Origin of the sequence: Brucella cytisi (genome assembly GCF_038433355.1) — a bacterium.
In the GTDB taxonomy this organism is placed as follows: Bacteria; Pseudomonadota; Alphaproteobacteria; order Rhizobiales; family Rhizobiaceae; genus Brucella; species Brucella cytisi.
The window spans coordinates 1-55,161 of sequence record NZ_JBCAUP010000027.1; the positions used below are offsets into that span (position 1 = coordinate 1).

Consider the following 55,161-nt stretch of genomic DNA (forward strand, 5'->3'; position numbering starts at 1 on the left):
GGACAATCTCGGCAGCCATAAGTCGGCAACCATCCGTCAATTGATCAAAGCCGCCGGTGCGCGCCTCTGGTTCCTGCCACCCTATTCGCCGGACCTCAATCCGATCGAACAAGCCTTTTCCAAGATCAAGCATTGGATGAGAAATGCACAAAAGCGCACCATCGAAGACACATGGCGTCATATCGGCAGGCTGGTCGAAACCATCCAGCCCGCCGAATGCCAAAACTATTTGGAAAACGCCGGATATGGTTCCGTTAAAAGGTGAAACGCTCTAAATCTAGAGTTGCTAATAGACCATACCAACACCGGACCAACAATCGTAATCGATCTTCAGCGGTTTTATCCTGTTCATGCAGGAGGAAGAGAATTTCAGTATGCTTTCACGTCGTTCTATTGTCCTCGGCGGAGTATCGGCAGTCTTCTCGACAAATCTGCTCGTTGAAAAGACTTTCGCAACCGCCCCTGCGGCTGAGGTCGAACCGTGGGCGCAAAAGCTGATTGCGGCAGCGGAAAGCCAGGTGGGAACGACGGCTCACTATGACCCCTCCTATACGCAGCTGAAATATCCCGGCGGGGACGTTCCTCTCGATCGAGGAGTCTGCACCGATGTCATCATCCGCGCCTATCGGCAGGGGTTGAATGCGGACCTGCAGGCCTTGGTCCACAACGATATGCGGAAAGCTTTCACGCAATATCCGAGAAACTGGGGCCTGAAGCGCCCCGACCCGAATATCGACCACCGTCGCGTGCCGAACCTTGCCGTATTTTTCAACAGGAGCAAAGCGGCCTTACCGGTTACAAAAGTTGCTGAGGATTATCGTCCCGGCGATCTCGTCGCGCAGATGCTTCCGGGAAACCTGCCGCATATAGCCATCGTTACACAGCGCTATAATGCCGAGGGCACACGTCTGTTGGTTGTTCACAATATTGGTGCGGGAACCCGGATTGAAGACCGGCTGTTTGAGTTTCCCATTACCGGTCACTTTCGCTACCGCGCAGATGCATGATCGCGAAGCCCGATCAGGGAAACTGACCGGGCTTCAATCAGGTCGATATTATTGTCCGCGTCTTGCAACTGCAGGCGCACCATCTGGTCCGAGCGATGCCACCCATTGAGTGATGGCGGCGATATCCTTTTCACCCAGCATATGATCCGCATCGATGGTGCGGGCATCGACGCGGGCGCCACCGGAGCGCAGAAGTGCGGAAAGCGCTGGCGCAAACGGTGAGTAGAGCTTGTCCTCTTCGCCTGTGATGGTCAGAACGCGCGCTTTGCTCAGATTGGCGACAGGGGCGTTATCCAGAACCGGCATCGAGCGCATCAGAATGGCGCGCTTCACCAGATCGGGGTGCAGCATCATGGTTGCAGCCAGAAGATTGGCGCCGTTCGAATAGCCCACGAAAGTTGCGTGGGTGAGGTCGAGGTCCTTGTCATCGGCCAGACGCGTCAAAAAGGTCACGAATGCATTGGCTTCGAGCTTCACGTCCTTCTGGTCGAACTTGACCGGCGAGATGCGCTTGTACCAGCGTGTACCGCCATCTTGCATCACGCGACCGCGAATGCCGAGCAGTGTGGCGCGCGGCCAGATCTTGGAAGCCAGCGGCACAAGGCTGGTTTCATTACCGCCCGAACCGTGCAGCAGGATCACCAGTTCATTCGAAGCATTTTCCGGTTTGTAGAAGCGATGAATGAACTGCTTGCTGCGCGAAAAATTCTGTTCCGGGGTCGTTTCCGTATCCATCTTCTTCTCGCGCATTGTCACGCCTTCACCCAGCTTGGGAGCGCCCTGCTCTTCTTTCATCGATGCAGCAATAGCGCTCAGAACCTTGCCCTGACCGTTCGTCGAAACGGGCTGTCCTTCGGCTAGAGCCGAGCCGGCCGCCACCGTGAATGCAGCTGCCGCCAAAGCGGCAATAAACATCTTCTTTACCATGATCTCAATATAGCCAATGAGACGTTAACGAAGGTTTGAAGGCAGCTCTTCCCGGGTGCGTCCCCACCCCTGCCGGCGATAATCACATGACCCGACACATCTCTCCGAAATCGCCCATGCTTTTGCAGGAAGCGCTTTCAGGATGCGCTAATGTAATGCCGTTAACAGCAGAGTTTTAGCGAGAATATGGCAGAATGCACGAAAAGTTACATTGTGTTACAATTCTGTTACGCCTTCACGCGATCTCAACAATGCGTGAACAACATCGTGTTCGCAAATTATCCATGCTTTTGACGCCTTTACGTGGGATCGTATCTGCAACAGCAGGCCAATCGTTTTGGAAGTGGGAGAGACTATGAGCAACTTCAAACCCGGGCGTTTTTCATCCGCCCGTCTCACTTATGATACGGTGACGCCCAAGAGCCTCTATCTGAACCGTCGCAACTTCATGGTCGGCGCGGGTGCGCTGGCCGCGGCTGGTGTTGCACCAACCGCCTTCGCCGAACCGCTCAAGGCGAAGGCTTCCGCCTATAAAGTCGATGAAAAGCTGACACCGCAGGATGCTGTCACGACCTACAATAATTTCTATGAATTCGGCACCGACAAGAGCGACCCTTCTGCCAATTCCGGCAGCTACAAGCCGCTGCCCTGGAAGCTGACCGTCGATGGCCTCGTGAAACAGCCGAAGGAATTCGACATTCAGGAACTGATTGCCAGGATGCCGCTTGAAGAACGCATCTATCGGATGCGCTGCGTCGAAGCATGGTCGATGGTCATTCCGTGGATCGGGTTTCCGCTCGCAAGCCTTCTGTCGCAGGTGGAGCCGCTTGGTTCCGCCAAATACATCGCCTTTACCGGCGTGGTGCGACCAGAAGAAATGCCGGGCCAGACCGGCCTCTTTCAGGTTCTCGACTGGCCCTATATCGAAGGCCTGCGTCTCGACGAAGCCAATCATCCGCTGACGATCCTTTCGGTCGGCCTTTACGGCGAGACATTGCCCAATGCGAACGGCGCGCCGATCCGGCTCGTGGTGCCCTGGAAATACGGTTTCAAGGGAATCAAGGCGATCACGAAGATCAGCTTTGTCGAAAAGCAGCCACCAACCTCATGGCAGCAGCAGGCCGCCAACGAATATGGCTTCTATGCCAATGTGAATCCGGAGGTCGATCATCCGCGCTGGAGCCAGGCGACCGAGCGGCGTATTGGCGAAGGCGGTTTTTTGGGTTCGGGCCGCCGCCCCACCTTGCCGTTCAACGGTTATGGCGAGGAAGTCGCCTCGCTTTATGCGGGCATGGACCTGAAGGTGAATTACTGACATGGCAGCAGCGGCCCAGACAGGCAAAAAGAAGACAGCTCGTCCCGGTGAATGGAAGATCTGGCTGCTTTATGCGGTCGGTTTCGTTCCGGCAGTCTGGACGTTCTATCTGGGCGCAAGCGGCAACCTTGGTGCCGATCCGGTCAAGACTTTCGAACACACGCTTGGCCTGTGGGCTCTGCGCTTTCTCATTCTGACCCTCATGGTAACGCCGATCCGCGACCTGACAGGCATGGCTTTTCTGCGCTACCGTCGGACGCTCGGCCTGCTCGCCTTCTATTATGCGCTGATGCACTTCGCCACCTATATGGTGCTGGATCAGGGCCTGAACATTTCCGCCATCGTCACCGATATCCTGCGACGGCCTTTCATCACCATCGGCATGATCAGTCTGGTCCTGCTGGTGCCGCTGGCGCTGACCTCCAACAACTGGTCGATCCGCAAGCTCGGCCGCCGCTGGAACAGCCTGCACAAGCTGGTCTATGTCGCAATCGGTGGGGGCGCGATCCATTTCATCATGTCGGTGAAAAGCTGGCCCGCCGAACCGGTCATCTATGCCGGGATCGTCAGCGCACTGCTTCTATGGCGTCTGGTGCGTCCGCACGCCCGCAACCGCAAGCCTGTTTCCCGCCCGCGCGGCGAAGCAATGGCAGTAAAGAAATAAGCCCTGATACACCAATAACTTTCTACGGTTTCTAATGTAGAAACTTAAATTTACTATTCTAACCGTTACCCCATGACATAGGGATGCAAATTATGTCAGTATCCCGCCGATTTCCGCACACAGAATAATTCCTGGCAGCGGCAACCGACGAATACGGAATGCATATGTCATCTCTCCTGAAATCGGCTCCCGTCCGCATCGCAGGCAAGTTCGTCTTCATTTTATTCGTCCTTATCTTTGCGATATGGGCCAGCTTTGCCATGTGGTTCCAGTTGCCCTTCGGCGATGCCATGCGCGGATCGATCATCGCCGTCTGGCTTCTGATCACTCTGGGCGTGATTGCAGGCGAAAGACATTACAGCTGCTGGCGCAGGCGACTGGTCTTCTGCCTTCTGGCGCTGGTGATGCTGGGGGCATGGTCCACAGTCCGCCCATCCCTCAACCGCATATGGGTGCCCGACGTCGCCCGCACGGTGACGGGAAAAATCAATGGCGACATCGTCACCCTTTCCAATGTCCGCGATTTCACCTGGCGAACGACAGAAGATTTTACGCCCAACTGGAAAGAGGAAACCTACGACCTCAGCAAAATTGCGACGGTGGACGTTTATCTGTCCTATTGGTCGGGCCCGGCAATCGCCCATACGCTTCTGTCATTCGGCTTCGAGGATGGCCGTCATGTGGTCTTTTCCGGCGAAATCCGCCGCGAACACCATGAAGTCTATTCGCCCATCGCCGGTTTCTTCCGCAAATATGAGCTGGCGATGATTGCCGCCGAAGAGCAGGACATCATTTATCTGCGCACCAATGTCCGCAAGGAAAACGTCTATCGCTACCGCGTGAAGCTGCCGCCGGTGGGCGCGCGCGAACTTTTCCTGTCCTATGTCGAGCTTGGCAATGAGCTGGCAGAGCAGCCGAAATTCTATAATACGCTGACCGCGAACTGCACCACGATCATCTTCCACATGGCGCGGGTGCTGGACCCGACCTTCCCGTTCGACTACCGCATCCTCCTGTCAGGCTACCTGCCCGGTTATCTGTACGATCACGGCTGGATCGAGAATGGCGGCACGCTGGAGGAAGCGCGCCAACGCGCGTCAATCGACGCAAGAGCGCTCGCGGGTGGACGCGACGGCTTTTCGCAACGTATCCGCGAATAAAAAAACCCGCCGAAACCGAAGCTTCGACGGGGTTCGCATCGATTTGAAGAAATTACACCGCAGCGGTGATGATGACTTCAACCTTGTAGTCTGGCGTTGCCAACGCTGCTTCGCCGGTGGCGCGGGCAGGCGTGTGAGCCGGATCGACCCATGCATCCCAGACAGCGTTCATTTCGCCAAAATCCTTCATATCGGCGAGCCAGATGATGGCCTGAAGGATCTTGGTCTTGTCGGAGCCCACTTCCTTGAGAAGGCGGTCCACCTCGGCCAGAACGGCCTTGGTCTGTTCGGTAACGCTGGCGCCCGGATTTCCCACCTGACCGGCGAGATAAACAGTGTTGCCGTGAATTACGGCCTGGCTCATGCGCGGGCCGACTCCAATGCGACGGATGCTCATGGTGAACTCCTCTCAATAATGCTCTTCTGCGGGACCAGTCCCGCATGTGAAAATGTTGCGCATCCTTATTAAAGCCCTAGTCTGCTTTGGCAATGCCAATGCCGGTCCGAATGATGCAATTTCAGTAAAAAGAACATTTCCAGCAAAAGTGCGAAGCGGTTTTGCGTGAGGATAATGCGACGAAACAAATACTTGGAGCAGTTCCAGCGACACCGCTCCAACTGGAACCGCTCCGAAGAGGAGGACAGCCATGTCGGAACCACTCGCCGAGATTTATCGCGACTATATTGCATGCCTGAACCGGCAGGACTGGGACGACCTCGGACTTTATGTGCACGAGGAGGCCATTCACAATGGCAGACCTTTGGGACTTGGCGGCTATCGCACGATGCTGGAACAGGATTTCGAGGCGATTCCCGACCTGCGCTTCAACATAGAATTGCTTGTCAGCGAGCCGCCCTATATTGCCAGCCGGCTTCAGTTCGACTGCACGCCGAAGGGGCTACTGTTCGGCCTCCCGGTCAACGGCAAACGGGTCCGGTTTGCAGAGAATGTCTTCTATGAATTCGAGAATACGCTCATAAGGAAAGTCTGGTCAGTCATCGATAAGGCAGCGATTGAAGCACAGCTGTGATCATATCAAGCATGTCTTTTTCCCATCGTAGCGGGATCAGAAATCAGTCCAGTGGACTGATTTACCCGCGAAGGCGGCTCCCACTTTTGGGAGACAAGCTTTAGCGCCCGTCACCATTGACTCTTTGCCCCCCTCCCCCTATAAGCCGCGTCACGTTCGCCCGCGCGGTTTTACGGATGGTTTTGTGCTGTCCGTCGCAAGGGACAAGAACCAGCTCCTGTTCAATAGAGCGTGATCCCGAAAAGTGGAAAACAGTTTTCGGACAAGATCGTGTTCAACGGAAAAACAGAATCAAGAAGGGCCGCACACCGCGGTATTAAATAAATGAAGCGCACTTACCAGCCATCCAAGATCGTCCGCAAGCGTCGTCACGGTTTCCGTGCACGCATGGCAACCACCGGCGGCCGCAAGGTTCTCACCGCTCGCCGTTCGCGCGGCCGTAAGCGGCTTTCCGCTTAATCTTTTCCCGCGCTGCAGCGCGGTGAATAAAGAAATGAACAAGCCGAAACAAATACTCCGCCTTCGCAAGAGAGCGGAGTTTTTGGCTTTGAGGAATGGTGAAAAGCGACGTGGTCCACTGTTTCTTCTCGAAGTCCGCGAGCGGACCGAAGAAGAATCGCAAACCGCCAAAATCGGCGAAAAACCCCGTGCAGGTTTCACCGTAACGAAGAAAAACGGCAACGCCGTGATACGAAACCGCATCCGCCGCAGGCTGAGAGAAGCGGTTCGTTGTCACGCAGGGCGTGACATGGCGCCTTCGACCGACTATGTGATCGTAGCGCGCGAGCAAGCCCTCACTGCGCCCTTTTCGCGACTGACCGAAGAACTCTCCCGCCGCATCAAGGCGAAGGGTGAACGGCGGGGCGATGGGAAACGCCGAACGGAAAGACCGGAATCAGGACCCGTCAATGGAAAATAATCGTAATTTCTTCATCACCATTGCCCTGTCCATCCTCGTGCTAACGCTGTGGCAAGTGTTTTATCTGGGTCCGAAAACGGAAGCCCAGCGGGAGCAGGCACGCATTGAGGAGCAGCAGCAGCAGAAACAACAGGCGACGCAACAACAGGCGCAAAGTGGCGACACGCCGCAGATGCCCGCCACGTCCGGAAATATTCCCGGCCATAGCGATGTTGCAGCCGCTGGCGGCACGCTGACCCGCGAGGCAGCCGTTGCCCAGACGCAGCGCGTCGAAATCGATACGCCTTCGCTGCGCGGTTCGATCAACCTGACCGGCGCGCGCCTCGATGATCTCTTCCTGAAGAGATATCACGAGACCGTCGATGATAATTCGCCTCAGATCGAACTGCTCGCACCCTCGGCGCTGAAGCAGGGCTATTTCGTCGAACTCGGCTTCACCGGCAACGACACGACCGGCCCGGTTCCGGGTCCGAACACGGTCTGGACCGTGGAAGGCAACAACAAGCTGACGCCATCCACGCCGGTCACGCTGACCTATACCAACGAGAAGAACATCACCTTCAAGCGCGTCATTTCGGTCGACGACGCCTATATGTTCGCTGTTGAAGACACGATCACCAACAATACCGGCGCGCCGATCTCGCTGGCCTCCTATGGCCGCGTGACCCGTTTCAACCAGCCGGAACATGCCAGCGCCACCTATGTGCTTCATGAAGGCCTGATCGGCGTCATGGGTCAGGACGGCCTGCAGGAAATCAAGTATTCCAAGGTCGAGGACGACAAGGACATCTCGTTCAAGGACGTGAGCGGTGGCTGGCTCGGCATCACCGACAAGTACTGGGCGGCAACGCTCGTTCCGCCGCAGGACGAAAAGTTCACCGGTCGCTTCTCGCATTTCACCAATGATCGCCCGCGCTACCAGACCGACTTCCTCGGCGCGCCGATGACCATTGCACCCGGCCAGGCACAGACGCTGAAGAACCACGTCTTCGCCGGTGCGAAAGTCGTTTCCAACATCAAGGCCTATGAAGAAAAGCTCGGTATCAAGCAGTTCGAACTGCTGATCGACTGGGGCTGGTTCTACTTCATCACCAAGCCGATGTTCTACCTCATCGACTGGATCTACAAGTTCTCGGGCAATTTCGGCGTCGCCATCCTGGTCGTCACCGTTCTCCTCAAGGGCCTGTTCTTCCCGCTTGCCAACAAGTCGTACAAGTCGATGGCACGCATGAAGCTGGTGCAGCCGAAGCTCACTGAAATTCGCGAGAAATATGCGGATGACAAGATGAAGCAGCAGCAGGAAATGATGCGGCTCTACAAGGAAGAGAAGATCAATCCTCTCGCCGGTTGCTGGCCGGTGCTGGTGCAGATTCCGGTGTTCTTCGCACTCTACAAGGTGCTCTATGTTACCATCGAAATGCGCCATGCGCCGTTCTTCGGCTGGATTCAGGATCTTGCAGCGCCCGATCCGACCTCGCTCTTCAACCTGTTCGGCCTCTTGCCTTTCGGCGTGCCGCACTTCCTGATGATCGGCGTCTGGCCGCTCCTGATGGGCATTACCATGTTCCTGCAGATGCGCATGAACCCGACGCCTCCGGATCCGACACAGGCTGCCATCTTCACCTGGATGCCAGTGATCTTCACCTTCATGCTGGCTTCGTTCCCGGCTGGTCTCGTGATCTACTGGGCATGGAACAACCTGCTCTCCATTACGCAGCAGGGCATCATCATGAAGCGCCAGGGCGTGAAGATCGAGCTCTTCGACAATCTCAAGGGCCTCTTCAAGCGAAAGCCGAAAGAGGCGAAGAAATAGACTTGAAAGAACCCCGCTTCGGCGGGGTTTTTTTGCCTTCATGTTGACAATACGGCTCATAACATTGATGCGTGTACACAAGAGAACATACCGACCGGGACAGAACCATTGAACCAGCAGGATAAGAAGCAGGCGGCGATCAGGGCCGCTCAGGCAGCGGCGGATGCGGTCCGGGAAGTCCAGGCGGCACTCATCGAGGAAGGACGCCTGCTTTTCAAGAAATCGTGGATCTTCATCCGTGGCGTGCCGTCGATGAAATTCCTGCCGCCGGAAGGTCCGGTCGAAATCGCTTTCGCAGGCCGCTCCAATGTTGGCAAGTCGTCACTGATCAACGCGCTCGTCAACAAGAAGGGCCTTGCGCGTACATCCAATACGCCGGGCCGCACGCAGGAACTGAACTATTTCGTGCCGGACGGCTATTCCGGCGAAAACGGCGATCTGCCACCGCTCGCACTGGTCGACATGCCGGGCTACGGTTTCGCCGAAGCACCGAAAGCACAGGTCGATGCCTGGACGCGCCTTGTGTTCGATTATCTGCGCGGACGCACCACGCTGAAACGTGTCTATGTGCTGATCGATGCCCGCCATGGCATCAAGAAGAACGACGCGGAAGTGCTCGATCTTCTTGATAAGGCGGCCGTCTCCTACCAGATCGTGCTCACCAAGATCGACAAGATCAAGCCCGCAGGCGTACCGCGCCTTCTGGAAGAAACGCACAAGCTTACCTACAAGCGCGCCGCCTGCTTTCCGGGCATCATCGCGACCTCGTCGGAAAAAGGCGAAGGCCTCGACGAGCTGCGTGCAGCAATCGCATTGCTTATCAAGGAAGCCTGATACTATCTATTCTCACGCATGTCCTAATCCCAAAACCGGTTCCCACTTTTGGGGACATGCTCTAGCTCGGGCAGCTTTCCGGCTGCCCGTCCAGCCCTTGATTGAGGCGCTCGAAACGAGCGCTTACATGCCCCTCGCCGCGCTTGATACGCAGCACATAGATGCTGTCGAAATCATTGCCGCGCCATTTCGGCACCGCAGCTTTATCTCCGCCATTGTCCTTGAGCAGATTTCTGGCCAGCTTGTAGAGCTGCTTGTGTTCCCAGCCGACCAGTATCGTCGCATTGCTGTATTGCGGCTGCCCAAGTACCGCCTGCAATTTGCCGATCTCGTCATAGCCGAAGCGCGTATCGACCGGCATCTGAAAACGGATGGCGGTCGGCTCCACCGTCGCCAGCGGTCGGTTATAGGCATAGGAAATGCCACTATCCTTCTTTTCCTTGGCAGGATCGGGCGCGAAAATGGCATCGGGCTTGCCGAAATCTTTTGCAATGACGGCAGGCAGTTTCAAGGAACGATTGAGCCCACGACAGCTGAGCTGTCCCATGCCACCTTTGGGCTTTTCTCCATGCCGGATGAGGATGATCGTTTCAGTCGTTGCTGCAGGCGCAGCATAGGATGTTGATGTGCCAAGCAGGCAGGCAAGAACAGTGAGGAATATTTTGCGCATGATGCGGTCTCTGAAAATCATTCCGGGTAAAAACCTGCATAGAGCGCAGACCAGCTTTTTGTTGGGCAGGTTTCGGGCCGCAAATTCAAATAATCGCGACCCGGTAAGTGAAAAATAAGCATCTGCGGATTCCAATTGCGATAAATCCGGTCTAGAAAAGCCTGCCTCTTTTTGCCCTGTCGCCAGCCATGGAGCCCGCGATGACGACACTTGAAAATCCCGAAATGCAAGCGCAACTCCTATCCGCGGCCCTGCCCTATATGCAGCGCTACGAGAACAAGCATGTCGTTGTGAAATATGGCGGCCACGCCATGGGCAATCCGGAACTGGGCAAGGCCTTCGCGCGCGATATCGCGCTTCTGAAGCAATCGGGCATCAATCCGATTGTCGTGCATGGCGGCGGCCCGCAGATTCAGGCCATGCTGACCAAGCTCGGTATCGAATCCCGCTTCGAAGGCGGCTTGCGCGTCACCGACGAAAAGACCGTCGAAGTGGTGGAAATGGTTCTGGCCGGTTCCATCAACAAGGAAATCGTCGCCCTCATCAATGCCGAAGGCGAATGGGCAATCGGTCTTTGCGGCAAGGACGGCAACATGGTCTTTGCGCAGAAGGCGCACAAGACCGTCATCGATCCCGATTCCAATATCGAGAAAGTGCTGGACCTCGGCTTCGTCGGTGAGCCGGCGGAAGTCGACCGCACCCTGCTCGATCTTCTGGCGCGCTCCGAAATGATCCCGGTCATTGCACCGGTCGCACCGGGTCGCGACGGCCATACCTACAATATCAACGCCGACACGTTTGCAGGCGCGATTGCCGGTGCGCTCGCCGCAACGCGCCTCCTGTTCCTGACCGATGTTCCGGGCGTGCTGGACAAGGACAAGAACCTCATCAAGGAACTGTCCGTTGCCGATGCGCAGGCGCTCATCAAGGACGGCACCATTTCCGGCGGCATGATCCCCAAGGTGGAAACCTGCATCGAAGCAATCCGCCGGGGCGTCGAAGGCGTTGTCATTCTGAATGGCAAGACCCCGCATTCCGTGCTGCTGGAGCTTTTCACCGAACATGGTGCCGGCACCTTGATCGTGCCTTAAGGATCGACCATGACCGATATTCCGGACAGAGCTGCCTTCGCCCATGTCACTGACTGGGTGTTCGACCTCGACAACACGCTCTACCCGCACGCCGCCAATCTGTTCTCGCAGATCGACGTGAAGATGACGAGCTATGTCGAGACTTTGCTGAAGCTGCCGCGTGACGAAGCGCGCAAGATTCAGAAGCAGTTCTATCTGGAATATGGCACCACGCTGAAAGGTCTGATGGAGTGCCATCAGATCGATCCGGACGATTTTCTGAGGCAAGTCCATGATATCGACTATTCCTGGCTGACGCCCGATCCGGCGTTGGGACGGGCGATCAAGGCACTGCCGGGCCGTCGTTTCATCTTCACCAATGGTGACCGCGGCCATGCCGAACGCGCTGCCAGCCAGCTCGGAATTCTCGATGATTTCGACGATATTTTCGACATCGTCGCAGCTGGCCTGACACCGAAGCCTGAACGGGTCACCTATGACCGCTTCCTCGGCGCCTTCGGCATCGATGCGGGCAAGGCCGTGATGTTCGAGGATCTGGCGCGCAATCTGGTCGTTCCCAAAGCCCTCGGCATGAAAACGGTGCTGGTCGTGCCGAACAATTTTGAGCCTACATTCTCCGAAATATGGGAAAGCGATCCCGAGTTCACCGATCAGGTGGACTATGTGACCGATAATCTGACCCGGTTTCTGGAAGAAATCATTGCACGAAGATAGGCATTTCACCGGCCTTGAAAAACGCATCGACAAGGCCGCCCACCGCATTCTCGACAATCTGCCCCGTCACCGGATCAGCGATGCGCTAATCGAGTTTCTGGTTTTCGGGTTGAAACAGGCATGGGCCTGCCTTTTCGGGGGCGCCATGCTGGCGCTCATCATCCTCACCCGCTGGTTCTGGCCGGATGGCGGCGCGGGGTTTATCACGCGCTACGATTTCCTGTTCCTGTCCGCCCTTGCGATCCAGCTTACCATGCTGGTCTTCAAGCTGGAGGAGTGGGAGGAAGCCAAGGTCATCCTCATCTTCCATGTTGTCGGCACAGCGATGGAAGTGTTCAAGACCCATGCCGGTTCATGGGTCTATCCCGAGGAGAATTTCTTCCGCATTGGCGGCGTTCCTCTGTTTTCCGGCTTCATGTATGCGGCTGTCGGCTCCTACATGGCGCGCATCAATCGCATCTTCGATATAAGGCTGAACCACTATCCACCGCTCTGGATGACCGTTGTTCTGGCCGCCGCGATCTATATCAATTTCTTCGCGCACCACTTCATCTGGGATATGCGCTGGCTGCTGTTTGCTGCGACCTTCGTCCTTTTCTGGCGCACGACGATGCATTACCGCGTCTTCCGCTTCCGGCACAAAATGCCGTTGCTGGTCGCCTTTCTGCTGACCTCGCTCTTCATCTGGATTGCCGAGAACATCGGCACATGGTCGAAGGCCTGGCTTTATCCGAACCAGCGCAATGGCTGGGAACTCGTTTCAATGAGCAAGCTCGGCTCGTGGTATCTCCTGATGATTATCTCGGTCGTGCTGGTGACACTCGTTCACCGCCCTCGTGCCTATGACGAAAACGAAAACGCCCGGTCTTAAGAAAACCGGGCGCGATTCCATCAGTCCCTCAGGACACAATCAGAGATTGTAAAAATCCTTGATCTGCTTCCCAGGCTTCGTCGGCGGTTTCGACAAAGTTAAGCAGTTCGATATCGGCAGGCGAAATCGTGCCCTGCTCAGCCAGAAACTCGATATTGATCGCCTTGGTCCAGAACTCCTTACCGAACAGGATCAGCGGCACGCGCTCCATACGGTTGGTCTGGATCAGCGTCATCGCCTCGAAAAGCTCGTCCATCGTTCCAAAGCCGCCGGGGAACACGCAGATCGCCTTGGCGCGCATCAGGAAGTGCATCTTGCGGATCGCAAAATAATGGAAGTTGAAGCAAAGGTCAGGCGTAACATAAGCGTTGGGCGCCTGTTCGTGCGGCAGCACAATATTGAGACCGATCGTCGGCGCACCGACATCGGCTGCACCGCGATTGCCCGCTTCCATGACGCCGGGACCACCGCCCGTCACCACGATGAATTCGCGATAATAGGTCGTCGCGGAATATTCGGAGCAAAGCCGCGCAAATTTGCGCGCTTCTTCGTAATAATGCGCATTAGCTTCAAGGTTCTTCTTCTGAACCTCGTTCTTGGCTGCCCATGCCTCGCCGCCGGGCTCGGGAATGCGCGCACCACCAAACATGACGACAGTGGACTTGATACCCCGGTCGGCCAGAATCATTTCAGGTTTCAGAAGCTCAAGCTGCAGCCGGATCGGCCGCAGTTCGCGCCGCGTCAGGAAATCATCGTCCGTGAAAGCAAGGCGATAAGCAGGGGCTTCGGTCTGTGGCGTCTGCGGTACGGTGCGCGCCTGCTTGACCGCTTCCTCAGAATTCGGGAATGGCGTCCAGCCAGACTTCTCCATCGGGTTCATGCTCTCACCTGCTCCTTCATTATCGCCATTCAACGCGTAATACCAGGGCGCTGAGATGCTGACGCATCACGCCCTGAAAATGCTCAATTGCCGCACGGGCTTATCCAAAACTCGATGAGTCAAGCTCATCGGGTTTTGGTATAACAGCATCCATTCTGGCGCTAAATGCTTAATCTGTCTCAAACGTGGCACTGCAATCGGATCACGAACGACATTGACCCTCATGGCGCCTTCGCTTAATCAATTTCCCAGCAAACAGGCCGGACTTGTCCACGCCTGCCTTCCGCCGCCCCTTCATGGAGATCGCACCCTATGACCAAGCCAGACCTCGCCTCCCTTGAGAAGACAATCGACAAGGCTTTTGACGAGCGCGACGGTATCAACACGGCAACGCGCGGCGAAGTGCGCGAAGCCGTCGAACAATCGCTCGTTCTGCTCGACCGCGGTGAAGCCCGTGTCGCAGAAAAACAGGCGGACGGCAACTGGCAAGTCAACCAATGGCTGAAGAAAGCAGTTCTGCTCTCCTTCCGTCTCAACCCGATGGAAGTCATCAAGGGCGGCCCCGGCCAGTCCTCCTGGTGGGACAAGGTGCCGTCGAAATTCGACGGCTGGACAGCCAATGAATTCGAAAAGGCAGGCTTCCGCGCCGTACCGAACTGCATCGTGCGCCACTCGGCCTATATCGCGCCAAACGCGATCCTGATGCCATCCTTCGTCAATCTCGGCGCCTATGTCGATGAGGGCACCATGGTCGACACCTGGGCCACCGTCGGCTCCTGCGCACAGATCGGCAAGAACGTTCACCTTTCCGGCGGCGTCGGCATCGGCGGTGTTCTGGAGCCGATGCAGGCCGGTCCAACCATCATCGAGGACAATTGTTTCATCGGCGCCCGTTCGGAAGTCGTTGAAGGCTGCATCGTGCGCGAAGGCTCGGTCCTCGGCATGGGTGTTTTCATCGGCAAATCGACCAAGATCGTGGATCGCGCAACCGGCGAAGTCTTCTATGGCGAAGTGCCGCCCTATTCGGTCGTCGTTGCAGGCACCATGCCGGGCAAGAACGTTCCCGGCGAAAACTGGGGTCCGAGCCTCTATTGCGCCGTGATCGTCAAGCGTGTCGATGAAAAGACCCGCTCCAAGACCTCGATCAACGAATTGCTGCGTGACTAGAGCATGTCTCCCGAAAGTGGGAACCGGTTTCGGGATAAAGACATGCTTAAAGCAAATGGATAGCGCGTTTCGACAATGACTGAGAGCGTGCTTAAAAACAAAAGGCGACGCTGCTGGCGTCGCCTTTTTGCATTTAATGGTCGCCCCTTCGGATGGCGCAATGCCTCTGATCCGGGCAGTCCGGGGAGACACTGACGCCATCCTCCGGGGAGATTTCTTGGCAGCCCTTCGGTTGCCCCGCGTGTCACATGCGTGAGGGGGAGGAACGCAACGGACGATGCAGGGCGACCGACAGGCTCAGCCGTCAGAACGAATTAGTTCTGGTAGCTGGACGGGGAAGCGTCGCCGAAGCGATGAGCCGAACCGTCCTGATTAACTGGCGCAGACTGACGAATGGCAGCCGGAGCCGTATAGTCGATGTTGCTGCGGGTCGAAGCGACCGGCGTTTCGCCAGGAAGAACGAAAGCCTTGTCCTGAGCAGCCATTGCAGGCGGCTGGCCAACGAACGGGTTTTCGGCATAGGCAGCACCGGCGCTAAGAGCGACAGCAAGAGCGGCGAGAGCAAACTTCTTCATTTCTTTATTCCTTTTCTCCATAGCGTCCCCGACATCGGTGCTTAACCGGCTGAACCTTGAGACTGCATCTCAGGCATAGAGGAGACATTTGGTTAGCTGGGCCTTCGTGGCCCGCCCTACGGTGCCAGGCACATCTGGGAGGAAATGCCCCGACACCTTCGGGAATACATGCAATGTGGGTATTTCATTCATGCCCGGTCCGTCTGGACCGGAGAGGCCAAAAGTCCGAGCGGACTTTTAGTTCTGGTAAGAGGAAGGCGATGCGTCACCGAAGCGGTGAGCCGAACCATCCTGATAAACCGTTGCCTTGTTGATCGAGGCAGGAGCCGTGTAGTCGAGCTTCTGGCTCTGCGTTGCAACCGGCGTACGGTCATTTGCATAAAGATCGGCAGGTTCGCCGACATGCGGGTTTTCTGCAAAAGCGGCACCAGCGGTAAGAGCAAGAGCAGCGGCAGCAAGAACAATCTTCTTCATTTTCCTATCTCCTTGGAAAGTGGAGCGGCGTTTGTTCGTCGTTCCGATGCAGCTGAAATGGGTAACAGTGGGCAAAAGTTCCAGTCACGAAAATGTTTCCTTTATCACACATTTGTGCGGCCATTTTCTTGGAGAACGATAATTGAAATTATAAAATAATAACAAAATCAAATATTTAATTGATATACCAGCAATCACACGACTGTTACAAAGTGTCTTTTGTTCAAAAAGAGCGAACAGTCTGTCCCAATATATTGTCCAATGAGAGTGAACAATGATGCGATTTTTCGCGAAATCGGTCCTTTGCAAACGACGCAAGCTTCGTCGAAATGACACCCTGATTTGCGGCTGGCATCGTTCAGCCAGTCAAATCAGCCCATGCTCAAAAGAAAAGCCGCATCGAAATGCGGCTTGATGACATTCAATTGGACCAGCTTTTGATTGAACACTGTAACCCCGATCAGTTGTTTGCAACAGCGACCGAACGCCCGGCAATGGAAACCCACTGACCGGAATTGGCAGGCGACTGCATCTTGATATAGCGATACGAAGTTTTCTCGACCGGCAACACCTCGTCGCGCAGATTGTCGAGGATATAGTCGCCATGATCTGTGCGGGCGGTCAGGACGACATGCGGCTCGCTGCCCTGTACCATAGTAATGAGAAGCTGTGACGGGCTGATGCCCCGCGCCATCAGCTGGGCCCGCTTCATCAGGACATAGTCTTCGCAATCGCCCTTGCCGTTGACCGGAATGGTCCAGTAATCGCGCTTGCCATAATTATCCTGATCGGAGACCGGTTTGATGCGGCGATTGACGGAGCTGCTGACCGATTGCAGCAGCTTCGCGCGCTGCGGGGTCATCTTCATCGGCGGCAATACGCGATGCGCACCGCAATCGCGCTTGTTACGATCGCAGTACTCCTTGTGTCCGTAAGGAATGCTTGTAAGCCCGCCTGCTTCACTCCATTGCGCGGCCTTGGCCGGTATTGTCGTCGCCCCGAAGAGCACCATCATGCCTGCTATCGCAGAAGTGACAAAACGCATGCGCAGTTTCCCATTTAAAAAGAGTCCCCGTTGAGCGGCCCTTTGCGGGTCTCGTTATCAACTTATTTTTAACTAACGATGACAGGACCCCTCCGGTCAAGGAAATTTCGTTCCCAAATTGAAACCGGTTGAGAAAAACAAGTGAAAGGCGAAACGATGCCGCCTGCGCGCAACCATCGGATTGCTGTTTCATCCGCCGGCTTCCGGCCTGTTTTTTCAACGCGCATCTTAGTCCGAAAACCGCTTCGCACTTTTCGGGATGCGCGATAATCTCGCCGTCAGACGATTCCCTTTTCAAAAAAGTCCTGATCTCATGAGCTTAGCCGTCAATCCCGCCGATAACCTTGCCGCCCTCATCCGCTGTGCATCCGTAACGCCTGCCGAGGGCGGTGCGCTGACGGCGCTGGAAGCAATGTTGAAGCCGATGGGGTTTTCGGTGGAACGACCTGTCTTCCACGATGAAGACACGCCCGACATCGAAAACCTTTATGCACGCAAGTCGGGCAATGGCCCACATCTGATGTTTGCGGGACATACCGATGTCGTGCCGCCCGGCAATGAGGGCGACTGGAAGCACCCGCCCTTCTCTGCCGCCATAGAAGATGGCGTGATGTACGGCCGCGGTGCGGTTGACATGAAGGGCGGTGTGGCTTGCTTCGTGGCCGCAGTTGCCCGTCACATCGAAAAGCACGGCAGCATCAAGGGCAGCGTTTCGTTCCTCATCACCGGCGACGAAGAAGGCCCGGCCATCAATGGCACGGTCAAGCTTCTCGACTGGGCGAAGCAGCGCGGCGAAAGCTGGGATGCATCCATCGTCGGAGAGCCGAGCAACCCGAATGCGCTCGGCGATGCGATCAAGATCGGACGGCGCGGCTCGCTGTCCGGCACGATCACCGTCCATGGCGTGCAGGGCCATGCCGCCTATCCGCATCTGGCCGAAAACCCGGTACGCGGCATTACCACGCTGGTCGACAGCCTGCTTCATCCGGCTTTCGACCAAGGGACGGCCAATTTCCAGGCCAGCAATCTGGAAGTAACCAGCATCGACGTCGGCAACAAGGCCACCAATGTGATTGCGAACAAGGCAACGGCCTCGTTCAACATCCGCTTCAACGACACCTGGACGGCAGAGACCTTGCAGGCCGAAATCATCGCGCGCCTCGAAAAAGCCGCCCGCGACAATCGCTTGCGGCCGGGTCGCGAAACACCGATCAAATACGAACTCACCTGGCGCGAGCATCCGAGCCATGTGTTCCTGACCCGTGACGAAAAGCTGATCGGCACGCTGACGGCTTCCGTCGAGGCCGTAATGGGCAAACGCCCGGAACTGTCGACATCAGGCGGCACGTCCGATGCCCGTTTCATCAAGGATTATTGTCCGGTGGTCGAGTTCGGCCTTGTCGGACAGACCATGCATATGGTTGACGAGCGCGTGGCCCTTGCCGACCTCGCAGGCCTGACACAGATTTATGAACGCTTCATCGCCGATTTCTTTGGGTAACGCATAGTCCCGGAAAGTCGCATGACTGTTCGGCCGGGATTACGCGAAAAATTGGGAATCTCATGCCAAGCCTGGACGATATTTTCAGATATTTCTGGGGCGTCTGGAAAATGATGCTCGGGCGCAAGGAAGGACTGGGCTATCTCGACATTTCCGCCGAGGGCTTCTGGTCGTCCTTCTTTGCGATAGCGATTGCACTGCCGCCGCTCTTCGCAAGCTGGGTCGCTTATGCCGCGGATCTGACGGCAGGTCGCGAGGAGGCAGGCTTGCGCTTTGCCATCGTCACGCGCGCAGCCTTCGTGGACATAGCGGCCTGGATTATTCCGCTCGTCATCATCGGCCTTGTCGCCAAGCGGATCGGCATTGCCAAGCGTTATGCGGCCTTCGTGATTGCCACCAACTGGGGCAGCGCACTGCTTTCGTGGGTCTTCGCACCCATTACACTGCTACAGCTCTTCTTTCCCGGACGGTTCGACATCGCGACACTGTTTGCCTTCATCATGTTCGGCGCATCCATTGTGCTGAGCTACCGGCTGACTTTTGTCGCGCTGCAGCGCCCACATGCCTATGCGGCACCATTCTTCGCCTGCATCGTCTTTGGCTCACTGTTCCTGACCGTCCTGCTGCAGCAACTGCTCGGGATCGGCTTTGATCCGCACGCCTATTAAAGCGAAAGCCATTATATCGGCATGGGATGATTGAGGGCGCTGGCGATCTCGGCCATGACGGCACGGAGAGCCGGAACCGTTTTCATATCGGAATGAACGACCATCCACACCTCGCGTATGAGCGGGGCATGATCCGGCAGCGCTGGCACCAGCTGCTCCTGCGACTCAGCCATGAAATCAGGCAACATGGCTATGCCTGCGTTCTCTCTTACAAGAGCGAGCTGCATCTCCAGCGTATTGGCGCGCAGGGCGATTGGCCGGGCACCAGCCAAAGCAAGCAAATGGGCCTGCTGCGGAGCGTCTTCCAGACTTTCATCATAAGCAATGAACTGCCATTCTTCAGGAGGAGTTCGCGCCAGATAATCCCGGCTCGCATAAGGGCGGAAAGCTTCCTCGCCCAGCCTGCGAATGGTGAGATCGCCGGTTGTCGGGCGCGTCAGGCGAATAGCTATATCCGCCTCCCTACGGTTCAGTGAACTGAAGCGCGCTTCTCCCATCACACGCATATGGATACCCGGATATTGTTCTGACACGGCAGCGAGCGGCTTCGCCAGTCTTGCAACCGCATAGGACGGCGGCGCGGTAAGCGTGATGGTCGCGCTTATGCCCGTATCCCGAACTGCGCCGAAACGGCTGATGGCTTGTGCCTCGTCCTGCATCTTGCGCGCAATCGCCGCAATCCGCTCGCCGTCTTCCGTCAGCAGAAAACGCCGCCCCCGGCGATCAACCAGTTTCAAACCGGTTTCGGATTCCAGAGCTGCCACACGTCGCGCAATCGTCGCATGTTCTACATTGAGCAATCTGGCGGCACCGGACAGAGTCCCCGTATCGGCCAAAGCCACAAAGTAACGCACGCTTTCCCAATTCACCATTGTGAAATTTTTCCCATACGCTGCGATCAAATCGGCAATTTTTTCCCGTTTCTCTATCCACGATACTGCCACGGATTGCAACGGAGACTGACTGATGGACCACGAGATCATTCTGAACGAAACCGGTGAAGCAGAGCTGCTTCAGACAGTCCCGCAGACACCCCGAAGCCCCGGTGCGGGCGAGATACGTCTTCGCCACGAGGCAATCGGCGTGAATTTTGTCGACATATATCATCGGACCGGCCTCTATCCGCTGCCGTCCTTTCCGGCAGTGCTCGGCGTCGAAGGTGCAGGCGTGGTGGAAGCTGTCGGATCGGATGTACCCGACCTCAAGCCAGGCGACAGGGTTGCTTATGCGGGCCTGCCAGTGGGGGCATATGCTTCAACCCGGATCCTGCCTGCCCAAAGAGCATTGCTACTGCCCAGCACAATTTCCTCGCAGTCGGCGGCAGCGACCATGCTGCGCGGTCTTACCACCCACATGCTCCTCACCAATACATTTCCCGTTGGCCCGGATACAATCATGCTGGTGCATGCAGCCGCAGGCGGACTGGGCACCTTGCTGACCCGTTGGGGCAAGGCTCTTGGAGCAACTGTGATCGGAACAGTCAGCTCGGAAGACAAAGCCGAAATCGCGCGCAAAAATGGTGCCGATCATGTGCTCGTCGGACGCGATTGCGATTTCGTGACAGCCACCCGGCGTCTCACGGATGGACAGGGCGTTCACGTCGCCTATGACGGGATCGGCGGTGAAACTCTGGCCAAAACGGCACAATGCGTGCGCCCGTTTGGTACTCTGGCGAGCATCGGGCAGGCCGGTGGAAAAATCTCCCAGAGCGTCATTGATACACTCGGCAATCAAGCAGATCTTTCTTTCGTCCGGCCAAGCGTGATCGCTTACATCAACGATCTGGATAACTACCGAAATTCCGCTTCCAAGCTTTTCGACATCATGGAAAAGGGACTGACTGGAACGATTGGGGCAACCTATCCGCTGAGCGAGGCAGAACAGGCCCATCGTGCGCTGGAGACGGGAAAATCATCCGGAAGTTTGCTCTTGATCCCCTAGAGCGCGCTTCGGGTCTCAATACGGAAAGGCGTAGTCCACACCAATCAGATAAAGCCCATAGGGCGGGGCAACCTGCCCGCAGGCCTTGCGATCTTTGGCTTCCAAAGCCGCCTGCAGATCATCCGCCGTCCAGCGGCCAACACCCACTTCCATCAGGCTGCCTGCGAAGGACCTGACCTGATTGTGCAGGAAGGACCGCGCCGAAACGCGCATTTCCACGTAATCGCCGTTGCGGACGACATCGAGCCGGTCGAGCGTCTTGACCGGGCTCTTGGCCTGGCATTGCGTGGCGCGAAACGTCGTGAAGTCGTGCTCGCCCAGGAGCCGCTTTGCTGCTTCGTGCATCGCTTCAGCATCAAGTCGCTTCTGCACCCACCATGCGCGCTGATAATCAATCGCCAGAGGCGCACGGCGATTATGGATACGATAGAGATAATGCCGGGCACGCGCTGAAAAACGCGCATCGAATGTGTCCGTCGTCTTCTCGACATTCAAGATGCTGACGCGCTCATCCGCCATGACGAGGTGCGCATTGACCGCATCGCGCACCTTGCCTGCACCCCAATCCTTGGTGAGATCGACATGCACGACCTGCGCGGTTGCATGCACGCCTGCATCGGTGCGGCCAGCCGCACTCAGCGTCAAATCTTCCCCGCAGAACTTCTTGAATGCCAGTTCGATGGCATTCTGCACCGCATGGCCGTTTTCCTGCCGCTGCCAGCCGACATAGGGCGTGCCATCATATTCGACAGTGAGCTTGTAGCGCGGCACCGCTTACAGAACCTTCGAAACCTGTGCGCCACGCAGAAATTCTTGCGCGGGCAATGGTTTGCCGCCGGAACGCTGCAGCGTAACGAGCCGCACGGCCCCTTCCCCGCAGGCAACCGTCAGGCGATCGTCCAGCACCGTGCCCGGTTCACCGGACCCCTCACCCAGCGCCGAGCGCTGAAGCTTCACACGTTCGACAGCGCCATTGATTTCCATCTCGCACCATGCACCCGGAAAGGGCGACAGACCGCGAATGGTATTGTGCACGTCCTGTGCCGGCTTCGACCAGTCGATGCGCGCCTCGGCCTTGTCGATCTTGGCGGCATAGATGACGCCTTCTTCCGCCTGCGGCTGCAAGGCAAGGCTTTCACGCTCAAGCGCGCCCAGCGCACGGATCATCAGGTCGGCGCCGATCATGCTCAGACGGTCATGCAGTTCGCCTGCCGTCATGTCCGGCGTGATCGCAACCTTTTCGGCCATGGCAACGGAACCGGTATCGAGCCCGGCATCCATCTTCATGATCATCATGCCGGTTTCGCTATCGCCTGCCATGATGGCACGCTGGATCGGAGCCGCACCGCGCCAGCGCGGCAGCAGCGAGGCATGGCCGTTATAGCAACCGAGGCGCGGTGCATCCAGAATGGCTTGCGGCAGCAGCAGGCCATAAGCCACGACAATCGCGACATCGGCTTCGAGGCTTGCGAAAACGTCCTGCTCTTCCACGCCCTTGAGGCTCTTCGGCGTGAACACCGGAATGCCGAACTGTTCGGCCTTTTCATGCACCGGTGACTTGGTCAGCTCCAGCCCGCGACGGCCCGCCGGGCGCGGCGGCTGCGTATAGGCCGCAACAACCTCATAACCGTGACCGATGATGGCGGTGAGGATCGGCACGGAAAATTCCGGCGTCCCCATGAAAACGACACGCATTAAAGCACTTTCCCAGGCGCGCGCTGGCTGGCGAGCTTCTTGAACTTCTTGATGACCATATCGCGCTTCAGCTTGGAAATATGATCGATGAAGAGCACGCCGTTCAGATGATCGATCTCATGCTGCAGGCAGGTAGCCATCAGCCCGTCGGCTTCGATCAGATGCTGTTTGCCATCTGCATCGAAGTAATTGACCTTGATGGCGGCTGGCCGTTCCACTTCGGCATAATAATCCGGGATCGAAAGACAGCCTTCCTCATAGGTGCTGACTTCATCCGTCACGCCGACAATCTCGGGATTGATGAAGACATGCGGCGCTTTCGGTTCATCTTCCTTGGCAAGGTCGATGACGAGCATGCGGATCGGTTCGCCTACCTGAATGGCAGCGAGGCCAATGCCCGGCGCATCATACATGGTGTCGAACATGTCGCCGGCAAATTTGCGCAGCTGGTCGTCAAAGCGCTCCACAGGCTTGGAAACCTGGCGCAGGACGGGGTCGGGAAGGATGACAAGCGGTTTTACAGACATGGGCTTTCACGTAATGGCTCACGCGAGAATCGTCAATTACACTTTGCAAAATGTTCTCGTTTTGATCTCATCAAGATGATACGAATCAGCTAAGCTCTCTTCATGGAAAACCAGAATCTCCTGAATGAGCCGATTCTGCAGCTCGGTGCCACATCCTTCACGCTGGGGAATATCCTGCTGGCGGGTATCGTCGTGCTGGTGCTGTGTCTTGCCATTTTTCTGATCGCGGCGACGCGCTCTGCCCGGCTTCGCGCGGTTGCGGAAGCACAGGCCGAGGACCGTGCCCGTGATGCAGAATATCGCATGGCGGAAATCCTGAAAGCACAGGCCGAGATGCAGGGCCGGATGCAGACCATGGCCGAGGTATTCGGCTCGCGGCAGTCGGAACTCAACCAGTCGATCCGCGAACGGCTCGACGGCATGACGCATCGCATCGGCCAGACCATGACCGAACAGACCCGCTCGACGCATGAAAATCTCGCCAAATTGCAGGAGCGTCTTGCCGTCATCGACACGGCGCAGAACAATATCCAGTCGCTCGCCGGACAGGTGGTGCAATTGCAGGCGATCCTCGCCAACAAGCAGACGCGCGGCGCTTTCGGCCAGTCGCGCATGGAAGCGATCATCGCCGACGGCCTGCCGCAGGGTGCCTACGAGTTTCAGGCAACGCTTTCCAACAGCACCCGTCCCGACTGCCTTGTACGGATGCCGAACAATGCACCCTCGCTCGTGATCGACGCAAAATTCCCGCTCGAAGCCTGGAATTCGATGCGCGAAACGGAACAGCCGGAGGCGCGCAAGGCAGCAGTCGCCCAGTTCCGCCGCGACATGGAAGTGCATATCAAGGATGTCTCGGACAAATATCTGATCCCCGGCGAAACACAGGATACGGCTTTTCTGTTCGTGCCGTCGGAGTCCATCTTCGCCGATATTCACGAGCACTTCGAGGCCCTGATCCAGCGTGCGCATCGGGCGCGGGTCGTCATTGTCTCGCCGTCGCTGCTGATGCTGTCGATTCAGGTCATTCAGGCAATCCTGAAGGATGCCCGCATGCGTGAGCAGGCGCATGTGATTCAGGGCGAAGTGATCCGCTTGATGGAAGATGTGGGCCGCCTCGACGAGCGCGTGCGGAAGCTGCAAACGCACTTTGTGCAGGCCAACAAGGATATTGACGATATTCTGGTGTCGTCCAACAAGGTCACCCGACGCGGCGCGAAGATCGAAGCGCTGGAATTCGGCCCTGCACCCGCAGAGGAAGCATCCCGCCCGCAAACGAGACAGGCGGAAAACACTCCCACTCAAATGCGCCTGCGCGTGGTGGATGAGGACTAATTTCTTCGGCTTACAATAGCGACGCCGCTATTTCCCTCATCCTGAGGAGGCGCGAAGCGCCGTCTCGAAGGACGAGGGAAACGCACAACTCGACCCTCATTCTCAGCCTGTCGAAGAGGCGGATAGCACAACGGCTCATCAAGTATTGGCTGGCCGGTCGGAATGACCAAGATCGCGTTCCGGCCAGACCAGATCGCGCACGCGTTGCTTCAATACCTTGGCTTCCGGAAATCCGCCGTCACGCTTGCGCTCCCAGATGAGTTCTTCACTGCCGTCCGGCATATGAACACGGATTTCAAAAACCCCGCCGGTGCCCGGACGCAACGCCATTTCGCCTAAGTCCTGCCCGAAAGTCTGTAACAGTTCCTGCGCCATCCACGCAGCGCGCAACAGCCAATTGCATTGGGTGCAGTAGGTGATGGAGATGCGGGGATGTTCGGACATTGATTTCACCTTCTGAACACGAGCAATCTTAAAGTCGATTGCCGCAACTTGTTAGGCAGGCAAACTTGCATCAACATCTATCTTCCAACGACAAGCGGGGGCAAGTCATGGAAGTAACTGTCTATATTCTGCGTTGCGCGGACGGTTCATATTACACCGGTCTCACCAAGCAGAACATCGAAGCCCGGTTGTGGGAACACAATGAAGGCATCTACGAGAGTTATACGAATAAGCGTCGACCAGTCGTGCTTGTCTTCACTGAAACCTATGACTGCATTGTCGACGCAATCGCTCGCGAACGTCAAATCAAAGGATGGTCACGTGCAAAGAAAGAGGCGTTGATTGCGCTAAATTATGAGGGCCTGCCTGCACTGTCGAAGCGGGGATGAGGGGAGCGCTGTCGCCCTCGTCCTTCGAGACGCCTCCTTCGCAAGCTCAGGAGGCTCCTCAGGATGAGGACAAAATTGGCATCGTCAAAGTTCAAAAAGAAAGGGCGCCGAAGCGCCCCTAAAACAACTTGAGATCAATCATCGCCCATCTTGAGCGCCTGAATGAAAGCTTCCTGTGGGATTTCGACCTTGCCGAACTGGCGCATGCGCTTCTTGCCTTCCTTCTGCTTTTCCAGAAGTTTGCGCTTACGCGTCACATCGCCGCCGTAGCACTTGGCCGTCACGTCCTTGCGCAGTGCCGAGATCGTCTCGCGCGCCACGATACGACCGCCAATCGCTGCCTGGATCGGGATCTTGAACATGTGCTGCGGGATCAGCTCCTTCAGCTTTTCGCACAGCGCGCGTCCACGCTTTTCCGCAGCCGAGCGGTGGACCAGCATCGAAAGCGCGTCGACCGGCTCTTCGTTCACAAGGATCGACATCTTGACCAGATCGCCCTCACGGTAATCCGAAAGGTTGTAGTCGAACGAGGCATAGCCCTTCGAGATCGACTTCAGACGATCGTAGAAATCGAACACCACTTCGTTGAGCGGCAGATCATAGGTGATCATGGCGCGGGGACCAACATAGGTCAGATCAATCTGCAGACCACGGCGCTCCTGGCAGAGCTTCATGATCGCGCCGAGATAATCATCCGGCGTCATGATAGTCGCACGAATCCAAGGCTCTTCAATCGCATTGATCTTCACCACATCCGGCATATCAGCCGGGTTGTGCAGCTCTTTCTGCGAACCGTCCTGCATGTTCAGGCGATAGACAACTGAAGGCGCGGTCGTGATGAGGTCGAGATTGAACTCGCGCTCAAGACGTTCCTGAATGATTTCCAGATGCAGCAGGCCAAGGAACCCGCAGCGGAAGCCGAAACCAAGCGCAGCAGAGGTTTCCATTTCGAACGAGAACGACGCATCGTTGAGGCGCAGCTTGCCCATGGCAGCGCGCAGATCCTCGAAATCCGCCGCGTCGACCGGGAACAGGCCGCAGAACACGACCGGCTGCGCGGGCTTGAAGCCAGACAGCATCTTGTTCGTCGGGCGGCGATCTTCGGTGATCGTATCGCCAACGCGGGTGTCGGCCACTTCCTTGATCGAAGCGGTGATGAAACCAAGCTCGCCGGGACCGAGTTCGTCCACCTGAACCATCTTCGGCGTGAACACGCCGGTGCGTTCCACCGGATATTTCGCGCCCGTGCCCATCATACGGATGGTCTGGCCCTTTTTCAGAACGCCATCAATGATGCGCACCAGAACGATAACGCCGAGATAGCTGTCATACCAGCTATCGACCAGCATGGCCTTGAGCGGCGCATTGCGGTCGCCTTCCTTCGGCGCGGGCAACTGGGTGACGATGGCTTCCAGCACATCCTCGATGCCGATGCCGGTCTTGGCCGAAATATGCACGGCCTGTGCGGCATCAATGCCGATCACTTCCTCGATCTGCTGCTTGACGCGCTCAGGCTCGGCAGCGGGCAGGTCGATCTTGTTCAGCACAACCACGATTTCATGGTTGTTGTCGATGGCCTGATAGACATTGGCCAGCGTCTGCGCTTCCACGCCCTGAGAGGCGTCCACCACCAGAAGTGAACCTTCGCACGCGGCCAGCGAGCGCGAGACTTCATAGGCAAAGTCGACGTGTCCGGGCGTGTCGATCAGGTTCAGCACATAATCTTCGCCGTTCTTCGCCTTGTAGCTGAGACGGACGGTCTGCGCCTTGATGGTGATGCCGCGCTCGCGCTCGATATCCATCGAGTCGAGAACCTGATCCTTCATCTCGCGCGTGTCCAGCCCGCCGGTCAACTGAATGAGGCGGTCGGCCAGCGTCGATTTGCCGTGGTCGATATGGGCGACGATCGAAAAATTGCGAATATGGTCAAGTGGTGTGCTCATGCGCGCGATTTAACAGCAAGAAGCGGAATCTCAAAGCGGTTTTCGGATAAGTTCACGCTGAAACAAAAAAACGAACATGGGAAAAAGTCCTGCTATCATGATCGTGACAACAAGTCCCCTTTGCCTTGTGGCCAAAAGGCGATAAATCACCGGCAATATAGACGCATTGTCGCCGCTCATTGCAAGCGGCGCAGCTGGCTTTCATGCAGGAGTTTAGGATGAAGACCGAACCGAACGAAGTCCACAACAGGCCGAAACTGGTCACCGTTTTCGGCGGCTCCGGCTTTGTCGGGCGCGCGGTCGTCGCAAGTCTCACCAAGCGCGGCTATCGCGTGCGCGTAGCAGTGCGCAAGCCGGAAGTTGCTTATTACATGGCTCCGCTCGGCAATGTCGGCCAGATACAGATGGTGCAGGCCAATGTCCGCAACCGCGCTTCGGTCGAACATGTCGTCAAGGGTTCCGACCATGTCGTGAACCTCGTCGGCATCCTTGCTGAAAGCGGTCGCCAGCGTTTCAACACCGTTCAGGTGCTGGGCGCGAAGAACATCGCCGAAGCCGCCAAGGCCGCAGGCATTCGCATGACGCATCTGTCCTCGCTCGCAGCCGACGTCAATTCGCCATCGGATTACGCACGCACCAAGGGTGAAGGCGAAAACGCCGTTCTTTCCGTTCTGCCGGAAAGCGTCATCCTGCGCCCCTCGATCATTTTCGGTCCTGAAGACCGCTTCTTCAACCGCTTCGCCAACATGGCGCGCTTCTCGCCGTTCCTGCCAGCTATCGGCGGCGGCGAAACGAAGCTCCAGCCGGTCTATGTCGGTGACGTTGCGGAAGCCGTCGCCCGTGCCGTCGACGGCAAGCTGGTGCCGGGTGGCGTCTATGAACTCGGCGGCCCGGATGTGCAGCCGTTCAAGAACTGGATGAAGGACATGCTCGGCGTTATCGCCCGCAAGCGCCTCATCATTTCCATGCCCTGGTGGGTTGCCCGTTTGCAGGCATCGATCCTCGGCCTGCTGCCGAACCCGATGCTCACCAACGATCAGGTGACGCTGTTGAAATTCGACAATGTCGTTTCCGAAAAGGCGATCAAGGAAGGCCGCACGCTGGAAGGCATGGGCATCACGCCGGAAGGCGTTGACGCCGTGCTGCCATCCTATCTGTGGCGCTACCGCGTTGCCGGCCAGTACACCAAAACCGGTTTTGCGTGAGACATTCCGCTCATCGGAAAATAAACAAGGGGCCGAAAGGCCCCTTTTCTTTTGCCCGACTTTTATACGTCGAGCTTTGTCTGAATTTGACGACGTTCATCCCCAGACGAGAAGTGCAGCCAACCCCACCGACCCGACGATCAGGCGCCACCAGCCGAACAGCTTGAAGCCGTGGCGGGACACATAGTCCAACAGATAGCGCACGACGAAAACGCCCGAGATGAAAGCCATTACGAAGCCGACCCCGATCAGCGCACCGTCGTTGAGCGACAGGATATTGCGGCTCTTGTAGAGGTCATAGGCAAAAGCGCCTGCCATGGTCGGCATGGCGAGGAAGAACGAAAACTCCGCCGCCGAGCGCTTGTCGGCCCCCAGCAGAAGCGAGCCGACAATGGTGGAGCCGGAGCGCGACACGCCTGGTATCATGGCCAGGCACTGGATGAAGCCGATGGCGAGGCACATGGGCAGCGGATAATCCATCACATCATGATAGCGCGGACGCAGATTGAGCTGGTCCACCCAGAGGAGGATGAAACCGCCGATGATGAGCATCATGCAGACAAGCATCGGCGTTTCAAACAGCACGCTTTTGATGAAGCCGTGCGCCAGCGCGCCGATGACGGCAGCGGGCAGGAAGGCAACCAGAATGCCGAAGACGAAGCGCCGCGTGCGGGCATCGCGGGGAAAATCGGTCAGGATTTTCAAAAGTTTTGCCGAATAGACGGTCAAGATGGCCAGAATGGCACCAAGCTGGATCAGAACCTCGAAGGTTTTTCCTGTGGATTCAAAACCAAGAAAATGGCCGATCAGCAGCAAATGCCCGGTGGAGGAAACCGGGATAAATTCGGTCAAGCCTTCGATAAGACCGAGAAACGCGGCTTCCAGCAGATTAAAAACATCCATGAAGTCAGCACCTTAGAATATTGGGCACCATGATGGCAGCAAGACCGGGCCGCGATTGCGGTTGCCGAGGCAAAAACGAGCACTTCCAGCGATTGCTTGTCTCACGCAGACATAGCCCTTATAGACTTTATATTCCGTTGAGGCGGCGTCGAATCGCTCGGTAGCAGGAATAGCCTGCTGCATGCGCAAACGCCAGCCGCCGTGCTATCTCCGGACGTTCAATTCAAGCTTCAGTCGAGAGTATCGCGTCGATCATGCTTACGCTTTTTCATCATCCCATGTCTTCGGGTTCGCGCTATGTGCGGCTCATCCTCGGCGAGTATGGCGTTGAAGCGGAGTTGATCGAGGAACGACCGTGGTCACGTCGCAAAGAATTTCTGGCGCTGAACCCGGCGGGCACCCTGCCCGTTCTTCTGGCTGAAAATGACCTTCCGGTCGTCGGCGCGACGGTGATTGCCGAATATCTGGACGAGACACGCGGCGCCTTGAAACGCAGCCGCCGCCTTCTGCCGGAAAGCCCTATGGAGCGCGCCGAAGTGCGCCGCCTCGTTGACTGGTTTCTGCTGAAATTCGAAAATGAAGTCACACGCCACATCGCGCGCGAACGTGTGTTCAAGCTGCAGATGGCAGCCGAAATGGGCGGTAGCGCGCCGGATTCGACCGCTATCCGCGCCGCCCGCACCAATATCCGCCAGCACATGAAATATATCGACTGGCTGGCCGCGACCCGCGACTGGCTGGGTGGCGCGCATCCAAGCTATGCCGACATGGCTGCGGCAGCATGCATTTCCGTGCTAGACTATCTCGGCGAAATCGAGTGGGGCGAAACCAAAGCGGCGCGTGACTGGTATGCACGCATGAAATCGCGCCCGGCCTTCCGCCCATTACTTTCTGACCGCGTGCGCGGGCTTGCCCCGGTGGCCCATTATGGCGACCTCGACTTCTAATTCGAAAACCGAAAAGCTGAAGCGCTTCCTGATCGAAGAGGTGAAGGCGGTCGGTTTCGATGCCGTTGCCTTCACCACGCCGGATGCAATTCCGCAAGCGCCCGAACGGCTGCGCCAATATATTGCCGATGGCCACCACGCCGACATGGAATGGATGGAGGAAACCGAGGCGCGCCGCAGCGATCCAAGCGTGCTGTGGCCGGAAGTCCGTTCCATCATGATGCTGGCGATGAATTACGGGCCGGATGCCAACCCGCTCGCCATTCTGGAGCAACAGGATCGCGCGGCCATATCGGTCTACGCGCAAAACCGCGACTATCATGACATCATCAAGGGCAAGCTCAAGCATGTGGCGAGCCGTTTTGCCGCGCGCGCCGGACAGGATGTCAAAGTCTTCGTCGACACCGCGCCCGTCATGGAAAAGCCGCTGGCCGAGGCCGCGGGGCTCGGCTGGCAGGGCAAGCACACCAATCTGGTAAGCCGCGAGCTTGGCTCATGGCTGTTCCTCGGCTCCATCTTCACAACGGCGGAAATTCCGCCCGACACGCCTGACCGCGACCATTGCGGCTCCTGCCGCGCCTGCCTCGACGCTTGTCCGACCAATGCCTTCCCCTCGCCCTATCGCATCGATGCAAGGCGCTGCATTTCCTATCTCACCATCGAGAACAAGGGGCCGATCCCGCACGAATTCCGCAAGGCGATGGGCAACCGCATCTATGGCTGCGATGACTGCCTTTCCGTCTGCCCTTGGAACAAGTTTGCGCAGGCAACCAGCGAAATGAAGCTGAAAGCCCGCGACGATCTGAAAGCGCCGCGTCTGGCCGACCTGTTGACACTGGATGACCCCGCTTTCCGCACATTGTTTTCGGGTTCCCCGGTGAAACGGATCGGGCGCGACCGCTTCCTCCGCAATGTGCTGATCGCCACCGGTAATTCCGGTGATAAAACGCTTCTGCCAGATGTCGAACGACTGCTGGAAGACGAAGCGCCTGTCGTGCGCGGCGCAGCTATATGGGCCTTGAAGCAATTGGCCAATCCCGACCGTGTGGCTGAAATGCAGAAACGTCTGGCCTCATCGGAAGAGGATGCTACGGTGCAAGCAGAGTGGACCACCGCATCGACCCGAAAATCGGAAGCGATTTTGGGAAAGCACGATGCGTAGATTCAATGGATTAGAGCGTCCTTTGTGCGTCCCAACGGGCGCACGGCGCTCTATGGAGGAAGTTTGATGCGCGTTTTTCTGTTCGGAGCCGGTTATTCTGCCCAAGCCTTTGCTCAAAGGATGACAGGTGAGGCGGAACGCATCGACGGGACAACGCGGCACGAGCAGAAATTCCCGCTCCTTGAAAAGGCGGGCATAAAGCCGATGCTCTTTGACGGTGAAACACCTTCGCCCGACCTTCTGGACCGGCTTGCCCAATCGACCCATGTTGTCGTTTCGATTTCGCCCGGCGAAAGCGGCGACCCGGCGGTCGCCGTTGTAGAAGAAGCGCTTCGTCGCCCCGACAACACCATTCGCTGGATCGGCTATCTGTCGACGGTCGGCGTCTATGGCGACCATCAGGGCCAATGGGTGGACGAGACTGCTCCCTGCAAGCCTGCGTCCCGCCGCAGTCTGGAGCGGGTGGAAGCCGAAGAAACATGGGGACAATTGAGCGAACGGCACGGAACGCCGCTCGCAATCTTGCGTCTTTCCGGCATTTACGGGCCGGGCCGCAACGCCTTCATTAATCTGGAACGCGGTACTGCACGGCGCATCATCAAAGACAATCAGGTCTTCAACCGCATCCACGTCGATGACATCGCCGGTAGCCTGCGTTTTCTGGCAGGAACCAACACGGGCGGCATCTTCAATATCACCGACAATGAACCAAGCCCGCCACAGGATGTCGTCACCTATGCAGCCGAACTGATGGGCGTGACGCCGCCGCCGGAGGTCCCCTTCGCGGAAGCCGACATGACGCCGATGGCGCGCTCCTTCTATGGCGAGAACAAGCGTGTCTCCAACCAGCGCATCAGGGATCTCGGCTATGAATTTGCCTATCCCGACTACAAGACCGCCTTTTCGGCCATGTGGCGCGACGATAGCTGGCACTGATTTGCATTGTTCAGATGCCGCTGTTAAAAATGCATCCGCAATCGAACCGGGACAAAACAGAATGGGCAGCACCGAACTCGCAACCAGATAAGCCGCAACAGCCTTTCCGACCTGTTGCGGCATCTGCCCCGGACCAATTTCCCTTAAAGCGCATCCCGAAAAGTGTGTAACGATTTTCGGATAAGACACGCGTTGTAAAGAAGGCAGATCGCCGCCCGAATTCTTTCTCGAGCGGATGCTTCGTCATGCCTTTTGATAACAAACAAACTCCACGCTGGAATTACTCCCTGCCATTGGCACTCGCGCTGATGGCCCCTTTCGACATTCTCGCCTCGCTGGCCATGGACATCTACCTGCCGGTCGTGCCGTCCATGCCCGCCATCCTGCAAACGACACCCGCAATGGTGCAGCTGACGCTCAGCCTCTACATGGTGATGCTGGGTGTCGGGCAACTGCTGTTCGGCCCGTTGTCGGACCGCTTCGGACGCAGGCCCATCCTGCTTGGTGGCGGATTGGTTTTCGCCCTTTCGTCCTTCGCGCTGGCGATTACCGACAATGCCGCGCTATTCGTGGCGCTTCGCTTCGTACAGGCAACGGGCGCCTCGGCGGCACTTGTCGCTACTTTCGCAACGGTGCGCGACGTCTATGCGACACGTCCCGAAGGCGCGACGATCTACGGCCTTTTCAGCGCCATGCTTTCCTTCGTCCCTGCGCTTGGCCCGATTGCCGGTGCATTGATTGCAAAGGGTTTCGGATGGCGGACAATCTTCGCATTGCTGGGCCTGTTCGGTCTCATCGCAACATGGCGCGCCTTGCGCCACTGGCACGAGACACGACCGACCGGCGATGCGCCAAACGCCGGCAGTCTGGGGCGGATCATAAAGGATTTCCGCTTCTGGACCTACACGCTCGGCTTTGCCACGGCGATGGGCACGTTCTTCGTATTCTTTTCTACCGCACCGCGCATTCTGATCGAACGCAGCGGCTTCGGTGAAACAGGATTCAGCCTTGCTTTCGCAAGCGTTGCCGGCGTCATGATCGCCGCCACGCGCATCCTGCCGCGCCAGACGCAGAAATGGGGTGCCCGTACAAGCGTGGCCCTTGGCATGGTCGTGCTCCTTGCCAGCGCACTCCTGCTTCTGGCGGGCGAGACACTGCTGCAACCATCATTCACAAGCCTCATCGTCCCGATGTGGTTTGCCGCTGTCGGGATCGTTCTCACCGCATCGATGACGGCGAATGGTGCGCTTGCAGCTTTTGACGACAATGCGGGCATGGCGGTCGCAGTCTATTTCTGTGTTCAGAGCCTGATCGTCAGTCTCGCAGGAACCGCACTGGTCATTTTCCTGCCTGGCGATACTGCCTGGCCATTGATCACCTTCTGCACCTTCATGCCGTTGCTGGTTCTGGCCATGCTTGCAAGGCTACGAAAGAGCTGAGGGAAATGGCGGTTGGCAGCACAAACTGTCGACCGCCATTGAAGCCCTGCCGTGGACACCGCATAATGCCCGCAATTCGGTTGTCTTGATTCGCAGCCGCAGCCCCTAGAGCGCCGTGCGTCCATATGGACGCACAAAGGACGCTCTAACCGATCGAATCTACGCATCGTCTTTCCGAAAATCGAAATCGATTTTCGGAAAGACGATGCTGTAGGCAAAACATGGAACTGCACCATGATCGCAAACAGATTGAAGAAGATCATTCTCGCAGCCTCGCTGGCCGCAATGATCGCGCCCGACTTCGCGCCAATGGCCATGGCGGAAGACATGCCAGCGAAACAGGCTTTCGGCGGTGAAAGACTTCCTGTGCTGACGCAGCAGCCGCAATCCATCGGCTTTTATGCCAAAGGATGCCTCGCCGGTGCTGTGGCATTGCCGACGGATGGACCGAACTGGCAGGTCATGCGCCTTTCGCGCAACCGCCGCTGGGGTCATCCGCGCATGATCGGTCTTCTGGAAAAACTGTCCCGCGATGCAGCACAGGACGGCTGGCCCGGCCTGCTCGTCGGTGACATCTCGCAGCCGCGCGGCGGCCCGATGCTCACCGGTCATGCCTCGCATCAGGTCGGCCTCGATGCAGATATCTGGCTGACACCGATGCCGAAAAAGCGGTTTTCCGATGCCGAACGCGAGAGCGTTTCCGCCGTTTCGATGCTGAAGCCGGATTCGCTTTATGTGGACCCGAAAAAGTGGACCCCTGCCCGCACGGCCCTCATCAAGCATGCCGCAAGCTATCCGGAAGTCGAGCGCATCTTTGTGCATCCGGGCATCAAGAAGCAGCTTTGCGACACAGTGACGGGCGACCGAAGCTGGCTCGGCAAGGTTCGCCCCTACTGGGGGCACTTCTACCATTTCCATGTGCGCCTGACCTGCCAGCCCGGTTCGCCTCAATGCAAGGGACAGCCGAAAGTGGCTGCTGGCGACGGTTGTGACAAGTCGCTCGCCTGGTGGTTTACCGACGAGCCATGGAAGCCTGCAAAGCCGTCGAAGGAACCTCCAAAAAAGCCGCGTCCGGTGATGGTTTCCGATCTGCCGAAGGCCTGTGCCGCCGTCCTCAACGGCCCTGCGCCGAATTCGGTTGCGGATGTCACCTACGGCGTGCAGTAACGGCTTTTAGCGCTTTTCAGGTCTTTGGCACTTCGCTATAGATTTAAAACGATTTAGAATGCTAATGACAAGGTTATCAACTCGTAAGGTTGCTCATTCATGACGGAACGCCTGCGCATCGCATTGATCGCCCACGACCAGAAGAAGGATGACATGGTCGCCTTCGCCAAAGCGCATGAGCAGGCTTTGGCCCGCTTTGACATCGTGGCGACGGGGACGACTGGCAGCCTCATTCTGGATGCCTGCCCTTCACTCAGCATTCAGCGTGTGAAAAGTGGGCCGCTCGGCGGAGACCAGCAGATCGGCGCGATGATCGCGGAAGGCACGGTGGAAGTGCTCATCTTCTTCATCGACCCGCTGTCCCCGCTTCCGCACGATGTCGATGTGAAGGCGCTGACACGCCTTGGCAGCGTCTACGATATTCCAATGGCGCTCAATCGCGCGACAGCGGAAAAACTGATCAAAGCGCTTGATTAAAGCGCATCCCGAAAAGTGTGAAACGGTTTTCGGAAAAAATGCGCGTAAAAACAAATGATTAGAGCGCCGATCTGATCCAATCAGATCGAAACGCGCTCTAATCCTGCACAAGACAGGCTCGCCCGCGGAAGACCACCGCGGGCGGAAGACATGACCAGGGAGAGGGCATGCTGGCGAGTACAGCATGCCTCCCAAAAGTGGGAACCGGCTTTGGGACAAAAACATGCATGAAAACAAAGAGATAGAGCTGGTCGAACAGGGGTTCCGGTTTCCAGTACTCGTCGGCGATATCGGCGGCACCAATGCCCGCTTTGCTATCCTGGTGGATTCCAATGCAGAGCCGAAGGAATTTCCCGTTCTCCAGACGGCGGATTATGCAACCATCGATGAGGCGATACAGAGCGCCATTCTTGATCACACTTCGATCCGGCCACGCTCCGCAATTCTCGCCGTCGCCGGTCCCGTCGATGGTGACGAAATCGATCTCACCAATTGCGACTGGGTCGTGCGCCCGAAGAAGATGATCGCCGATCTCGGTTTCGAGGACGTGACCGTGCTGAACGATTTCGAGGCGCAAGCGCTTGCCGTCGTGTCTCTCGGCAGCGATCATCTGGAACAGATTGGCGGCAGGCCGGAAGAATTGATTGCCACCCGCGTCGTACTCGGACCGGGCACGGGGCTTGGCGTTGCCGGTCTTGTCCGCACGCGCCATGCATGGGTGCCGGTGCCTGGCGAAGGCGGCCATATCGATATCGGCCCACGCAGTGAACGCGATTATCAGGTCTTCCCGCATATCGAGCGCATCGACGGCCGCGTCGCTGGCGAACAGATCCTGTGCGGCCGCGGCCTGCGCAATCTCTATCTTGCCATATGCGCCGCCGACAAGGTGGCGCCAACGCTGGAAACACCTGCCGACATCACTTCAGCAGGGCTCGATGGCAGCAATGCGCAGGCGGAAGAAACCCTGCATCTGTTCGTCACCTATCTCGGACGCGTTGCAGGCGATCTGGCGCTGATCTTCATGGCGCATGGCGGTGTCTATCTTTCCGGCGGCATTCCGCAGCGCATCCTTTCTGCGCTCAAGTCCGGCGCTTTTCGCGAAGCATTCGAAGACAAAGCCCCGCACAAGGCCATCATGCGCGACATTCCTGTCCGCGTGATCACGCACCAGCTTGCAGCCCTCACAGGGCTTTCCGCCTTTGCGCAGGCCCCCGCCCGTTTCGAAGTTTCGACCGACGGACGCCGCTGGCGTATCGACTGACCGGCAAAGCTTGAGGATGGTCAAGCCGCACGGATAACGTTATAGAAACGCTGCACTGAAATTGCCGATGGCTTTTTCAGTTCAGCGTTTCCGTATGGGAAGTCGTATTTTTCAACGATAGCCGCCGGACCTGCCGGAGGGCTAAGAGACAAAAAGCGCTTTTGCACGTGAGTCTATTTAAGAAGAAAAACAAGAAGATCGATACGGGCGAAGCCACCCGCGTAATCCGGCGCATGATGTCGGAAAACATCCGCGAATATAAAAAGAATTACATTATCGCCATTCTGGCATCGCTCATCGTCGGCGGATCGAATGGCGCATTGGCCTATATGATGAAGCCGATGATCGACAAGATCTTCTATGAGCAAAATCTCGCTCTGGTCTGGGTCATTTGTGGCACATTGCTGTCCATCTTCGTATTGCGTGGCATTTCCGGCTATATACAGGCTGTGGAACTGGCCAAGATCGGCAACAATCTGGTCGCGCGCTACCAAAAGCGCATTTTCGACCATCTGATGAAGCTCGGTCTCGATTTCTATAACGACACCCGTTCCGGTCATCTGGCAGCGCAGATCAATCAGAACGTTTCCGGCATTCGCGATCTGCTCAACATGACGATTTCGTCGATCGCGCGCGATTTCATCTCGCTCGTCGGTCTCGTCGGCATGATGTTCTACATGGACCCGGTTCTGTCCGTTGCGATTTTCCTGATCGGACCGCCGCTTATTCTCGCCGTTGCCTATATTTCGCGCCGCATTCGCTCTGTCACCCGTGATCTCGTGCATCTCAATTCCCATCTGCTGGGCGCGATGCAGGAATCGATTCAGGGCATTGCCATCGTCAAGGCCTTTACGATGGAAGACCAGTTGCGTGCCAAGATCGGCAAGCTCATCGACCAGTCCGAAGGCCGCAGCAACAAGATCGCCAAGGTCTCCGAGCGCACAACGCCCATTTCCGAAATGCTGGCGGGTTTTGCAGTCTCCGGCGTGCTGGCCTATAGCGGCTACCGCGCCATTCTCGAACAACAACCGCCCGGCGCAACCTTTGCCTTCATCACCGCAATGCTGCTTGCCTATGATCCGGCTCGCCGCCTCGCCCGCCTTCAGGTCGGGCTGGAAAAGGCGCTCGTCAATGCGCGCATGATCTATGAAGTGCTGGATATAGAGCCGCGCCAGCGCGATCTTCCAAACGCCGTGGAACTGAAAGCCGGTCCTGGCGAAATCCGCTTCGAGGATATCTATTTCTCCTATCACGAGACCGCGCCGGTGCTTCACGGCGTCAGCTTCGTCGCCAAGGCGGGAGAAACCACTGCCGTGGTGGGCGCTTCGGGCGCGGGCAAATCGACGCTCATCAATCTTGTCCAGCGCTTCTACGATCTCGACAGCGGCAAGATCCTGTTCGACGGACAGGATATCGCACAGGTCAAGAAACGGTCGCTGCGCCATGCCATCGCCTATGTCTCGCAGCAGCCCTATCTGTTTGAAGGCACCATTGCCGACAATATCCGCTATGGCCGCCCGGACGCGACGGATGAAGAAATCATCGAGGCGGCGAAACTTGCCCATGCGCATGAATTCATCCTGCAACAGCCGCAGGGCTACGACACGCCGGTCGGCGAAAACGGCGTGACGCTTTCTGGCGGCCAGCGCCAGCGCGTCTCGATCGCTCGCGCCATCGTTCGCAATGCGCCGGTTCTCCTGCTAGACGAAGCGACTTCCGCCCTCGACAACGAATCGGAGAAGCGGGTCCAGCAAGCGCTGGAAGGCATCATGCAGAACCGCACCACAATCGTGATCGCCCATCGTCTTTCCACGGTGGTCAATGCAAATCGCATCGTGGTGATGGAAGCTGGTCGTGTGGTGGAAGAAGGGCGTCACGACGATCTGATCGGCATCCAGAACGGCGTCTATGCCCGCTTTTATCAATTGCAGAGCGGCAACGGCGATATCATCACCGAAAAAACGGCAGAAGAATTGCGGACAGGAGAACCCCGATGAGCGGAGAAACGCAGAACAGCGAAGTGGGCCTCGTCGTCGTCGGCGCTGGCGGACGCATGGGCCAGACGTTGATCCGGACCATCCAGACCATCGAAGGCGCGAAACTGGTCGGTGCCATCGAACGCTCCAGCTCTCCACTTCTCGGCAGGGATGCTGGCGAAGTCACCGGCATTGGCCCGCTCGGCGTGATAATCACCGACGATCCGTTGCCGGTCTTTGCCAAGGCGCACGGCGTCCTCGATTTCACAAGCCCTGCGGCAAGCGTGGAATTTGCAGGGCTTGCTGCTCAAGCGCGCATCGTGCACGTCATCGGCACGACGGGCTGCTCGGCTGAACACGACGAGAAAATCCGCGCCGCCGCCCGCCATGCAACCATCGTCAAATCCGGCAATATGAGCCTCGGCGTCAATCTTCTGTCCGTTCTGGTGCAGAAGGCAGCGCAAGCGCTCGATCCTGCGGATTTCGACATCGAAATTCTCGAGATGCACCACAAGCACAAGGTCGATGCACCGTCCGGCACCGCGCTGCTTCTCGGCGAAGCGGCAGCGAAGGGGCGCGACATTGCACTGGCGGAAAACAGCGTGCGCGTGCGTGACGGTTATACCGGCCCGCGCGAAACCGGCTCCATCGGCTTTGCAACATTGCGCGGCGGTTCGGTCATCGGCGATCATTCGGTGATTCTGGCTGGTCCCGGTGAACGCGTCGTTCTTTCCCATCATGCCGAAGACCGGTCGGTGTTTGCACGTGGTGCCATCAAGGCCGCACTCTGGGCCCATGGCAAAAAGCCCGGTCTCTATTCGATGCTCGATGTTCTCGGGCTGAACGACTGATCGTTTCCACCGGAGCGCCGATCCGACCTGTTCAGATCAGCTCTCCAGAGTTTGTCTTATCGCGCATCTTATCCGAAAACCGCTTCACACTTTTCGGGATGCGCTCTCTAACGGAGCGTTGCATATGTCTCGTACTCTCGTCCTGGTCCGCCACGGTCAAAGCGAGTGGAACCTCAAGAACCTCTTCACCGGATGGCGCGATCCGGGCCTGACCGAACAAGGCCATGCCGAGGCCAAGGCCGCAGGCCAGCGCCTGAAAGCTGCCGGTCTGAAGTTCGACATCGCCTATACGTCTGCGCTGTCGCGTGCGCAGGTGACCTGCCAGCACATTCTGGACCAGCTCGGTCAGTCTGATCTCAAGACGATCCGCGATCAGGCCCTGAACGAGCGCGACTATGGCGATCTGTCCGGCCTCAACAAGGATGATGCCCGCGCCAAGTGGGGTGAGGAACAGGTCCATATCTGGCGCCGTTCCTACGACGTCCCGCCTCCGGGCGGCGAAAGCCTGAAGGATACCGGCGCGCGCGTTTGGCCGTACTATCTGCACACAGTGCAGCCACACGTGCTGCGCGGCGAAACCGTTCTGGTTGCAGCCCACGGCAATTCGCTCCGGGCACTGATCATGGCGCTCGATGGTCTGACACCGGAACAGATTCTCAAGCAGGAACTCAACACCGGTGTTCCGGTCGTTTACCGGCTCAATGCCGATTCGACAGTCGCTTCGAAGGAAATTCTCGAAGCCTGATAGCTGTTTGGCTGTGAATTCGTCGGGCGCGTCAGCGCGCCCGTCCCTCTTTTCAACGCGAAAAAAGCATTGGCTGAAAAAAAGCTGGCTGAATGTCGAAAACGCGATTGACAGAGACAGGTCGACCCCTTAGATGGGTCCTCGTCGCCCAGATGGCGGAATTGGTAGACGCACCAGCTTCAGGTGCTGGCGCTCGCAAGGGCGTGGAGGTTCGAGTCCTCTTCTGGGCACCATTTCCAAGTCTTCAGACCACTACCAAGGTCCAGAAGCACCCCAAAAAGCCCGCGCAAGCGGGCTTTTTTGTTTCTGGATTGTCGTTCCGACAGGATCAGCTTCAAGCCGGTTAATCCGACCAACAGATTTGGCAGTCGATGCAGTTTTCTCCCTCCGAACGCGACGCTTTCTTCGAATTGCTGAAATGGCGGCGCGATGTCCGTCACTTCAGCGATAGAGCCATAGACGGCAGAATCATCGATTCTTTGCGCGAAGCGATGGATTATGCTCCCTCCGTCGGCAATGCCCGCCCCTGGCGCGTGATTTCAGTTGAAACTGCTGCAATACGCGCAGCGGTGCACGACAATTTTCTGGAAGCCAACCGGTCGGCCGCACAAATCTATGAAGGGGCGCGCGCAGAGCATTACCGCGATTTGAAACTGGAAGGCATCAGCGTTGCTCCAGTGCAGCTTGCCATTTTTACCGACACTGCGCCCGTCGAAGGGCAAGGCCTCGGCAGACAATCCATGGCCATTACCCTCGAGCATAGCACGGCAATGGCGGTCCAGAATCTCAATCTGGCGGCAAGATCGTTCGGGCTTGGCGTCGGTATGGTTTCCATTCTCGATCCACATACAATGGAAACGCTTTTCAAGACTCCGCCCAGCTGGCGCTTCAGCCTCTATCTGTGCATCGGCTGGCCACTGGCTGATGACGACACACCTTTGCTGCACAGAAACGGCTGGCAGAAGAACAAAGCGACGGTCTGGCATCGTTTCTAGAGGGCAAGAGGCGCAAGGCAGCAGAAATACCTCCTGACAGCCCGCATCTATCCTGATCCGCCCCTACCTTGTAAGGTAGGCCCTGCGTGGCGGGCTTTCTGGGAGGAAAATCATGCGACGGATCATTGTTGGAACGTTCCTGAGCCTCGACGGCGTGATGCAGGCGCCAGGTGGGCCGGAGGAAGATCGTACCGGCCAATTCGAATATGGCGGCTGGACAGTGCCCTATTGGGACGATGTGGTTGCCGGAGCCATGGGTGAAAGCTTTTCCAAGCCGTTCGACCTGCTTTTGGGCAGACGCACCTACGATATTTTTGCTGCCCACTGGCCGCATCAGGTAACAGACCCCAACGACCCCGGTTTCGTGCCTGGTGAAGGCGAGATCGCCAGAATGTTCAACGAAGTGACGAAATATGTCGCGACGCACAGGCCGGAAAGCCTGAACTGGCAGAACAGTGAACTGCTGGGCGACGATATCATCGCCTCATTGAGAGCCATCAAGGCCACCGAAGGCCCTGACCTGTCAGTCTCGGGCAGCAGCGAACTGGTCCATCAGTTACTTGCCAGCGATCTGGTCGATGAGTTGCGGCTGTTGATCTATCCGGTCATCCTTGGCAAAGGTAAGCGTCTCTTCGACGGGCAATCCGTGCCATCAGCCTTCAAGCTGGTCAGCTCCACCACATCGCCCAGCGGCGTCATCATTGCCAATTATCAGCGTTCAGGCGAACTCAAGACCGGGTCTTTTGCGATGGACCACCCATCGGAAGAAGAAATCGAGCGACGTAAGAACCTTTCCTGATTCCAGCCGGGCTTCCCGAACCATTGGAGTAGAGAACCCGCCCCTTCGGCAAGGCTTTGTCAACAGCCCTATGAATTGTGCCTATTGCACTGATCTCGCAATTGGCGGCACAATCCGACGTCCTTTGCTCAAATTCATTTGCTTACAAATATAATAACGGGGAGCGAATATGCGCCGTAAAGGCTTGCTGGAATTCGGGAGAAACAGAACGCTTTACGGCCTGTTTCTGTTCTGCGCGATCTGCGCCATTGCGGGCAGTCTCATGAGCTATAGTGGCGAGGATTCCGCCTGGCGCTGGCTGCATTATCTGACCAAGCCAACCGCAACCCTGCTGCTGCTCGCCGCCGTCCTTTGCGCCGAACGCCCCAAATCGAAATCCTATGGCTTTGCCGTCGCCTTTGGTCTGGCTTTTGCAGCACTCGGGGACTTTTTCCTGATGTTGCCCGGCGATTATTTCATGGCGGGCCTGATCTGCTTTCTCGTCACCCATTGCGCCTATATCTATGCGCTTTGCCGCCATACGCGCTTTGCCGCGCATAAAGGCGTTTTCGTCCTTTTTGCCATCGCGGCCTTGGCCATCATAGCAGGCCTCTGGTCGTCGCTGCCGACGTCGATGAAGATCCCGGTCGTCATCTACTCCGCAGCGCTCGGCATCATGGCGGCGCAGGCGATGAGCCGCGCGCTCAGCACCGAGCCAGAAACGCCACAGCGCTATGCCGCATGGCTCGCGGCAGCAGGCGGCCTCTTCTTCATGGCAAGCGACACGCTGCTTGCTTATGGACGCTTCAGCCTCGACATTCCGCTGAACGGTCTGTGGGTGCTTGCAACCTATTATGCTGCGCAATTCCTCTTTGCCCGTTCAACGGAGGATTTTGCCTATGACAACTGAAGAACAGGCATTGCAGCTCTCATTCGAGCGCCTGCGTCACGCATGGCTTGAAGACCGCCCTGCCTATGAGCAGCGTCTGGACGACCTGAAGCGCCTGCGCGAGCGGCTCGAAGCAAGACTGGATGAAATGGCGAAGGCCATCAGCGCGGATTTTGGTAATCGCTCGCTGCACGAAACCCTGCTCGGTGAAGCCAGTGTCGTCTTTGCCGAAATCGATGATGCCCTGCACAATCTCAAGCGCTGGATGAAACCGAAACGCCGTAAGGCAGGCTGGAAAATGTGGCCCGCCAAGGCGGAAATCCGTTATGTTCCGCTCGGTGTGGTGGGGATCATCGCGCCGTGGAATTATCCGGTCAATCTGGCCTTGGCGCCGCTTGTCGCGGCAATAACAGCTGGAAACCACGTTTTCCTGAAACCGTCCGAACACACACCGCGCACCGCCGAGTTCCTGCAAAGCCTGCTTGCCGATGTGTTCCCGGAGGATCGTGTTACCGTGGCGCTTGGCGATGCTTCCCTGTCAGCACAATTTGCATCACTGCCATTCGACCATCTCTTTTTCACGGGCTCCACTGCTGTCGGGCGCAAGATCATGGCGGCGGCGGCACCAAACCTGACCCCGGTGACGCTTGAGCTTGGCGGCAAGTCACCTGCCATCGTCAGCGAAAACGCCAATCTCAAACGCGCCGCCCGAGCGATCGCGACGGGAAAATTCTTCAACGCGGGGCAGACCTGCATCGCGCCTGACTATGTTCTGATCCATCACAGCAAGCGCGACGAATTCGTGAACCTTCTGCGTGCCGAAATGCAGGCACGTTACGGCAGCGCATCAGCGGAAAAAGACCGCACGACGATCATCAACGATGCTCAGGAAGCGCGACTGTCGAAACTCCTGGCCGATGCCGCAAACAGGAGCGAGGCCGTCGTTGAGCTTCCGGCAGGCTCCGAACAGCCGCGATCAATGGCGCCTGCGCTCGTGCTGGAACCTGCCGCCGACAGCACGATTATGCAGGAGGAGATTTTCGGTCCGCTTCTGCCGATCATCAGCTATCGCCTGCTCGACGATGCAATCGGCTTTGTTCTCAAGCTTGACCGTCCGCTGGCGCTTTACTGCTTCAGCGATAACACTGCAGAAATTGAAATGATGCTCAGCCGTATCGTTGCGGGCGGCGTCTGCGTCAACGACACGCTCTACCATTTCGCCTGCAGCAGCCTGCCATTCGGCGGGGTGGGTGCAAGCGGTATGGGCCAGTATCATGGCCATGACGGTTTTCTGACCTTTTCCAAGGCAATGCCCGTCCTGACCAAATATGCCCCGGCTCCGAGCGACCTCATCAAGCCGCCCTATACCGGCCTCACTGACAGGCTGATCCGTTTCATTGCAAGATGAGGTTGGGAACTATGCCAACATCCTCCGCGTTCGGATATTGAGATCGCCTGATTGTGTAGGGAATTGCTATTCAAACAGAGATACAATCTGACTATATAAAGACTGATCGCCGGTTCATTTCTCCGGTATAGCCATAGTCTTTCAGAACAGAATACCTGACAGGTGAAAAACGGGTGCTGAAAAAGAAAGAACCAAACCGGATATCGAAGTCCATCCTGACTGCTATCCGGAACAGGCCGGGTTTCAGGCCGCTCAACGCCAATATTACCGGCGGTGATATCGTCATTGCATCCTACAATGTCCACAAATGCATCGGTATCGACAAACAGTTCAACCCGCAGCGAACGGCTGAAGTCATCAGTGAAATCGACGCGGATGTGATTGCCCTGCAGGAAGCCGACAGGCGTTTCGGCGAGCGTTCCGGCCTGCTTGATCTCGGCCTGCTTGAGCGCCGCCATGGGCTCGTTCCTGTCCCCATTACCGCGACAATGCCCAAGGGCCACGGCTGGCACGGCAATGTGCTTCTGTTCCGTGAAGGCGTGGTGCGCAATGTGCAGCAGCTCAAGCTTCCCGGTGTCGAACCGCGCGGCGCTCTGGTCGCAGACTTGCAGTTTCCGGCAGGGCCTCTTCGGGTGATCGCCGCGCATCTTGGCCTTCTGAAACGCTCCCGCGAACAGCAGGCCGAAAGCATTCTTACCGCCTTGCAGGAAGCCGATACGGTGCCGACCCTGCTCATCGGCGACCTCAACGAATGGCGCATCGGCAAGCGCTCGTCGCTCGCTGCCCTCATGCCGACATTCAACCATGTCGCCACAGCAGTCCCGAGTTTCCCGTCGCGGTTCCCGGTTTTTGCGCTGGATCGCGTGCTCGGAGCACCGCACAATCTCGTCACATCGGTTGAAGTGCACAACACGCCACTGGCGCGCCTGGCATCCGATCACCTGCCCGTCAAGGCACATCTTGACCTCAAATCGGCGACGAACCTGCTGGAAGAATTCAGCCCGGAAATATTCACGAGCAGGACGGGATAACTCTCAGAGATAAGGCGAACCCAGCCATATAATCCGGTCCAGCAGACGCTCCAGAAATGGCCTGTTCTTGAGACGCGCTAGATTGACCTCGCGGCTACCCTCGATCACCTTGCCGATGCGTTCTTCCACCTGACGCGCCACGTCGCGGTCGAGAATTTCAAGATCGACCTCGAAATTCAGTCGCAGCGAACGCGGATCAATATTGGACGATCCGACATAAGACCAAGCACCGTCGATGGTCATCAGTTTCGAATGATTGAAAGCGCCGCCTGCCCGCCAGATGCGGCAACCATCCTTCAACAGCTGGTCGAACTGCGCGCGCATGGCGCGATCCACCAGCTTCAGATTGTTGACGCCCGGCACGACGATATCGACTGACACGCCGCGCCGCGCCGCCGTCACCAGCGCGCTGATCAGTTCACGGTCCGGCAGAAGATAAGGCGTCATGATGAGAATATGCTGCTCGGCAATCGAAAAAGCGCCCATCATCATGCGCTGGTTGGTTTCCACGTTCTTGTCGGGGCCTGACCCGACGACACGCACCAGCGTTCCCGTTCCCGGCGGGTTTTCCGGCGGCGCTATCTTCCATGCCTCGCCGGTCAGAAGTTCGCCGGTCGCAAAGCGCCAGTCTTCGGATGCAATATGGAAGAGATCGGCAATCGCCGGACCTTCAAGCTTGAAATGCGTATCGAAGGCAACCGCTTTGCCCGCGATCGCACGCACGAAACCCGCTCTGATATTCATGCCGCCGGTAAAGGCGATCTTGCCGTCAACAATGAGAATTTTGCGGTGGGTGCGCAGGTTCGCATAAGGCAGGCGCAACCCGATGATGATGTTGCCGTTGAACACATCGACGGCAACACCCTTGTCCTTCAAAAGCTTCACGATGCTCGGAAAGGAATAGCGCGCGCCGACAGCGTCGACCAGCACCCGCACTTCCACACCGCGCTTGACCGCATCACCCAGAGCATCGGCAAATTTTTCGCCGATGGCATCCCGGTCGAAAATATAGGTTTCCAGCATGATGCTGCGCTCGGCCCTGCCTATCGCGTCGAGCATTGCCGCGTAAGCTTCGTCCCCTGTTTCCAGCATCTCGATGCTGTTGCCGCTGGTGAAATCATAGAGGCTGACAGCATCGCCCAATATCTTAATCGCCCCGAACTGGCGTCCGAAGGCGGCGCGCACGAGGTCGTTCGTCGTATCGAAATGCGACAGGTGATAGAGCGCGATCTTGCCCATATTGGCGCGCTGGTGGGTGAGCGTCGACCGCCGGATACGGTTCACTCCCGCAATGGCATAGACCACCGCCCCGACGATGGGCGACAGCACGATCACGCCTACCCAGCCGATGGCCGTGCGTACCTCGTCCTTCGTCATCGTCGCGTGAATGGCGGCAATCGCGCCCAGAACGCCCGACAGAACGAACAGGATATGCGGCCAGTAGTGGGAAACGAGATCGAACATCACATGAACTTTAAGCGGAAAACGACTGCAATAGCAAAGAGATATAATGCGCGGTCGAGCGAACGAACAGAGTAGATAACGATGATCCCACCCGCCTCGCACAAAAGCTGGTCAAATCCCGGACATGCCTTATATTGCTCACGAGGCATGAAAATTTGAGGGACGTCTCATGGCAACAGCTCATAATGATTTCGACCGCCCGACCTTTCCAAAGGAACTTTCCAGCAAATGGGGGTGGTTCGTCGCCCTAGGGGTCGCACTTCTGATCCTCGGAGGCATCGCCTTCGGTAACCTCGTTCTGGCCACCGTAGTCTCGGTCTACTATGTCGGCCTGATGATGCTGATTGGCGGCGTCATCGAGATCATTCACGCCTTCGGCGTCAAAACATGGGGCAGCTTCTTCTTCTGGCTCCTGAGCGGCCTGCTCTACACGGCAGCTGGTATCGTCGCCTTCATCAATCCGGTGCTGGCGGCTGGCGTGATGACCTTCCTTCTGGCGGCAGCCCTTCTCGGTTCCGGTGCTTTCCGCATCTGGCTCGGCTTCAAATCGAAACCGTCCGCCGGTTGGGGCTGGATCGTCGCAGCCGGTGTCATCACCATGCTGCTCGGTCTCATCATCGCCATGCAATGGCCGGTCAACAGCCTGTTCATTCTTGGTCTTTTCCTGGCGATAGACCTGATCTTCCAGGGCTGGTCCTTTATTGCCTTCGGCCTTGGCATCAAGAGCCGATAAACATCACAGATCACCGGCAAAGCGGCGCGCACTGCGCCGCTTTTTCATTTGAACTCGACCTTTCGGCCAAGTCCTGCTAGATGCTCCCCAACATCTTCGCGGCGCGCTTTCACGCGCAGCCCAACGTTTCGCCATCACGAGTTTCTTCATGCCCGCTGACCATCCCGTTTCCAAGCGCCGCACATTCGCGATCATCGCGCACCCGGACGCCGGTAAGACCACGCTGACCGAAAAGCTGCTGCTGTTCGGCGGCGCCATCCAGCTCGCCGGTGAGGTGAAGGCCAAGAAGGACCGCATCCAGACCCGTTCGGACTGGATGAACATCGAGCGCGACCGCGGCATCTCGGTCGTCACCTCGGTGATGACCTTCGAATACAAGGACTGCATCTTCAACCTGCTCGATACACCCGGCCACGAAGACTTTGCGGACGATACCTACCGCACGCTGACTGCCGTGGATTCCGCCGTCATGGTCATTGACGCCGCCAAGGGTATTGAGCCGCGCACGCTGAAGCTGTTCGAAGTCTGTCGTATGCGCGACATTCCAATCGTCACCTTCGTCAACAAGATGGACCGCGAAGCGCGCGACCCGCTCGAAATCCTCGACGAAATCGAAGAAAAGCTGGCGCTCGACACGGCCCCGATCACCTGGCCTATCGGTTCAGGCAAGAGCTTTGCAGGCACCTTCGACCTGCATAACGACACGATGCGTCGTCAGGACAATGAAGAGCAGCCAACCAAGGTCAGCGGCCCGGAAGAAGCCGCCGCACTGCTGCCTGAAAACGAACGCGAGGCATGGCTCGAAGGCGTGGAACTGGCACGCGGCGTCTGCCGTCCGTTCGACCTCGCCTCCTTCCGCGAAGGTCATATGACGCCGGTTTATTTCGGTTCGGCGCTGAAGAATTACGGCGTGCGCGACCTGATCGAAGCTTTCTGCGATTTCGGCCCCTCACCCCGCGACCAGCAGGCCGACACGCGCATGGTTGGCTCCACCGAAGACAAGATGACCGGTTTCGTGTTCAAGATTCAGGCCAATATGGACCCGAACCACCGCGACCGCATCGCATTCCTGCGCGTCTGCTCGGGCAAGCTGTCGCGCGGCATGAAAGCAAAGCTGGTGCGCACCGGCAAGCCAATGAGCCTGTCTGCGCCGCAATTTTTCTTCGCACGTTCGCGCCAGATTGCCGACGAAGCCTTTGCGGGCGACGTGGTCGGGATTCCGAACCACGGCACGCTGCGCATCGGCGACACGCTGACCGAGGGTGAAGATATCCTGTTCCGTGGCGTGCCGAACTTCGCGCCAGAAATCCTGCGCCGCGTGCGTCTGGACGACGCCATGAAAGCCAAGAAGCTGCGTGAAGCGCTGCAACAAATGGCCGAAGAAGGTGTCGTACAGCTCTTCGTGCCTGATGACGGTTCTCCAGCCATTGTCGGCGTCGTCGGCGCTCTTCAGATCGACGTTCTGACCGAACGCCTGAAAGTGGAATATTCGCTGCCGGTCGGCTTTGAAATGTCACGCTTCTCGGTCTGCCGGTGGATTACGGCAGATGATCCGGCCGAACTCGACCGTTTCATCGCCTCGCATCGTGCCGATATCGCCCATGACCTCGATCACGATCCGGTCTTCCTTGCCCAGAACGGCTTCTCTCTCAATTACGAAGCCGAACGCTGGAAGGATATTCGCTTTGCCACCGTCAAGGACTATCAGGTCCGCGACAAGGCCTGATGCGGTAAGGTGATATGACCGATCCTGTTCTGACTGCTCTCGATTTGCCCGATGCACTGCTGCATCGGCTTGCCGGTTATAGCAGCCAGCAGGATGAGCTTGGCCGCTCGACCGCCAATGTCCTGCTTCTCGATCATGACGAACATGAACCGCTCGTTCTGAAAATCGAACCGGCAAGTACCGTCAGCGAACTCGCCGATGAATGTGCTCGGCTAGAATGGCTCGCAACGCAGGGATTGCCTTGCCCCAAGGTCGTCGCTTACGAGACGCAGGCCGACCACCACTTTCTTTTGATGACGCGCCTTGCCGGATCGGACCTCGCCTCATCTGTCGGCACTCTCCCGGCGGACCGCATCGTCTCTATTCTCGCGACAGCTTTGAAGGCGCTGCACAGCGTCGATCCCGCCGCTTGTCCCTTCGACCACCGGCTGGACCGTCGCATTGAAGACGCGCGCAAGCGGGTCGAAGCCGGTGCCGTCGATGAAGATGATTTCGATGACGAGCGCGCAGGCCGCAGCGCCGAAGACCTGTTCACCGAACTTTGCCGCCTGAAACCGTCACAGGAAGATGTGGTCGTGACTCACGGCGATGCTTGCTTGCCAAATTTCATGGCCAGCGAATGTGCATTCACCGGCTTTATCGACTGCGGCAGGCTCGGCCTTGCAGACCGCCATCAGGATCTCGCACTAGCCTGCTGGAGCATTCGCTACAATCTGGGCGACGAATGGGTACAGCCTTTTCTCGACATTTATGGCGGCCCGGCAATCGACGAAACGAAAATTGCCTATTACCGTTTGCTGGACGAGTTTTTCTAAACCGGCATCGCCCAAAAACGCTTAGCCTTTCGTTTCCAAAAGCCGCTCAGCAATCTTCTCCGCCAGTTTTTCAGCCACTTGTTCCTTGCTCATTTCCGGCCATTCCTCGATGCCGGAACGGCTTAGAACGCGGACATGATTGCGGTCGCCGCCCATGACGCTGCTGCCATCCGGCGCATGCGAAACATCGTTGGCGACGATCCAGTCCGCGCCTTTCTTCTCAAGCTTGGCTCTCGCGTTTCCGGCCACGTCCTGCGTTTCTGCTGCAAAGCCGACGACGAGGCCGGGACGCTGGTCGCTATGGCCGACACCGGCCAGAATGTCCGGGTTCTCGACCATGGCAAGCGTCGGCGCGCTTTCACCGGGTTTCTTCTTGATCTTCTGTCCGGCTTCATTGGCCGTGCGCCAGTCGGCAACCGCTGCAACCATAATTGCCGCATCGGCAGGAAGATGCCGCTCCACAGCAGCCTGCATTTCACGCGCCGTCTCGACATGAATGACATCGACGCCTTCGGGGTCAGGAATGGTGACCGGGCCAGACACCAGATATACCGTCGCGCCAAGCCGCGCCAGCGCCGCCGCAATAGCGTGGCCCTGCTTGCCCGACGAACGGTTGGCGATATAGCGCACCGGATCAATTGGCTCGTGCGTGGGGCCGGACGTCATGACAATGGTTTTGCCTGCAAGTGGCTTTGCCTGCGGAGCAAGCAGGTTCTCGATTGCCGCGACAATCGCCAGTGGCTCGCTCATTCGTCCGGTTCCGGCTTCACCGCTTTCCGCCATCTCCCCCCTCTCCGGGCCGATGAAGCGAACGCCGTCTTTTTCGAGCGTCAGACGATTGCGTCTCGTCGCGGGATTGTCCCACATGGCCGGGTTCATGGCAGGCGCAACAAGCACTGGAACTTTGCGCGCCAGCAGAACAGCGCTGGCCAGATCGTCGGCAAGCCCGTTCGCCATCTTCGCCATCAGGTCCGCGGTCGCAGGCGCGACGACGATCAGGTCCGCATCGCGGACAAGCCGGATATGCCCGACATCCTGCTCGTCCTCACGCGAGAACAGATCGGTGAAGACATGATCGGCAGAAATTGCGCCAATGGTCAGTGGTGTCACGAATTGCTGCGCTGCAGCCGTCATCAAGGGGCGCACATGCGCGCCACGTTCACGCAGACGGCGGATGAGGTCCGGCGTCTTGTAGGCGGCAATGCCACCACCGATAATGAGAAGAATGCGCTTCCCGGCCAGCGACGCACCCGTGCCGGGAGACACTGCAACAGCCTGCGGAGCTATATCCTGCCCGGCCAACAGAATGCGTGCTTCCTCTTCCATGGAGCGCCCGTTCTGCGCTGCCCTGACACGCAGCCGTTCCTTGGCGTCATCATCGAGATTACGGATGGTAATGCTGGCCATTTGATTGCACCCGCTTGTTACAAGTGCAATCATTGAAATCACTTTAGAAGGTAGATGTCACCTTAAAAGTGATCCTACAACCAAATATAAAGCTTAATCGCTATCGCTGCGAGCGAGACCGCAATCACCACCTGCGCGATGCGACCCCAACGTGAGTGGCGCGCTTCAGCCCGGCCGATAGCTTCTGCCGTCGCTTCGTCAAAGCGCAATCCGTTCGCTGCCATATCGTCCAGAGCAACGGAAACACGTTCCACACGCGCAACAAGTTCCGGCGTCTTGCGCGTGAAATGCAGCAGCGAATAAGCGCTGTCCTTCGCATCGGCAAGCATACCTTGCGGTCCGAGATTCTTGGCGATCCAGTCGCCCACCACCGGTTCCGCAGCCTTCCACATGTTGAAATGCGGATCGAGCGTACGCGACACACCTTCGACCACAACCATTGTTTTCTGGAGCATCAGAAGTTCCGGTCGGGTCTCCATATCGAAGAGCTCGGTCACTTCGAACAGCAGCGTGAGCAGCTTGGCCATGGAAATGGTTTCCGCCGGCTGGCCGTGGATCGGTTCGCCAATGGCGCGAATGGCCTGTGCAAAGCTCGCCACATCATGTGTGTGTGGCACGTAACCTGCCTCGAAATGCACTTCCGCCACGCGCATATAATCACGCGTGATGAAGCCATAGAGAATTTCGGCAAGGAAACGCCGCTGCTGCTTGTTGAGCCGCCCGGTGATGCCGAAATCGACCGCAACGATAATGCCTTGCGGATCAACGAACAGATTGCCCGGATGCATGTCGGCATGGAAAAAGCCATCGCGCAGCGTATGGCGCAGGAAAGACTGGATCAACGTTTCGGCCAGTTTCTTGAGATCAAAACCGGCGGCGGCCAGCGCCGAAATATCCGACATCTTGGTGCCGTCGATCCATTCGAGCGTCAGCACATCGCGACCGGTGCGCTCCCAGTCCACCTGTGGAACGCGGAACCCCGCATCGCCCTTGATGTTCTCGGCAATTTCGGAAAGTGCCGCCGCTTCCAGCCGCAGATCCATCTCGATGCGGGTGGTCTGCTGCAGCGTCTCGACAACCTGAACCGGACGCAGGCGGCGCGTAAACGGAACATGACGCTCCTGCATGCGCGCGACCATGTAGAAACCTTCAAGGTCGCGGACGAAACGCTGGCGCACGCCCGGACGAATGACCTTGACCGCAACCTTCTGGCGCGTTCCGTCTTTCATGATTTCAGCCGGGTGAACCTGCGCCATCGACGCCGCCGCTATCGGCGCATCGAAATGCAGGTAAAGATCGTCAATCTTGCGGCCAAGCGAACCTTCGATAGCAGCAACCGCGTCGACCTGCGGGAAGAAGTCGAGCCTGTCCTGCAAAAGTTCGAGATCCGCAGCGACATCGCGCCCGACAATATCGGGCCGTGTTGCCAGAAACTGGCCGAGCTTCACATAGGACGGACCAAGCTTGTTCATGGCCCGCGACATACGTTCGGAACGCTGCATGTGGCGTGCGCGCGGACGCGCCAGAAGACCGGCAATCTTGTGTCCGAATGCCGGAAGGCCAGAGAGCCCTTCCACCGGCAAGGCGCTGATAACGCCTTCACGTGTCAAAACCCATCCGGCCCGCATCAGCCGGAAAGCGGCGGATAGATTACTCATGCCCCGATGCCCCGTTCCTGACCCCAACTCACCACAGGCACAATCAAAGCTTCCAGCCGGAATGCAGCGCGGCAATGCCACCAGTGAAATTGCGATAGCTCACGCGCTCGAAACCAGCCTTCTCGATCATCACGGCAAAATCCTGCTGCTTGGGGAATTTGCGGATTGATTCGACCAGATAGCTGTAAGAATCGGCATCGCCGGTAATCATCTTGCCGATACGCGGAATGGCGTGGAACGACCACTGGTCGTAAACCTTGTCGAGAACCGGCAGTTCAACCTCGGAGAATTCGAGGCAAAGGAAACGACCGCCCGGCTTCAACACGCGATAAGCTTCGGACAGCGCCTTGTCGATATGTGGAACATTGCGAATGCCGAACGAAATCGTGTAAGCATCGAAGCTCGCATCTTCAAATGGCAGCTCTTCGGCACTGGCTTCAACAAATTCGAGATTGTCGGCAAGGCCCTTCTTGATCGCCCGTTCACGACCGACGCCGAGCATCGAGCCATTAATATCAAGAATGGTGACATGGGCCTGACGACCGGAAGCCTCCACAATGCGGAAAGCAATATCGCCGGTGCCGCCTGCAACGTCGAGCGAGGTCCAGCCGGGGCGCTTCGACGGCGCCAGCCATGCGATCATCGCATCTTTCCAGACGCGATGCATGCCCGCCGACATGAGATCGTTCATCACGTCGTACTTGCTGGCGACCTTATGGAAAACGTCGTTGACCAGACCCTGCTTTTCGCTTTCGTCAACCGCCTTGAAGCCGAATGAATGCTCCATGCCACCTTGTGCGCCCACGCGGTCCGCATTGCCGTTCTGCTGGCTCATAGCTCATCCTGCTTTTGAATATTAAGACGAAAATGATTTCCGTAATGCATATAAAGCTTGTGCCAGACGATACAAGCAGAGACCGTCCTCCACTACCCCTTTTGTGATCCGGCACTTGTGAACTGTCTTGCGTTAGCGTTTAAAAATGGCCAAAGAGACATAAAACTGTGTGTGCGCGCTTGGCCCGGCGTTTTCTCCGGCGCAAACTGCCGCTAAAGTCAAAAAGATAACAAGAAAAGTGGAAAGATCATGGGCGTTACAGTCGTCAGCCATCCGCTTGTCCAGCACAAGCTCACCATCATGCGCAAGAAAGAAACGTCCACAGCCAGCTTTCGGCGGCTGCTGAAGGAAATATCGCTGTTGCTCTGCTATGAAGTGACACGCGATCTCGAACTGACCACCATGCCGATCGAAACCCCGTTGATGCCAATGGATGCGCCGGTCCTTGAAGGCAAGAAGCTTGTCTTCGCCTCGATCCTGCGCGCAGGCAATGGCCTTCTCGAAGGCATGCTCGATCTGGTACCCGCCGCGCGCGTCGCCCATATCGGCCTTTATCGTGATCACGATACGCTGCAGCCGGTCGAATATTACTTCAAGGCGCCGGAAGACATCGTCAACCGCCTCATCATCGTGGTCGACCCGATGCTCGCCACCGGACATTCGGCAATTGCAGCCATCGACAAGTTGAAGGAACGCGGCGCGACCAATATCCGCTTCCTCTGTCTGCTGGCTGCACCGGAAGGCATCAAGCGCTTT

General features: G+C 57.5%; 56 protein-coding genes, 1 tRNA gene and 1 pseudogene (1 of these 58 only partly in view). 40 read left to right on the forward strand and 18 right to left on the reverse strand.

Annotated elements, in window-relative coordinates:
* Both AAE521_RS21300 and AAE521_RS21305 read left to right on the forward strand, forming a co-directional pair.
* A partial coding sequence (locus AAE521_RS21300; RefSeq protein ID WP_342061607.1) for a transposase occupies positions 1–265 on the forward strand: 265 nt, incomplete at its 5' end.
* 109 nt (positions 266–374) lie between these two features.
* On the forward strand, positions 375–1,007 hold the full coding sequence (locus AAE521_RS21305; protein WP_342062390.1) for a DUF1287 domain-containing protein: 633 nt from the start codon (positions 375–377) through the stop codon (positions 1,005–1,007).
* A gap of 48 nt (positions 1,008–1,055) precedes the next feature.
* Here AAE521_RS21305 and AAE521_RS21310 read toward each other — a convergent pair whose 3' ends face one another.
* Positions 1,056–1,934: an alpha/beta hydrolase gene (locus AAE521_RS21310; RefSeq protein WP_010659437.1), complete on the reverse strand. Its 879-nt coding sequence runs from the start codon at positions 1,932–1,934 to the stop codon at positions 1,056–1,058.
* A 355-nt stretch (positions 1,935–2,289) separates the two neighbouring features.
* Here AAE521_RS21310 and msrP point away from each other — a divergent pair, with 355 nt between their 5' ends.
* The 3 genes from msrP (at position 2,290) to AAE521_RS21325 (ending at position 5,073) form a co-directional block, all read left to right on the forward strand.
* The gene (msrP, locus tag AAE521_RS21315) at positions 2,290–3,249 is read left to right on the forward strand and encodes a protein-methionine-sulfoxide reductase catalytic subunit MsrP (RefSeq protein WP_342062391.1); all 960 of its coding nucleotides are present in this window, start codon (positions 2,290–2,292) and stop codon (positions 3,247–3,249) included.
* Between the two features lies 1 nt (position 3,250).
* Complete coding sequence (gene msrQ, locus AAE521_RS21320; RefSeq protein WP_342062392.1) at positions 3,251–3,913, forward strand: protein-methionine-sulfoxide reductase heme-binding subunit MsrQ; 663 nt, start codon at positions 3,251–3,253, stop codon at positions 3,911–3,913.
* A 164-nt stretch (positions 3,914–4,077) separates the two neighbouring features.
* Positions 4,078–5,073 (forward strand): Lnb N-terminal periplasmic domain-containing protein, encoded by a 996-nt coding sequence (locus tag AAE521_RS21325; RefSeq protein ID WP_342062393.1) that lies wholly within the window; start codon positions 4,078–4,080, stop codon positions 5,071–5,073.
* Between the two features lie 52 nt (positions 5,074–5,125).
* Here the strand turns inward: AAE521_RS21325 and AAE521_RS21330 are convergent, their stop codons facing one another.
* Positions 5,126–5,470 (reverse strand): RidA family protein, encoded by a 345-nt coding sequence (locus AAE521_RS21330; RefSeq protein ID WP_071632572.1) that lies wholly within the window; start codon positions 5,468–5,470, stop codon positions 5,126–5,128.
* Positions 5,471–5,720: 250 nt separating this feature from the next.
* On the opposite strand from AAE521_RS21330, the gene AAE521_RS21335 reads away from it, so the two are divergent.
* The 5 genes from AAE521_RS21335 to yihA all read left to right on the forward strand — a co-directional run bounded on the left by AAE521_RS21335 (position 5,721) and on the right by yihA (position 9,670).
* On the forward strand, positions 5,721–6,104 hold the full coding sequence (locus AAE521_RS21335) for an ester cyclase (protein WP_012091447.1): 384 nt from the start codon (positions 5,721–5,723) through the stop codon (positions 6,102–6,104).
* Between the two features lie 324 nt (positions 6,105–6,428).
* A complete protein-coding gene (gene rpmH, locus AAE521_RS21340) occupies positions 6,429–6,563 on the forward strand; it encodes a 50S ribosomal protein L34 (RefSeq protein WP_010659431.1) in 135 nt (44 codons plus the stop codon).
* 34 nt (positions 6,564–6,597) lie between these two features.
* Positions 6,598–7,023, forward strand: a complete 426-nt coding sequence (gene rnpA / locus AAE521_RS21345) for a ribonuclease P protein component (protein WP_010659430.1) — start codon at positions 6,598–6,600, stop codon at positions 7,021–7,023.
* The gene (gene yidC, locus AAE521_RS21350) at positions 7,013–8,836 is read left to right on the forward strand and encodes a membrane protein insertase YidC (RefSeq protein WP_010659429.1); all 1,824 of its coding nucleotides are present in this window, start codon (positions 7,013–7,015) and stop codon (positions 8,834–8,836) included. Before rnpA ends, yidC begins: the two co-directional genes overlap by 11 nt.
* 192 nt (positions 8,837–9,028) lie before the next feature.
* Positions 9,029–9,670, forward strand: a complete 642-nt coding sequence (gene yihA / locus AAE521_RS21355; protein ID WP_374865206.1) for a ribosome biogenesis GTP-binding protein YihA/YsxC — start codon at positions 9,029–9,031, stop codon at positions 9,668–9,670.
* Positions 9,671–9,731: 61 nt separating this feature from the next.
* On the opposite strand, the gene AAE521_RS21360 is transcribed toward yihA, so the two are convergent.
* A complete protein-coding gene (locus AAE521_RS21360) occupies positions 9,732–10,340 on the reverse strand; it encodes a hypothetical protein (RefSeq protein ID WP_342062394.1) in 609 nt (202 codons plus the stop codon).
* Positions 10,341–10,540: 200 nt separating this feature from the next.
* Here AAE521_RS21360 and argB point away from each other — a divergent pair, with 200 nt between their 5' ends.
* From argB to AAE521_RS21375, 3 genes are read left to right on the forward strand one after another with little or no spacing between them, the layout of a single operon-like run.
* On the forward strand, positions 10,541–11,431 hold the full coding sequence (gene argB / locus AAE521_RS21365) for an acetylglutamate kinase (protein ID WP_010659426.1): 891 nt from the start codon (positions 10,541–10,543) through the stop codon (positions 11,429–11,431).
* Positions 11,432–11,440: 9 nt separating this feature from the next.
* Positions 11,441–12,145 (forward strand): pyrimidine 5'-nucleotidase, encoded by a 705-nt coding sequence (locus AAE521_RS21370; protein WP_071632570.1) that lies wholly within the window; start codon positions 11,441–11,443, stop codon positions 12,143–12,145.
* Entirely contained in the window at positions 12,132–13,016 is an 885-nt protein-coding gene (locus AAE521_RS21375; protein ID WP_071632569.1) for a DUF817 domain-containing protein, read from the forward strand. Before AAE521_RS21370 ends, AAE521_RS21375 begins: the two co-directional genes overlap by 14 nt.
* Positions 13,017–13,055: 39 nt before the next feature.
* Here the strand turns inward: AAE521_RS21375 and AAE521_RS21380 are convergent.
* Positions 13,056–13,896, reverse strand: a pseudogene (locus AAE521_RS21380) (LOG family protein).
* Positions 13,897–14,208: 312 nt separating this feature from the next.
* Here AAE521_RS21380 and dapD point away from each other — a divergent pair.
* Positions 14,209–15,063 (forward strand): 2,3,4,5-tetrahydropyridine-2,6-dicarboxylate N-succinyltransferase, encoded by an 855-nt coding sequence (gene dapD, locus AAE521_RS21385; RefSeq protein WP_010659422.1) that lies wholly within the window; start codon positions 14,209–14,211, stop codon positions 15,061–15,063.
* Between the two features lie 314 nt (positions 15,064–15,377).
* On the opposite strand, the gene AAE521_RS21390 is transcribed toward dapD, so the two are convergent.
* From AAE521_RS21390 to AAE521_RS21400, 3 genes are all read right to left on the reverse strand, one after another.
* Entirely contained in the window at positions 15,378–15,638 is a 261-nt protein-coding gene (locus tag AAE521_RS21390; RefSeq protein ID WP_010659421.1) for a hypothetical protein, read from the reverse strand.
* A 237-nt stretch (positions 15,639–15,875) separates the two neighbouring features.
* Complete coding sequence (locus AAE521_RS21395) at positions 15,876–16,112, reverse strand: hypothetical protein (protein WP_010659420.1); 237 nt, start codon at positions 16,110–16,112, stop codon at positions 15,876–15,878.
* A gap of 460 nt (positions 16,113–16,572) precedes the next feature.
* Positions 16,573–17,124, reverse strand: coding sequence for a transglutaminase-like cysteine peptidase (locus tag AAE521_RS21400; RefSeq protein ID WP_010659419.1), 552 nt, complete (start codon positions 17,122–17,124; stop codon positions 16,573–16,575).
* Between the two features lie 346 nt (positions 17,125–17,470).
* On the opposite strand from AAE521_RS21400, the gene dapE reads away from it, so the two are divergent.
* Both dapE and AAE521_RS21410 read left to right on the forward strand, forming a co-directional pair.
* Complete coding sequence (gene dapE, locus AAE521_RS21405) at positions 17,471–18,658, forward strand: succinyl-diaminopimelate desuccinylase (protein ID WP_342062396.1); 1,188 nt, start codon at positions 17,471–17,473, stop codon at positions 18,656–18,658.
* Between the two features lie 62 nt (positions 18,659–18,720).
* Positions 18,721–19,326, forward strand: a complete 606-nt coding sequence (locus AAE521_RS21410) for a hypothetical protein (RefSeq protein ID WP_071632567.1) — start codon at positions 18,721–18,723, stop codon at positions 19,324–19,326.
* 11 nt (positions 19,327–19,337) lie between these two features.
* On the opposite strand, the gene AAE521_RS21415 is transcribed toward AAE521_RS21410, so the two are convergent.
* The gene (locus AAE521_RS21415; RefSeq protein ID WP_071632566.1) at positions 19,338–20,198 is read right to left on the reverse strand and encodes a LysR family transcriptional regulator; all 861 of its coding nucleotides are present in this window, start codon (positions 20,196–20,198) and stop codon (positions 19,338–19,340) included.
* Between the two features lie 94 nt (positions 20,199–20,292).
* On the opposite strand from AAE521_RS21415, the gene AAE521_RS21420 reads away from it, so the two are divergent.
* On the forward strand, positions 20,293–21,267 hold the full coding sequence (locus tag AAE521_RS21420; protein WP_071632565.1) for a quinone oxidoreductase family protein: 975 nt from the start codon (positions 20,293–20,295) through the stop codon (positions 21,265–21,267).
* Positions 21,268–21,282: 15 nt separating this feature from the next.
* Here AAE521_RS21420 and truA read toward each other — a convergent pair whose 3' ends face one another.
* The 3 genes from truA to def are packed head-to-tail and all read right to left on the reverse strand — an operon-like array spanning position 21,283 to position 23,489.
* Positions 21,283–22,038, reverse strand: coding sequence for a tRNA pseudouridine(38-40) synthase TruA (truA, locus tag AAE521_RS21425; RefSeq protein ID WP_071632564.1), 756 nt, complete (start codon positions 22,036–22,038; stop codon positions 21,283–21,285).
* Between the two features lie 3 nt (positions 22,039–22,041).
* Complete coding sequence (fmt, locus tag AAE521_RS21430; protein WP_071632563.1) at positions 22,042–22,962, reverse strand: methionyl-tRNA formyltransferase; 921 nt, start codon at positions 22,960–22,962, stop codon at positions 22,042–22,044.
* The gene (def, locus tag AAE521_RS21435; protein WP_010659411.1) at positions 22,962–23,489 is read right to left on the reverse strand and encodes a peptide deformylase; all 528 of its coding nucleotides are present in this window, start codon (positions 23,487–23,489) and stop codon (positions 22,962–22,964) included. The genes fmt and def overlap by 1 nt, the downstream gene beginning before the upstream one ends.
* Before the next feature lie 102 nt (positions 23,490–23,591).
* On the opposite strand from def, the gene AAE521_RS21440 reads away from it, so the two are divergent.
* A complete protein-coding gene (locus AAE521_RS21440; protein WP_071632562.1) occupies positions 23,592–24,821 on the forward strand; it encodes a DNA recombination protein RmuC in 1,230 nt (409 codons plus the stop codon).
* 138 nt (positions 24,822–24,959) lie between these two features.
* On the opposite strand, the gene AAE521_RS21445 is transcribed toward AAE521_RS21440, so the two are convergent.
* Positions 24,960–25,265, reverse strand: a complete 306-nt coding sequence (locus AAE521_RS21445; protein ID WP_071632561.1) for an Rdx family protein — start codon at positions 25,263–25,265, stop codon at positions 24,960–24,962.
* 107 nt (positions 25,266–25,372) lie between these two features.
* On the opposite strand from AAE521_RS21445, the gene AAE521_RS21450 reads away from it, so the two are divergent.
* Complete coding sequence (locus AAE521_RS21450; protein ID WP_342062397.1) at positions 25,373–25,654, forward strand: GIY-YIG nuclease family protein; 282 nt, start codon at positions 25,373–25,375, stop codon at positions 25,652–25,654.
* A gap of 134 nt (positions 25,655–25,788) precedes the next feature.
* Here AAE521_RS21450 and lepA read toward each other — a convergent pair whose 3' ends face one another.
* Positions 25,789–27,597, reverse strand: coding sequence for a translation elongation factor 4 (gene lepA / locus AAE521_RS21455; protein WP_010659407.1), 1,809 nt, complete (start codon positions 27,595–27,597; stop codon positions 25,789–25,791).
* 218 nt (positions 27,598–27,815) lie between these two features.
* Here lepA and AAE521_RS21460 point away from each other — a divergent pair, with 218 nt between their 5' ends.
* The gene (locus AAE521_RS21460) at positions 27,816–28,802 is read left to right on the forward strand and encodes a complex I NDUFA9 subunit family protein (RefSeq protein ID WP_071632559.1); all 987 of its coding nucleotides are present in this window, start codon (positions 27,816–27,818) and stop codon (positions 28,800–28,802) included.
* Between the two features lie 96 nt (positions 28,803–28,898).
* Here the strand turns inward: AAE521_RS21460 and AAE521_RS21465 are convergent, their stop codons facing one another.
* A complete protein-coding gene (locus tag AAE521_RS21465) occupies positions 28,899–29,705 on the reverse strand; it encodes an undecaprenyl-diphosphate phosphatase (protein WP_342062398.1) in 807 nt (268 codons plus the stop codon).
* A gap of 254 nt (positions 29,706–29,959) precedes the next feature.
* On the opposite strand from AAE521_RS21465, the gene AAE521_RS21470 reads away from it, so the two are divergent.
* The 16 genes from AAE521_RS21470 to AAE521_RS21545 all read left to right on the forward strand — a co-directional run bounded on the left by AAE521_RS21470 (position 29,960) and on the right by AAE521_RS21545 (position 45,767).
* Entirely contained in the window at positions 29,960–30,652 is a 693-nt protein-coding gene (locus AAE521_RS21470) for a glutathione S-transferase family protein (protein ID WP_010659404.1), read from the forward strand.
* Positions 30,633–31,814 (forward strand): tRNA epoxyqueuosine(34) reductase QueG, encoded by a 1,182-nt coding sequence (gene queG / locus AAE521_RS21475; protein ID WP_342062399.1) that lies wholly within the window; start codon positions 30,633–30,635, stop codon positions 31,812–31,814. Before AAE521_RS21470 ends, queG begins: the two co-directional genes overlap by 20 nt.
* A 66-nt stretch (positions 31,815–31,880) precedes the next feature.
* Positions 31,881–32,750 carry an SDR family oxidoreductase gene (locus AAE521_RS21480; protein ID WP_342062400.1) on the forward strand — a complete coding sequence of 290 codons (870 nt, stop codon included), beginning with the start codon at positions 31,881–31,883 and terminating at the stop codon, positions 32,748–32,750.
* Positions 32,751–32,995: 245 nt separating this feature from the next.
* Positions 32,996–34,189: a CmlA/FloR family chloramphenicol efflux MFS transporter gene (cml, locus tag AAE521_RS21485; protein WP_071632556.1), complete on the forward strand. Its 1,194-nt coding sequence runs from the start codon at positions 32,996–32,998 to the stop codon at positions 34,187–34,189.
* Between the two features lie 234 nt (positions 34,190–34,423).
* Positions 34,424–35,356: a penicillin-insensitive murein endopeptidase gene (mepA, locus tag AAE521_RS21490; protein ID WP_071632555.1), complete on the forward strand. Its 933-nt coding sequence runs from the start codon at positions 34,424–34,426 to the stop codon at positions 35,354–35,356.
* A gap of 99 nt (positions 35,357–35,455) precedes the next feature.
* Positions 35,456–35,833, forward strand: a complete 378-nt coding sequence (locus AAE521_RS21495) for a methylglyoxal synthase (RefSeq protein WP_010659399.1) — start codon at positions 35,456–35,458, stop codon at positions 35,831–35,833.
* Positions 35,834–36,056: 223 nt separating this feature from the next.
* Positions 36,057–37,094 carry a glucokinase gene (locus AAE521_RS21500; RefSeq protein WP_342062401.1) on the forward strand — a complete coding sequence of 346 codons (1,038 nt, stop codon included), beginning with the start codon at positions 36,057–36,059 and terminating at the stop codon, positions 37,092–37,094.
* Between the two features lie 167 nt (positions 37,095–37,261).
* Positions 37,262–39,091, forward strand: a complete 1,830-nt coding sequence (locus tag AAE521_RS21505) for an ABC transporter ATP-binding protein (RefSeq protein ID WP_342062402.1) — start codon at positions 37,262–37,264, stop codon at positions 39,089–39,091.
* Positions 39,088–39,921, forward strand: a complete 834-nt coding sequence (gene dapB, locus AAE521_RS21510; RefSeq protein ID WP_071632552.1) for a 4-hydroxy-tetrahydrodipicolinate reductase — start codon at positions 39,088–39,090, stop codon at positions 39,919–39,921. The genes AAE521_RS21505 and dapB overlap by 4 nt, the downstream gene beginning before the upstream one ends.
* A 124-nt stretch (positions 39,922–40,045) precedes the next feature.
* Positions 40,046–40,666, forward strand: coding sequence for a 2,3-bisphosphoglycerate-dependent phosphoglycerate mutase (locus AAE521_RS21515; protein WP_010659395.1), 621 nt, complete (start codon positions 40,046–40,048; stop codon positions 40,664–40,666).
* 146 nt (positions 40,667–40,812) lie between these two features.
* Positions 40,813–40,899 (forward strand) — tRNA-Leu (locus AAE521_RS21520).
* A gap of 138 nt (positions 40,900–41,037) precedes the next feature.
* Positions 41,038–41,661 (forward strand): 5,6-dimethylbenzimidazole synthase, encoded by a 624-nt coding sequence (gene bluB / locus AAE521_RS21525; protein WP_071632551.1) that lies wholly within the window; start codon positions 41,038–41,040, stop codon positions 41,659–41,661.
* 112 nt (positions 41,662–41,773) lie between these two features.
* On the forward strand, positions 41,774–42,460 hold the full coding sequence (locus AAE521_RS21530) for a dihydrofolate reductase family protein (RefSeq protein WP_071632550.1): 687 nt from the start codon (positions 41,774–41,776) through the stop codon (positions 42,458–42,460).
* 169 nt (positions 42,461–42,629) lie between these two features.
* A complete protein-coding gene (locus tag AAE521_RS21535) occupies positions 42,630–43,349 on the forward strand; it encodes a lysoplasmalogenase (RefSeq protein WP_071632549.1) in 720 nt (239 codons plus the stop codon).
* Positions 43,339–44,736, forward strand: coding sequence for a coniferyl aldehyde dehydrogenase (locus AAE521_RS21540; RefSeq protein WP_342062403.1), 1,398 nt, complete (start codon positions 43,339–43,341; stop codon positions 44,734–44,736). Before AAE521_RS21535 ends, AAE521_RS21540 begins: the two co-directional genes overlap by 11 nt.
* Positions 44,737–44,909: 173 nt before the next feature.
* A complete protein-coding gene (locus tag AAE521_RS21545; RefSeq protein WP_342062404.1) occupies positions 44,910–45,767 on the forward strand; it encodes an endonuclease/exonuclease/phosphatase family protein in 858 nt (285 codons plus the stop codon).
* Positions 45,768–45,770: 3 nt separating this feature from the next.
* On the opposite strand, the gene cls is transcribed toward AAE521_RS21545, so the two are convergent.
* Positions 45,771–47,231, reverse strand: a complete 1,461-nt coding sequence (cls, locus tag AAE521_RS21550) for a cardiolipin synthase (protein WP_071632546.1) — start codon at positions 47,229–47,231, stop codon at positions 45,771–45,773.
* Between the two features lie 169 nt (positions 47,232–47,400).
* Here cls and AAE521_RS21555 point away from each other — a divergent pair, with 169 nt between their 5' ends.
* The 3 genes from AAE521_RS21555 to AAE521_RS21565 all read left to right on the forward strand — a co-directional run bounded on the left by AAE521_RS21555 (position 47,401) and on the right by AAE521_RS21565 (position 50,505).
* Positions 47,401–47,964 (forward strand): HdeD family acid-resistance protein, encoded by a 564-nt coding sequence (locus tag AAE521_RS21555; protein ID WP_010659388.1) that lies wholly within the window; start codon positions 47,401–47,403, stop codon positions 47,962–47,964.
* Positions 47,965–48,112: 148 nt separating this feature from the next.
* The gene (locus AAE521_RS21560; protein ID WP_010659387.1) at positions 48,113–49,690 is read left to right on the forward strand and encodes a peptide chain release factor 3; all 1,578 of its coding nucleotides are present in this window, start codon (positions 48,113–48,115) and stop codon (positions 49,688–49,690) included.
* Between the two features lie 14 nt (positions 49,691–49,704).
* Positions 49,705–50,505, forward strand: a complete 801-nt coding sequence (locus AAE521_RS21565) for an APH(3')-II family aminoglycoside O-phosphotransferase (protein ID WP_342062405.1) — start codon at positions 49,705–49,707, stop codon at positions 50,503–50,505.
* A gap of 21 nt (positions 50,506–50,526) precedes the next feature.
* Here the strand turns inward: AAE521_RS21565 and coaBC are convergent, their stop codons facing one another.
* The 3 genes from coaBC to ubiE form a co-directional block, all read right to left on the reverse strand.
* Complete coding sequence (gene coaBC, locus AAE521_RS21570; RefSeq protein ID WP_342062406.1) at positions 50,527–51,912, reverse strand: bifunctional phosphopantothenoylcysteine decarboxylase/phosphopantothenate--cysteine ligase CoaBC; 1,386 nt, start codon at positions 51,910–51,912, stop codon at positions 50,527–50,529.
* Between the two features lie 74 nt (positions 51,913–51,986).
* A complete protein-coding gene (gene ubiB, locus AAE521_RS21575; RefSeq protein WP_029929369.1) occupies positions 51,987–53,570 on the reverse strand; it encodes a 2-polyprenylphenol 6-hydroxylase in 1,584 nt (527 codons plus the stop codon).
* A gap of 43 nt (positions 53,571–53,613) precedes the next feature.
* The gene (ubiE, locus tag AAE521_RS21580; protein ID WP_071632544.1) at positions 53,614–54,405 is read right to left on the reverse strand and encodes a bifunctional demethylmenaquinone methyltransferase/2-methoxy-6-polyprenyl-1,4-benzoquinol methylase UbiE; all 792 of its coding nucleotides are present in this window, start codon (positions 54,403–54,405) and stop codon (positions 53,614–53,616) included.
* A 249-nt stretch (positions 54,406–54,654) separates the two neighbouring features.
* Between ubiE and upp the strand changes: the two genes are divergently transcribed.
* On the forward strand, positions 54,655–55,161 hold the 5' portion of the coding sequence (gene upp / locus AAE521_RS21585; protein WP_006467614.1) for a uracil phosphoribosyltransferase. It continues 120 nt past the right edge of the window; only the first 507 of its 627 coding nucleotides appear in the window; the start codon lies at positions 54,655–54,657; its stop codon lies off the right edge, out of view.

Bases quoted from the DNA above. Each gene is read 5' to 3' on its own strand.
- AAE521_RS21305 (WP_342062390.1), top strand. From the start codon at position 375: ATGCTTTCACGTCGTTCTATTGTCCTCGGCGGAGTATCGGCAGTCTTC.
- AAE521_RS21310 (WP_010659437.1), bottom strand. From the start codon at position 1,934: ATGGTAAAGAAGATGTTTATTGCCGCTTTGGCGGCAGCTGCATTCACG.
- msrP (WP_342062391.1), top strand. From the start codon at position 2,290: ATGAGCAACTTCAAACCCGGGCGTTTTTCATCCGCCCGTCTCACTTAT.
- msrQ (WP_342062392.1), top strand. From the start codon at position 3,251: ATGGCAGCAGCGGCCCAGACAGGCAAAAAGAAGACAGCTCGTCCCGGT.
- AAE521_RS21325 (WP_342062393.1), top strand. From the start codon at position 4,078: ATGTCATCTCTCCTGAAATCGGCTCCCGTCCGCATCGCAGGCAAGTTC.
- AAE521_RS21330 (WP_071632572.1), bottom strand. From the start codon at position 5,470: ATGAGCATCCGTCGCATTGGAGTCGGCCCGCGCATGAGCCAGGCCGTA.
- AAE521_RS21335 (WP_012091447.1), top strand. From the start codon at position 5,721: ATGTCGGAACCACTCGCCGAGATTTATCGCGACTATATTGCATGCCTG.
- rpmH (WP_010659431.1), top strand. From the start codon at position 6,429: ATGAAGCGCACTTACCAGCCATCCAAGATCGTCCGCAAGCGTCGTCAC.
- rnpA (WP_010659430.1), top strand. From the start codon at position 6,598: ATGAACAAGCCGAAACAAATACTCCGCCTTCGCAAGAGAGCGGAGTTT.
- yidC (WP_010659429.1), top strand. From the start codon at position 7,013: ATGGAAAATAATCGTAATTTCTTCATCACCATTGCCCTGTCCATCCTC.
- AAE521_RS21360 (WP_342062394.1), bottom strand. From the start codon at position 10,340: ATGCGCAAAATATTCCTCACTGTTCTTGCCTGCCTGCTTGGCACATCA.
- argB (WP_010659426.1), top strand. From the start codon at position 10,541: ATGACGACACTTGAAAATCCCGAAATGCAAGCGCAACTCCTATCCGCG.
- AAE521_RS21370 (WP_071632570.1), top strand. From the start codon at position 11,441: ATGACCGATATTCCGGACAGAGCTGCCTTCGCCCATGTCACTGACTGG.
- dapD (WP_010659422.1), top strand. From the start codon at position 14,209: ATGACCAAGCCAGACCTCGCCTCCCTTGAGAAGACAATCGACAAGGCT.
- AAE521_RS21390 (WP_010659421.1), bottom strand. From the start codon at position 15,638: ATGAAGAAGTTTGCTCTCGCCGCTCTTGCTGTCGCTCTTAGCGCCGGT.
- AAE521_RS21395 (WP_010659420.1), bottom strand. From the start codon at position 16,112: ATGAAGAAGATTGTTCTTGCTGCCGCTGCTCTTGCTCTTACCGCTGGT.
- AAE521_RS21400 (WP_010659419.1), bottom strand. From the start codon at position 17,124: ATGGTGCTCTTCGGGGCGACGACAATACCGGCCAAGGCCGCGCAATGG.
- dapE (WP_342062396.1), top strand. From the start codon at position 17,471: ATGAGCTTAGCCGTCAATCCCGCCGATAACCTTGCCGCCCTCATCCGC.
- AAE521_RS21410 (WP_071632567.1), top strand. From the start codon at position 18,721: ATGCCAAGCCTGGACGATATTTTCAGATATTTCTGGGGCGTCTGGAAA.
- AAE521_RS21415 (WP_071632566.1), bottom strand. From the start codon at position 20,198: ATGGTGAATTGGGAAAGCGTGCGTTACTTTGTGGCTTTGGCCGATACG.
- AAE521_RS21420 (WP_071632565.1), top strand. From the start codon at position 20,293: ATGGACCACGAGATCATTCTGAACGAAACCGGTGAAGCAGAGCTGCTT.
- fmt (WP_071632563.1), bottom strand. From the start codon at position 22,962: ATGCGTGTCGTTTTCATGGGGACGCCGGAATTTTCCGTGCCGATCCTC.
- def (WP_010659411.1), bottom strand. From the start codon at position 23,489: ATGTCTGTAAAACCGCTTGTCATCCTTCCCGACCCCGTCCTGCGCCAG.
- AAE521_RS21440 (WP_071632562.1), top strand. From the start codon at position 23,592: ATGGAAAACCAGAATCTCCTGAATGAGCCGATTCTGCAGCTCGGTGCC.
- AAE521_RS21445 (WP_071632561.1), bottom strand. From the start codon at position 25,265: ATGTCCGAACATCCCCGCATCTCCATCACCTACTGCACCCAATGCAAT.
- AAE521_RS21450 (WP_342062397.1), top strand. From the start codon at position 25,373: ATGGAAGTAACTGTCTATATTCTGCGTTGCGCGGACGGTTCATATTAC.
- lepA (WP_010659407.1), bottom strand. From the start codon at position 27,597: ATGAGCACACCACTTGACCATATTCGCAATTTTTCGATCGTCGCCCAT.
- AAE521_RS21460 (WP_071632559.1), top strand. From the start codon at position 27,816: ATGAAGACCGAACCGAACGAAGTCCACAACAGGCCGAAACTGGTCACC.
- AAE521_RS21465 (WP_342062398.1), bottom strand. From the start codon at position 29,705: ATGGATGTTTTTAATCTGCTGGAAGCCGCGTTTCTCGGTCTTATCGAA.
- AAE521_RS21470 (WP_010659404.1), top strand. From the start codon at position 29,960: ATGCTTACGCTTTTTCATCATCCCATGTCTTCGGGTTCGCGCTATGTG.
- queG (WP_342062399.1), top strand. From the start codon at position 30,633: ATGGCGACCTCGACTTCTAATTCGAAAACCGAAAAGCTGAAGCGCTTC.
- AAE521_RS21480 (WP_342062400.1), top strand. From the start codon at position 31,881: ATGCGCGTTTTTCTGTTCGGAGCCGGTTATTCTGCCCAAGCCTTTGCT.
- cml (WP_071632556.1), top strand. From the start codon at position 32,996: ATGCCTTTTGATAACAAACAAACTCCACGCTGGAATTACTCCCTGCCA.
- mepA (WP_071632555.1), top strand. From the start codon at position 34,424: ATGATCGCAAACAGATTGAAGAAGATCATTCTCGCAGCCTCGCTGGCC.
- AAE521_RS21495 (WP_010659399.1), top strand. From the start codon at position 35,456: ATGACGGAACGCCTGCGCATCGCATTGATCGCCCACGACCAGAAGAAG.
- AAE521_RS21500 (WP_342062401.1), top strand. From the start codon at position 36,057: ATGCATGAAAACAAAGAGATAGAGCTGGTCGAACAGGGGTTCCGGTTT.
- dapB (WP_071632552.1), top strand. From the start codon at position 39,088: ATGAGCGGAGAAACGCAGAACAGCGAAGTGGGCCTCGTCGTCGTCGGC.
- AAE521_RS21515 (WP_010659395.1), top strand. From the start codon at position 40,046: ATGTCTCGTACTCTCGTCCTGGTCCGCCACGGTCAAAGCGAGTGGAAC.
- bluB (WP_071632551.1), top strand. From the start codon at position 41,038: ATGCAGTTTTCTCCCTCCGAACGCGACGCTTTCTTCGAATTGCTGAAA.
- AAE521_RS21530 (WP_071632550.1), top strand. From the start codon at position 41,774: ATGCGACGGATCATTGTTGGAACGTTCCTGAGCCTCGACGGCGTGATG.
- AAE521_RS21535 (WP_071632549.1), top strand. From the start codon at position 42,630: ATGCGCCGTAAAGGCTTGCTGGAATTCGGGAGAAACAGAACGCTTTAC.
- AAE521_RS21540 (WP_342062403.1), top strand. From the start codon at position 43,339: ATGACAACTGAAGAACAGGCATTGCAGCTCTCATTCGAGCGCCTGCGT.
- cls (WP_071632546.1), bottom strand. From the start codon at position 47,231: ATGTTCGATCTCGTTTCCCACTACTGGCCGCATATCCTGTTCGTTCTG.
- AAE521_RS21555 (WP_010659388.1), top strand. From the start codon at position 47,401: ATGGCAACAGCTCATAATGATTTCGACCGCCCGACCTTTCCAAAGGAA.
- AAE521_RS21560 (WP_010659387.1), top strand. From the start codon at position 48,113: ATGCCCGCTGACCATCCCGTTTCCAAGCGCCGCACATTCGCGATCATC.
- AAE521_RS21565 (WP_342062405.1), top strand. From the start codon at position 49,705: ATGACCGATCCTGTTCTGACTGCTCTCGATTTGCCCGATGCACTGCTG.
- coaBC (WP_342062406.1), bottom strand. From the start codon at position 51,912: ATGGCCAGCATTACCATCCGTAATCTCGATGATGACGCCAAGGAACGG.
- ubiB (WP_029929369.1), bottom strand. From the start codon at position 53,570: ATGAGTAATCTATCCGCCGCTTTCCGGCTGATGCGGGCCGGATGGGTT.
- ubiE (WP_071632544.1), bottom strand. From the start codon at position 54,405: ATGAGCCAGCAGAACGGCAATGCGGACCGCGTGGGCGCACAAGGTGGC.